This is a genomic window from Paenibacillus caui (genome assembly GCF_019904135.1).
Lineage (GTDB): Bacteria > Bacillota > Bacilli > Paenibacillales > Paenibacillaceae > Fontibacillus > Fontibacillus caui.
Genome location: NZ_JAIOGQ010000024.1, coordinates 1 through 57,049, shown reverse-complemented (window position 1 = coordinate 57,049; position 57,049 = coordinate 1). Strand labels below are relative to the sequence as shown.

Sequence of the window (57,049 nt, the reverse complement as noted above, 5' to 3'; positions counted from 1 at the left end):
ACCACTGCAATAAATACATATTCAAAATTAAAGCCGAAATCGCCGCTCACCAAAGCGGAGATGAGTGACTGAAGCATCATCACCATAAGCACCGGATGATTCCTGGCCGCGTAAAGGGAGAAGAGGAAGGCCGAGGAAAAGAGAAACAATCCCGCGATCCCAAGCTCGGTGGCGATTTCCAGAAGCACATTGTGCGGAAATTCATCCTGCACCGGCGGTGTCTGCCCGCCCAGACCGACACCAAAGAAGGGATGCTCTTCAAAGGTGTTCAAAGCCTCGAGCTGCATGCCTACCCGGCCGAGATAGTTGTCATCGCTCTGAAGCAGGCTTTTATCGAACAGAACGGTAAATCGGCTGCTCTGGACTGCACTGGCAAGAGAGTCTTTAAACCATAGCCCCGTTCCTGCTGCAACAAGTCCAACAACCACGGCAGCCATGATCCATTTGGGAAGGCGGCGCCGGCACGTCAGCCCGTTATTTTCACGCATTTTACGGAAGAGGAAGTAAGCGAGAATGAGCAGGTTGGCGATGACAAAGGCGGCCAGCGGACCTCTGGACTGCGTTTCGATGGCGGATACCGCCGCCGCTCCGCCTGCGGCCAGACGAAGCCACACCGGAATCCCCCTGCCCCATAAGCAGACTGTCACGGTGAGCAGCGAGATCCGCGCGTTAAAAATCGGATTGTCCCCCGGCAGCGTAAGCCTGCCCGGATATTCCGCCGTGTACGCTCCGAACGTCAAATGCACGACCGCATAGGCCAGTCCGAACAGCGCGACGAGGGTCCAGGAGAACCGGTTGTATTTTTTATAGAAAATATATGTATAAAGCCCCGGAATTACGCCATGCGCAAGCAGTAGCAGCAGTTTGGACAGCCCCGCGGACTGGTGCGGCGACCAGGCGAAAGAAAGAATGCAATAGGCGAAAAAGACAGCCCACAGCCACAGTCCATCATTGTCCAGCAGGCCAAGCGGTTTTATCGGTTTCTGCAGCATGATGATGGACACCAGGATTAGCGGGAGCGCCACCAGTATAAGCAGCGCGTTGCCGGGCATGACTTTCTTGTAGAAATAGCCGATCATATCGAAGTAAAGGCAAAAGCCGAACAGAAGAGCCGGATTGAGGGCAAGGCCCAAGTGAAGGACGCACTGTGCCAGAAAGACCAGCATGCTGCCCAGCAGCAGTACGATAAAAACCGTCTCGACGCTCATGCCTCTTCACCCTTTTCCATCATTCGCTTCATAAACGCAAGCCGCGCTTCTTCCTTGCAGGCCGTGTCCAAATGCCGTACTGCCTCTCTGCAGACCCGTTTGCCCTGCCACTGTGCCACAAACCGCTCTATGGCCGCAAGGTGGTCCCGGATGTTCCACGGACCGAGCGGGAGCTTCAGCATGAACGGAACTTCATCCGCAAAATCCGTCTCTTCATAGGCGATAATGACCGGCAGCCCATTGGCCAAATATTCGCGGACCTTAAGCGGGGAAGCTTCCTTCATCTCCTTGCGGTACAGGGCGAGCGTGCCGATGGCAACATCCGCCCGCTCCAGCAGGGGCTGATACTCGGAACGTTTCATTTTGCCGTGAAACGTCATGTTTCCTGGAGCCGGCTGCTCCAGCTCCTCTGCGCTTAGTCCGATCAGATCGAAGCTCCACTCCGGCTTCAGCCGGGCCAGCTCGGCGATCAGATCCGCCCCGTGCCAGGGCTGTCCGGGCGAGCCGATGAATACCAGCCGGGGAGAACTGCCGCCTGCGGACGATGGCGGGCGGACCTCTGACCCCGGAAAATCGTCCAGCCGGATGCCGTTCCCGATAATGGCGCGGTTTTTGGCGTACCTGCGGTAATGGCCGGTGGCCGCCAGCTCTCCGCTGACATAGACATGGCCCTTGGCGGCGGCCAGCACCTTCCCCCGGGTAAAGACATGGTAATAATAGCGCAGCCGCTTCTCCATCCGGAGTTCGGCGAGATCGTTGCTGTTGATTTCCAGAACGGAGGGGATCTCCCGCAGCAGCCGGGGAAGCGGAACATAATAAAGATCGAACCGGTGATAGATAACGTCAGGCTGCCAAGCGCGGACTTTTCGGGCCAGCTTGCCGAAATCGGCCATCCGCCGTGAAGCGCTGCTGTATATCTGCACATTTGTTTCAATGCCCTCGGCCGCATTGGCCCAATCGCCCGCAGGTTTGCAGGTGAACAGAAACAGCGCCGCTTCATGGCCAAACCGCCGCCACTCCGTCATTTGGTGGACGACCTTCTTGAACACGCCGCTCTCCGCGCCTTCGTTCCAATGAATCAAGTAAGCGATCTTCATCTCTTCCCTCCTTCCTCGCCGATGCCGATGCCCGGCACACTTTGCGCATGGGTGGCACCAGCCAACGGTACCTGCGTACGGGCAATCTCTTCGATACAGCTCCGGTACAACCGGCGTTCCGACCGCCGGATCAGCTGGCTATTGTGCCAGAGCAGCGTAAAATCGCCGTTATACTTGGCGCACTCGCTGTAGTAGTGGCGAATGGCTGCGGCGGCCTGGCCGCCGCGAAGCCCCATATAGTCCGGGTGCAAAACGGACTGGTCCATCACGATCAGCGGGCGTTCCCGAAGCCGCAGCGGCTTTCGCGTCTTCAGATTGAACACCGGATATTCGTAGCAGGTGCCGCAGCGGAAGCCGGCACGGTCGGCATAGCTCAGCGTGCTGTCGTAATGAAGGCCCGCATCCTCCCAATGCTGCCACGTATCCGGGGCTCTCCAGCGCAAATAATGCTGGCGGCCTCCCCATTCCTCCTGCTCGGCCCCGGCTTCCGCCGCCGCTTTCCGCAGCAGCTCGAATGCGCGTCTGATCCGCTCCGGATGCAGATAGGTGTGATAGCCCGGATGAAGCCCGATTTCATGGCCGCGGCGGTGAATTTCGCGCAGCAGGCCGGCGATTTCCGGGTCGTTCATCGTGTAATTGCCGTCCATCCCCGGAGCGGTATCCTCCGTGATGAAATAGAAGGCGCTCCGGCTTCCCGCCGCTTCGCTGAGCTGCATCAGCCAGTCGAAGCTGTTGAACGGATCGGCGGCGAAGCCGCCCTTTCGCCGCCACAGCATGCGCGCCTTGCGCCATGCCGTCTCCGGGCTGCGCCGCAGGACGGCGTCGCCCAGGCTCTCCTTAAGCAGGCTCAGCCTGCTGCGCCGCAGGGCGAGGAACGGGACATCCACGTCGTGGCTGACCTTGAGCCTGAAGCTCCGCTTCCTGCGCGCAAGGCACGGCCACAGCCGCTGCAGAGCCGCCCACAGCAGCTCCGCATACAGATTGACCACCGGCCGGTCGAGGCTCCCGGAACGGGCGGCGATGGAGCCTGCGGCGGGCATCCGGTCGTGCCGATCCCTGCCCGGCAGCACAAGCTCCTCATACCTCGTCAGCATAAAGAAGCTGCTGCCGAACACGTCCACTCCGCACCGCAGGCCGTCCTCCGTCCGTTCCAGAAACGGCCGCCCGTCCCTTCTGCGCCCGTAAAGCACCGGAACGGGCTCGCCCGGCCCAGGGCCTGCAGCCCAGTCCGGCTCCGGTTCGTACAGCTCCAGAGGCAGCCTCGGCAAGGAGGCTGCCGTCAGCCACGCATCGCCCGGGGTCTGCAGCAGAATGTCCTCGATTCGCAGCCGAAGCCGGGATTCCGCGCAGTCTCCGGCACCGGCACCCTCCCCGGCGCCTTCCCCAGCACCAGCCGCGGCTCCGTCCTCCGGCGCGATCTCAATATCGCTGCGGTCTTCAAACACGGTCCTGAACTCAAGGCCGAGAAACTCCCCGAGCAGCACCTGATAAATATAGTTTCTTTCCGGCATGCGCTGCCGGGGCGAACGTACAATCAACAACGGACGGCCCTCGTTCCTTTATGGTTTGATGTTCATTCCTCCGTCAGGGCATGAGACGCCTGACGCTGCGTGCCCCGCTCCCCGGCGCCCTTTCCGTATTTCCTGATCGCATGCCATGACAAGCCCAGGTGCAGCAAGTACCCGAGCGTAGACGCCGCACTGAACATCAGAACGGCCGTCTCCGCGCTTTGATGCGTATAGCCGGCGGCCAGCAGGGCGCCCAGGATGATGAACGTGCGGACTACTTCGCGGAGCAGGTGCAGATCCTGGCGCTCCATGACGTCAATCGTCGTTCCTACCGAATTGGCCACGAACTGGCTCAAATACATGACCGACATGAGGCGAATCAAATCGGCGGATTGCCGCCACTGCTCTCCGAACAGGAAGGAAAAAGCATACGGAGCGATGCCTACAAAAACTGCGACGATCAACAGCCCTGCAGCCAGCACATGGAGGGCCGTTTTGCGGAACAACGGGACCAGCCTGGCGGGGTCGCTTGTGATGTACTCCGAAGATTCGGCCAGATACACATTCCGGACCGAGGTCATGATCAGCGTCATCGGCGAACCGAGGATGCGCTGGCCCAAGGCGAACAGTCCGGCCATTTGCGCCCCGTAGAAGGAGGCCAGCAGCACCGTCGGCAAATAGATGCAGACGCTGTTCAGGATGTTGGACACGAGCGACAGCTGCGGAAAACGTCTGTACCGGCGGGCGGCATCCTTCAGGCTGCTCCAGTCCAGGCGGATCGCCTGCCTGCGCATATCGCTCAGCCATAGCCGCCACTGCGGAATCAGGCCGCCCGAACGGCCGATAATGTCGCCGGCAATGAGCCCAAGCGGCCCCAGGTGAGTCAGGCTGAGCGCAAGCTGGGAGGACACCTGGCCGAGGCTTTGCGTATATTTGGTGCGGGCAAGCTGACGGAAGTATTTTTTGCGGATGGACCAGCAGCTAAGGATCTGATAGCTCCCCACGCCAAGCAGGCTAAGCGCGAAGAGCATATAGTATTGCGGCAGGCCCGGCAGCCATGCGGCCAGCGGCTTTTGCAAGAGAGCCATCGTCAGGCCGGAGGCCAGGCTTACCCCCGCGCAGATGAGCAGGCTCAGGCCGGTAACGGCCGAGGCGGTCCGGTCATCCTCGGGCAGCGTAATGGCGTTTTCATAGGCGCAAGAGACCAGCATCAGCAGCATCCCGATCACCGAAATATACATGGAATAAGCGCCGTACTCCGCCGGCGTATAAAGCCGGGTCAGGAGCGGCAGCGTGATCAGAATGATCAGCTGGCTGATCATCGTGCCGCTGGCCAGCAAGGCGACATTCCGGATAAAGGTGTCGATAAGCCATGGTTTAAGGTACCGGCGCATACAGGCCTTAGCGAAGCGCTTCAACAATCTTCCGCGCGATATACGCCTGCGTTTCGGCTTCCATGTGCGGTCCGATCGGCAGCGACAGCACTTCCCCCGAAAGCTGCTCCGCCACAGGCATATGAGCCTGCATCGCTTCATACACCGGCAGCTTGTGAACCGGCAGCGGGTAGTACACCGCTGTACCGATGCCCGCCTGATCCAGCGCGGACTTCAGTTCGTCCCTTCTCCCGTCCATGACGCGGACCGTATATTGGTGAAACACATGCCGCGCACGCTCCGTCTCCACCGGACATTTCAGGCCGGACACCTGCCCCAGCAGCTCCCGGTACACCCGGGCGGCCTGTCTTCTGTCCTCATTCCACTTCTCGATATAGGGGAGCTTCACCCTCAGGAAAGCGGCCTGGATCTCGTCCAGCCGGGAATTGAGGCCGATCAGCTCGTTATAGTACTTCTTCTTCGAGCCGTGCGCCCGCAGCATGGTCGCTTGTTCCGCAATGTCACCGCTATTTGTGACCAGCATTCCGCCGTCGCCGAAGGCGCCCAAATTTTTGGATGGGAAAAAAGAGAAGCAGCCGATATCCCCGATCGTCCCCGCTTTTCGTCCCTGATGATCGGCGCCGAACGCCTGCGCCGCGTCTTCGATCACGTGCAGCCCATGGGCCTGCGCGAGCTCCATAAGACGGTCCATGTCCGCAGGCTGTCCGAACAGATGGACCGGGATGATCGCTTTGGTCCTTGGCGTAATCGCCTCCTTAAGCCGGTCCGGATTCAGATTGAAGGTGTCCGGCTCCACATCAGCAAAGACCGGCACGGCATTCACCCGGCTAATGGCCTCGGCGGTGGCGAAGAAGGTGAACGGAGTCGTTATGACCTCATCCCCTTCGCCGATGCCGGCTGCAAGGAGAGCGATCACGAGGGCATCCGTCCCCGAATTGAGCGCTACGGCATAGTTGACGCCCAAATACCCGGCAATCTCGCGCTCGAGCTGTCTGACATTGTCGCCCATAATAAAGGCGCCTCCATCCAGTACGTCTTGAGCCGCCTGCATGAGCTGAGGCTTCAGCTCGCGGATCTCCCGGCTTAAATCAAGCACGGGAATTCGGTTCGAAAAGGTTGATGGTTGTTCCATCCTTTACACCTCCTTTGTTTTCATGACGGTATCCTGAATCGTGCGGTATTCGCGGCCGCAGTGTCCGCACACCGCCTGGCCCTGCTGAAACACCAGCGTTTGCCCGCACTCGCAGGCCCATCCCGTCCTTCTGGCAGGAACCCCTGCGTACAAGGCGTAAGCGGGAACATCTCTCGTAATGACAGCCCCGGCCGCGATCATCGCCCACTCGCCGATCGTGACCCCGCATACGACTGTTGCATTGGCGCCAATGGAGGCCCCCCGCTTCACAACCGTGTGCAAATAGTCTTCGCTCTTGTTCCTCGGAAACGCGGAGCGCGGCGTACGGACATTGGTAAACACCATGCTGGGCCCGCAAAAGACATCGTCCTCCAGGATCACTCCCTCATAGACGGACACATTGTTCTGAATTTTCACATTGTTCCCGATCAAGACGCGGTCGGCCACGTAGACGTTCTGCCCCAGGCTGCATCGCTTCCCGATCACGGATGTTCCGGAAATATGCGAATAATGCCATACCCGGGTGTCCTCTCCAATAGCTGCTCCTTCATCCACAATAGCGGTAGGATGTACATCATAACCCATGCTCACAGCTCCTTTTGCTATAGCAAGTAATATCGCTCCGGCTTTTGCAGCTCGCGCATTGCGTTTCGCGTATCGAACAAGGCGGCGCTGCTTGCGGCAATCCGCTCATAATCAAATCCGCTATGATCGGTCGTGATCACCGTGATGTCCGCCGCCGCAAGCCTCTCTGAGGTCAAAGGCACACATTCGCAAAGCTTCCCCTGCCGCTTGAAGCTTGGAATATGGGTATCGCTGACCCATACCCTGGCCCCCCTCTGCTCCAGCAGCCCGATAATCTCTAGAACGGGGGATTCCCGGTAATCGTCAACATCCTTTTTATAGGCCACTCCCAGCAAATAAACGGTCGAGCCGTGAATCGGCTTTTTACGCTCATTCAGAATTTCGCCGATTCGCTGGACGACGAATTCCGGCATGGCATGGTTGATTTCCCCGGCAAGCTCGATCAATCGGGTATGATAATTGTATTTTCTCGCCTTCCAGGTCAAATAGAACGGGTCGATCGGAATGCAGTGCCCCCCTAAACCGGGTCCGGGGTAGAATGCCATGAACCCGTACGGCTTTGTTTGGGCCGCCTCAATCACGTCCCACACGTTGATGCCCATCCGGCTGCACAGAATCGCCATTTCGTTGGCCAGCGCAATGTTGATATGGCGAAAGGTGTTCTCGTAGATCTTTTCCATCTCGGCCACCGCCGGACTGGACACCACGTGTACGCTGCCATCCAGCACCTCGCGGTACAGCGCCTCCGCCACTTGCGAGCAGGCGTCCGTCACACCGCCCACCACCTTGGGCGTATTTTTGGTGTTGAAGGTCCGGTTCCCCGGATCTACCCGCTCGGGTGAATAAGCAAGGAAGAAATCCTCGCCGCAAGTCAGGCCGGAAGACTCCAGAATCGGCTTGACCAGCTCTTCGGTCGTTCCCGGATACGTGGTGCTTTCCAGCACCACCAGCATCCCCGGATGCAGAAATCTCGCAACTTCCCTGGCTGACTGTTCTACATAGCTGGTATCGGGCTGCCGGTAAGTATCGAGCGGCGTCGGCACGCAGATGGCAACCGCATCGACTTCCTTCAGAAAAGCATAGTCGGAGGTGGCTCTTAGTTGTCCGCTCTGCGCCATTGCCCTTAAATCCTCGTCCACGATATCGCCGATATAGTTGACTCCCTGATTGACCATGTCGATCTTCGAAGCCTGCACATCAAAGCCGATGACATGGTAGCCGGCCTTTGCCTTCTCTACCGCCAGCGGCAGCCCGACATAGCCGAGCCCGATGACGCCGATCACCGCCGTCCTGCTGTGCAGCTTCTCCATCATGGCCGCTTTGTAATGATCCCGCTTGACCGATTCCTGAAGCATCGTTAGTCCCCCGCTTTGTTACGGAGTGTTCTTCGAATTTCGGAGAATTTCGGACCTCTGCCGCCGATTCTTCAGAACAACTCCGTTATTCTCACTTTCCCTGTACCTTGAGATGGCCTGAACTGACCACCTGCTAAAATTAAATTGAATTTCCTTCCGCGGCATTCAGAATGTCATGGACCAGCCTGATGGAGCGCAGCCCGTCTTCCACGGTGACCGCAGGCTCCCGGTCATACCGTAAAGCCTCCACCATACCTTCCACGATTCGCCTGTGCCCCGGTACGCCGTAGGGATCGCGTTCAACGTCCTGAATCAGGGCCTCCGTCTGCTTGCTGCTCATTAAGCCGCATTTCCAATGCTTGATCCAGCCCGCCGTCACCCCCCCGATCACCGCATATCCGTTCTCGCCGAATACGCTGATCGATTCCTCGAGGCTGCTTTCATATACGGTAGTTGCCGCCTCGATCGTACCGAGCGCGCCGCTTTCAAAACGGATGACCGCCACGGCGGTATCCTCCGCATCGATCCGGCGGATACGGGTATCCGTCATCGAGCACACCTGCCGGATTGGACCGAACAGCCACAGCAGCAGGTCCAGACTGTGGATGGCCTGATTCATCAGCACGCCGCCGTCCATTTCCTTCGTGCCTCTCCAGGGCGCCTGGTCGTAGTACGCCTGGCTCCGGTTCCACCGCACCGCGATACTGACATGGCCCAGCTTGCCGAATATCCCGCGGTCCAGCGCCTCTTTCAAGTGCTGGATGGCCGGACGGTAGCGGTTGGGATGAACGACGGCCGCTTTAACCCGGTTCCTGCGAACAGCCTCCAGAATCGCTTGTCCGTCTTCCATGGATAAGGCCATCGGCTTTTCGATAATCAGGTGCTTTCCAGCCTCGGCTGCCTGAATGGCAAGCTTCGCGTGAAGCCCGCTCGGCGTGCAGATGCAGACCACGTCAAGCTCCGGCTCGCTTTCCAGCATGTCCTCCAGCCGGCTGTATGCCGCCGCGCCTGTCAGCCGCCGCGTCTCTTCCAATCTTTCGGCGTTCGTATCGCATACCGCCAGCAGCCTGGCCCCGTCCGTCCCTTGAATGGCCTCGATATGTTTGTTTGCAATATGGCCGCAGCCCACAATTGCGAAATGAATCATGCCCATCCTTCCATTTCCGCATATTTTATGAATCCGGTTTATGCCGATAGCTCTGACAGCTCCAGCCCGATTTTCTGAAGGCGCTCCTTCTTGCGCACCATTCTCCGCTTCTCCAGTCCGATCGCCATGCTCAAGGCCGCAAACAGTCCGATCAGTACGGACAACGCCAGATTGAATGTCTTCTTTGGACTGACCGGTATGGAAGCCTGCTGCAGGTCGGCCTTATCCAGCAGCGTGACATTTGCATTCTGAACAATCTGCTTCGAATCGGTAATGAAAGACTCGGCAAAAGCGTTTGCAATAGCTACCGCCTTCCTCGGATCGGACGCATCCGCATACAGCATGATCACCAGAGTGCCGGGATCCGTTCTGACCTTGATCGTCTTCAGCAGGTCGTAGGCCGACTCGTTCATGTTCAGCTTCTTGACGACTTCGTTTGCAATGTATCGGCTCTGGATCGCCTTCTCATACGTCTTGGTCAGCATTTGGCTGGCCAAGAATTCATTATAGGTTCCCGAATTGGCCGTCGAACCTATGTTGGCCACCAGACTTGCAGACGCCTGATAACTGGGCCGAACGAACAGATTGACCAAGATCGCGGAAACGATACAGACCAGAAGAGCCGCCGCGCAAGCCATGTAGTGCTTTTTCACGGCTTTCCATAGATAGATCCCATTCAAGACTTCTCATCCCTTCGTCCCGTAATAAAGTCGCATAACTCCTCCATGGCAGCGCTCCGCATCCCATAATCGTGCTCCAGCCGGCTGTAATGGGCTATGATTCTCTCAAGCGCAAGCCAGTTTCTGTCCTTGCGGTCTACCAAATTGTAAGGATGCCACCACAAATGATAGACTTGGTTATGTTTGGCGGCATAAGTCATCCCGTTCAAAATCCGTTTCAGCCTAAGCGGTTCGAGCCATCCCAGCCTGCGGGAGTATGATCTGAAGAAGTGACTGGCCGGTATATTCAGTGGAAGCTCACTCTCCAGGCCGCCTATAGAATAGGTATGAAAGCCGGAAACATTCACATACGAATCCAGAAGTCGGAAGGCCCTTGCAAGCAGGGAATCTTCCTTGCTGTAGCCTTTCTTGTAAATGGGATGGCGCGGGTTTCCCCGATAAGACCGGATGCCCAGACGCTTCAAGCAAGGCAAATACCCCTCATTCACCTGATTCCTTGGAAAAACAATGCTTTCAATGCGGATCCCTCGCTGTTTGGCCAGACGAACGGCCGCTTCCAGGTCGGCAAGGAAATCGGCGCCGCTTTGTCCCATTTCCTTGCAGTAGTAATGCGAAAACGTATGAGTGCCAACCCGCTGGTAAGGGGTTTCCCGAATAAGCCTGATTAGCGACGGAGCGTAGTGATCCGGATCAGCCTCTTCCCCCGTTCCTACCAAATCGCCGGCGATATGCGGGTAAGGAGACAAGCCTGAGTCTATGTATTCGGGAAGTCTGGATGGCAAATAGTCCTGGATTTCTTCTTTGGATTCCAGAAAAAGCAGTCCTACCGTCGCCCATGTGGCATGGATGCCATGACGCTCAAACAGCTGGAGCATGCGGGGAATCAGTTCCCTCTCCCGGGCCAGACCGCGCCTGTATCTGGCAAGCGGAAACAGATCCCGAAGTCCCCAGTACAACTCGAAATCAATCGAAATAACAAAGAAGCTCTGATTCGTTGACATTACTTCAACCAATCCTTTACCCGTTCAAGGCGCACGTCTTTACAAGCAGTTCCCTTCAAGTGGAACAGGAGTAAGTACATCGCCCCAAAAATTGTATTCCTCAGATTCTATTTAAAAAAAACGGCCGCTATTCTAGGTACAAAGACCTATATAGCGCCGTTTTAAAATTTACTTTCGATTTCATTAGACTACAATTACATTGATATTGGTGGGAGCCAGCTGGATGTCAAAGGTGCCGGCTGTAATCGTATTATTCTCGATGCGGATATCCCGCTGCACGCAGCCGTTCAAATAAGTGGATATATCGATCCCGCCCCCGTTAATCACAACAATGCTGTTTCCGCTAATTAAACCCTGGGATGCATTCTGCCAGGTCCAGATTCCTCTTTCCCCGTTCTGAATCGTATTGCCGGAAATGGTGAAATCGTTGATGTTGCCAAGGCGGATCGCCGTTGTCCCTTTTATATTGCTTTTTGATCCCATCGTTATTTTATTGCGTGCAATCCGGATATGACCTATGGTCTGCCCGGCGGATATTTCAATCGCAGCGTAATAGCTGCCAATGCCGTCGATCGTATTCCGGTCTACCGTATTGCTGCTGCCATACACGCTGATCGCGGAGAACATGTCCGGAGCCAGCATCCCTTTGTTTACGCCTTGGTATACGTTGTTGTTCAAATATGAGTTGATAATGTGGTTGTCTCTTACCGTAATGCCCTCGGCATAAATTTTGACGGCACGTTTGGCTACGTGATCCATCACATTGTTTGCGATAAAACTGTCCGCATGCTGTCCGTTTCCGCTGTCCATGCCTGGATCTTCAAAATAAATGCCATCCCCGTCATCCGCAGGTCCGACATGATGCACATAAGAGCCGGTGATGCTGACCTGTTTGGCCACGCTCTCCTGCGAGCCCCAGGTCGTCGTAATGTAGATTCCTCTTGCGATCATGCTGCCATTCGACACATTCACCGCGACAATATTTTTCACTTCTACGGCGCTGATGGCAATCTGCTTCGTATCCCCGTAGACAACAATGCCGCAGACGACCTCTCCGTAACCGTCGCTTCCGGGATCTCTGCTTTGTGATGCGTTCGCCACCACGAGATTCGACAGGGTCACCCGCTCGCATCCGCCGCCCACGACCAGCACCCGGTTCACATGATTGTTGCCGTCCAGGCTCAAATGGTTAATGGTGATGTCCGATCCTGCCGCGCGCATCAGTTCCCATCCAAACGCTGCCGAGCTTGCCTTGATGACCGACCGGCGTCCTTCCCCCGCCAAAGTGGTATTGCCCGGAACAATAAATTCTTTAGACGGGTCAATCAGATAAGTGCCTTTCGGGAAAAATACAGTCCATCCGCCGGATGAAGCAAGCTGCAGCGCCTTCTGGACAGCCCACGTATCATTCGTCTTCCCGTCCCCTTTGGCTCCCAGATGCTTGACATTGATGCTCGCAGAAGCCGAACTCACCATGACATCAGGTTCTGACTGGTCCATTTCCGCCAGTTGTATCACGAATACCAAAATGAATAGTACGAGAACAGTCGCCTCACTCATCTTCAGACTCATGTGCCATTCCCCCTAAACTTCAGATATTCTCAAGCTGGCTGGCACCCGCCCTAGATGACTTGGCGCTAATCCATACGGCTTTGCTGTATAGTTTGCTGCTGCTGTATTTTTTCTATTCTGTCAGATATCTGTGAGCAAAAGCCCGGGTACAGTCCCTCTCTAACGAAAGTCCTGATCTTTGGATCCAGTCTGTTTGGTTGCCAACCTGTTAAATACTTCTTGTAATATATGTTCAATCGGCATGGCCCGCACCTGCTCGGTTAGCCTGTTTACCCTGGACAGCTGCGGGTTTTGGCGTCTCTGTTGTGTTTGGATCAGGCTGGATGGGGACCTTTCGTTGGGTATTCATTCCCGAGATGTTCCAGTCCCGAATGCCCGCTTAAATTCATAATTTGGAAGGCTTCTTAAGGGTGTAACAGGCGCATAAATGAGCGTTCTTCGTACACCCTATTTATGTTTCAAATACAACTCAATTGGAGGGATCTACATGCAGCTAGCGGTCCATGAAGCCCAGGATTTGCATGAACTAGCCATGAGCTGTGTCAACTCGATTACGAACATGGCCTGTTTTATCAACCAAGCGCAGGATGCCGAACTCAAGGGCTTGCTGCAAAAACATTTTCCGCTGCATATTCAGGATTACAATATGAAAGCGGACTATTTAGGCAATGCACAAGGTGCCTCATCCACTTTGCAGGTACCAAATCTGAATCCGATTCTGCAATCCTACACCTCTGCTCCGGCTGCAGCTATTCCTGTAACTCCCCGGACTTCGGTTCAGCAGTTTAATGACCGGGAAATCGCCACAGCCTACCTGCTGACACTGAAAAGATCGGGCCGGGAATACGCTTGGGCAGCGATGGAAATGAGCAATCCTGAAATCCGGACCTTTCTGGAGAAAGCTTTTCAGATGAGCTCTCATCACGCTTACGACGTTTGGCAGTGGATGGTCAAAAAAGGATATTATCCTTTGGAGGCGGCCACCCCTGCAACGATGGCAAGTCTCGGCAGCCTGTACCAGAAGGTTCAGGAGCCGGTTATGATGCATTAAACATGTAAGGACGTTCCCCCAGCCCGATTGGCTCAAGGGAACGTCCTTTTTTTGTGTTGGCTTCTTACAAGACTTGTCTTTGCGTTGAATCTTGTTCGCAGCGCCTGCTAAAAACCGATTATTGATTGAACGGCCGGTTTTTCGTATAATTGAAAGCGTAAACTTGCTGGAATCCTTGAGACGGCACTTCCAGTCTTATCGGGGTATAGCGCAGTCTGGTAGCGCGCACCCTTGGGGTGGGTGAGGTCGTGGGTTCAAATCCCGCTACTCCGATTTGAAGCTTGGATCAGCTCTTTAATGGCAAATGACCGACCAACTCTAATTCAGAGGCGGGTCGGTCATTTTTCCATTCATGTCTTAGTTATTCTTGATAGCATGAATATAATGAATGGTTTCGAAAGCTGATAGGTAATCGTTCCGATTGGCAAAGTACTTTTCATTAATTTCACTTGGCGATAAATGCTCATAAATGAGTAAACCTGATTCTTCTAACATCTTCTCCATTTCAGGATAAGAAAAACACGATTTCATGGGTTCTCCACTTGCAGAAGCCATCTTTACCATGTTTGCAACCCGATTAGATCTTCCTTGTTCGTCAAACAAGGTTTCATCTGCATAATCAAACACGATGGAGCTTCCCTTTGGCATATTGGTGAACAAATTCTCGATTAATCTTCTATTTTCTTCCTTAGTTAAATAATAAGTAACTCCCAAAAGGCTAAAGAAAGTCTTCTTGTGTTCAAACCCTTGATTGATCAGATTTTGAAATGAAAACTCTTGGGTGAAGTCCATAGAAACAAAATGAAGATGGTTCGGAATCTCCAAAAGAGCGTTAGCCAGTCGTTTCTTTTTGAACGCTTGTGTCGCTTTATGGTCAACTTCAAATATTTCTAGGCTATTTTTCAGCTCTGGATGACGAAAACAAAAAGTATCCAGCCCTGCGCCGAGTATGACATATTGCTTTACTCCTAGCGCAACTTCATTCCGTAAAACCTTTTCGCAATATGCTGACCGTGCCAGAGGAGTTGGAGAGAGCTGAACCTGAGTAATCCATTTTAATATTTCTTCTGGTTTTCCTTGAAATTTATGAGCGATATCTTTGTTGAAGAACTGTATCCCTTGAACCATGTTGTTTTTGATGTCATTAAACTCTTCTGGTGAAATCAATTCTTTAGCGATAAAGTCATCAAAGATCTTTGGGGTATCAAATTGACTATGATATGCTCGACCAAAAGCTGATATTAATGAAGTTAAACTGGCCTTATCCTGTTTCATGCGAGTTTCCTCCCTCATGTTCGCAAAAAAAATAAGATTCCCCTGGCCAGGGGAATCTTATTATACATTATTAAATATGAATAGTAAATTATACCATAAATAAATTATTTTGTCAAGGTAGTATTTCATAAATGAGGATCTTTCTATCCATAAGCCATTGGAACACTTTACCGCTTATGCAGCACCCTAATTGAGGAGAAACTGTTCAGGTAAATAACAAAAAGCTTTTGAAGGAGGGGCCTCATATGGCGAGAAGAAGATCAGGACGAGGGCTGGGAACGGATCAGGCGCTGCAAGGCTTCAAAGCCGAGGTCATGCGCAGCGAGGGGTACAAGGTCGATCCGCAGCATCCGGACGATGTCAAATACGAAGTGGCCGAATCGCTGGGGGTTCCGCTGCAGGAGGGCGATAACGGAGATCTGACCTCGGCACAAGCCGGAAAAATCGGCGGCGCCATCGGCGGTTCGATGGTTCGGGAAATGATCCGGATCGCCCAGGAAAATCTGAAGAATCGTTAAAACTCGGATTCATTTATTCATTATAAAGGGCAGCATCAGGATCTAACCCATGACGCTGCCCTTATTCACCTCAAGATCCAAGACTTCTTTACTTATTCAATATATTTTCTTCCAGCACCGCAAACTTGTCGCCATATTGTCTGATGATATGCTGTTCTCCCCAGGAGCACAGGGAATCCAAAATGGGCTTCAGTCCCCAGCCATACTCGCTGAGTTCATATTCCACTCTTGGCGGCACCTCGTTATAGCTGATCCGGTTGATAATGCCGTCCTCTTCCAGCTCCCTTAACTGCTGAGTCAGCATCTTCTGCGCGATTGCGGGCATGAGCCGCTTCAATTCGCTGGTGCGTTTCCGTCCGTGCGTCAAATGGCACAGAATGACGCATTTCCATTTGCCGCCGATGACCTCCAGGGTCGCTTCAACCGAGATATTATATTTTTTCTGCTTTTGTTTCTGCTTCTGTACCACAGCCATAGTGCAGTCCTCCATCCAATGAAATGTGCTGAACGGGTAAAACGCCAGATTCGCTCTATAGGTACTTTTTAGTACCTATATTACTTTTGTGTGCGTACTGTTCAAAATAATATCTACAACCATAGTACCACCAACCGGATGTGATTTCTACAGGGTTAAACCGGGCTACGAAAAATAATATGCCCTAACAAAGGCCCGCCTCTTCTGCCGGTCAGAAAAAGCGGGCCCTGGTTCTTCTTATTCAGCTTAAAGCTACTCCACTTCCCTCAGTCTTTCAACGATGGTGGCTCTGGACAGCATTTTATACGCGCAGAGCGTCACCGTATAGGAGATCAGAAGCAGAACCGGTATGGTGGCCGCGATCGGCAGCACCTTCATATTGAAAACCGTAAACGCCATGTTTTCCGCGATGCTCTTGGCAACCAGGTAGGTTAATAGCATCCCGGCCGTTCCAACGATTATCGTTGTAAACAGAACACTGTAGAGCCCTTCGTACACGAGCATCTTGCCTCTTCACTTCTCGAAGCGGGTTCAAAGACTGATACCTAATATATTGACACTCGATATATTGTGTTTTATATTATGTGTAACGATATATCGAGTGTCGTTATATGTGCGGGGTGAGCATTATGAATCCTATGTCTGAATCTACTTATTTGGTTTTATTGGCTTTATATCATGAGCCTTTACATGGTTACGGAATTATTAAGGGTATTGAAAAGGTTAGTGGAGGTACCTTCATCATTGCTCCAGGAACTCTTTATGGTGTCTTAAACAATTTGCAGAAGCAAAAGTTAATTGAAACTGTACAACAAGAAAAGGACAGCCGCAAAAAGAAGACCTATTGCATCACAGAACAAGGGAAGGAAGCGTTACATGTAGAATTTAATCGATTTCGCAACATGATCAATTTCACAAAACAAATATTAGGAGAAAGGGAACAATAATGTTAAAAGACAGCGCTGTAAAAAAGGTAAGCAAGAAGTTCACTAATTTTTCCGAAGAGGAAGAATGGTTACAAAGCATGTTAAGTGATGGCTGGATACTGAAAAGTTATAATTCTGAAGATCTTGCTGCCTGCCAAACGTGTTCGAACCTGTGCAGCATGTAGATCAAAAAAATCGTATTTATAAAATCGATTATCGTACGTTTAATAAAAATGACGATTTTCAAGAGTATAGAAGTATTTTTGAAGATGCAGGATGGACGTTACTCGCTCAAAGCAAAGGGTATTCAAAGCATATTTTTTATACTGATCTTCAAACTGCTAATCGTAATATTTTTTCTGACACGGAATCTTATAAAGAACGCGAAAAACAAAGAATGTCTGCTTACTTCTCGTACATATTAATCTCTGTGGTGCTATTTATCATTTCAATGATTCTTTACAATATTTACGATAGAATTTCTATCTTAGGAGCTGGATGTATTACATTATTCTCTAGTGTAAAATTTATCATGAGCTACTATAAACATAGAAAAGTTTATAAATCACTTCTGTAACCATGAAGCTGGGTTAGAATCCATTTTGGCCACTCTGTGTTCAAAATGGATTCTTTTGTTTTGCCGTGAAATATGGTTTTGTCTAACATTTATGATCAACTTAGGTTACATCTACAAGCTTATACAAGCTTAGCAGCTTCCAGCGAGTTCGGTCTGTTACCTCCTGTCCCGAACCCCCTTTTTGATGAACATCGTCAAAATAATGAGCGCTATGCCCGTTCCAAACAGCCAGTTCTTCTCCTCGAAACTGCCCTGCGCCATGGAGAACAGATAGAGCTTGCCGAAATATTTGGGGCCGCTGGCGAAATTAAACGCGTAAACCATCACCGGCAGCATGTAGCCCACAGCAATGTTGTCGCTAATCCCATAAGCGAACAGTCCAAGCGCGCCCAGAAACAAACTCTCCGCATAAGTTCCGAATATGTAGGTGGACAGGTCTACTGCACAGCCGTTTGCCTTCATGACAAATACAAAACTCGTTACCAGCACCGCCATGGCCGTGAGCGACATCGCGATGCGCAGGATGCAGACGCAGAGATGATTCGTAGATTTGGATTCCACGACTTCTCTGATTTCCGGATTCTGCTCGGGCGCGAAAAGCGGCGTGAGCAGGACGATGCCAATGAGCGCAACGAACATCTCCAGCGGAACCGCCGCCGCTCTCGCATCCAGGCCGGTGAGCCCGAAAATGACGGGAGCCAGCAGCAGAAGAAGGACAGAAAGCGCAAGGTGCGGCAGGAAATTATGCCGCAGATTTGCGGCGGCGATGATTGAATATCTTTGGAATGCGGTTATACGCATGCAGTTTGCCCCTCCTTTTCAGCTCATAAATCCATACGGTAAGCAGAATGAGCACAATAGATAGCCCAGCATATAAAATCCGGTTAGTGAGCAGGGTGTTGAAGTTGTCCAGAAACACCTGCGTGTTGCCGATTTTATTGTGGCGCAGGAACAGGTCCCATCCGTATCCGCCGTCCAAATGCTTCATCCCTGCAAACATCCCTAGAAACCACCAGAGACCTTGTACAGCAATAGCAATTGGGAAATCCGTCAGTTCGGTCAAAAATACGCCGACCGCCGTTGACGCCATCAAGGTGGGAAGCAGCCATCCGAGCGAATATTTGACAAAGGCGAGCCCGTCGGTCTCCATGCCGCTATATTTCCCTGCGACCGAAATGGCGGCATAGACGGCCATCAACAGCACCGGCAGGAGCATCATGACGATCATCGCCAGATAACGGGTAAACACGATTTGGATGGAGGAAGCTTTTCTCGTGTAAATCAAATCCAGCATTCCCGCCCTGCGGTCCCTCATCCCCAAGGCGACCGCGATAAACACGGGGAAGATGCCGAGCACAAGGCCGAAATAATCGCAGAAGACCCTGGCGTAAGCGCCGGATATTCTGTCCTTTTCGATGATATCGTTGTACTGCAAGAGCGCATCATCATAAGTCATGGGCACCCTACCAAATTGACGGGTAAGGTAAATTCCGTCGTACATGGAGCCGCCACCGATCAGTTTGTCAGCCTGCTTCATCAACTCGCGAAACCGCTCGTAGGTGAGCCCTTTAGCAACCGTTACGTCCGTTATGGCTGATCCTGCGGATTCACTTCCGCTGCTCTGCCCCTTGGGAATGGTCAGCTTATAGCTTCCATCCCCGTTCGGGGTCAAATTCATCAATGACCCATCCCCAATCCGAAGGGTTGAACCTGTCTCCGGTTTGACTCCTGCTGATTTCATAAAATCCTCTTTCGGTGTCCCAGTCAGTTCGGATAGAATGTCCGCCATCCTCGCCTGCTTGTTGTCGCTCAATTTGACATTTTTATAGAATCCAAGCGGATAGGCAACGTAGGTGTTGGCGGCAAACTCGCTGTACAGAGATTTGGCGGCGCTAGGCATAATGACCCCAGGAATTTCCTCGTATTTCACCCCGTAGCTGGCCTGATTCGGCTCCGGTTTCTCAATCATTGAGAATTCCGGTACGATCTGTGTATACCCGAATACCAGCAGCATAACGACGAGAATCAGATAAGGGATGCTTTTTACCGTTCTCTTGCACTCCTTAAGAAACAAGACTCCGTACATTACAGCTCGCCTCCCAGCTTCTGCTTCTCCACGCCGTTTCGGTGCAGGTAAAGCATATATGCATCCTCTACATTAGGCTCGCAGAATTCAGCGTCAGGAAACGGCTTTTGGTCAGCGATCAACCTGACGTGGCACTCGCTGCCGGTGGTCAGCATCCCGGTGACAAAATAGCGGTCTTTAATGATCTGCAAATTTTGTCTGGGAACAGTCACACTGAAAACCTTGTCTTTGGCCGATGCAGTCAGATCATGTACCGTTCCGGTATAGAGCAGCCTGCCTTCGTTTAAGATGGCAATATCCTCGCAGGTGGCTTCAATATCTCCCACAATGTGGGTGGACAGAATCACAATTCGGTCCTCGGCGATTTCACACAGCAGGTTTCGGAAACGAATTCGCTCTTCAGGGTCAAGTCCTGCCGTCGGCTCATCAACAATCAGCACTTTCGGGTCGTGCAGCAGGGCCTGCGCAATGCCGAGCCGGCGTTTCATTCCGCCCGAGAGGGCTTTTACTTTCTTTTTCATATGGCCGGTCAAGTTCACCTTTTCCAAAAGATCGGGGATCCGCAGTTTTCGCTCGACCCCGCCCATGTCCGAGAGGACCCCGAGATAATCCATGGCTTCAGCTACCGTCATGCCGGGATACATGGAGAAATCCTGCGGAAGATACCCGGTCATTCTGCGGATTTCCCTGGCATGTTCAATGGGAGTGCCGCAGACGTTGATCTCTCCGCTCTTTTTATTCAGCAGGGTAGCCAGGGTCTTCATCAGCGTCGTTTTACCTGCCCCGTTTCGGCCCAAGAGGCCAAACATGCCATGTTTAATGACAAGGTTTACGTCGCTCAGCGCTTGCTTTTTGCCGTAATACTTGTTTAAATTCCGGATCACAATCTCATTTCCGCTCATAAAAATACTCTCCTCGTTTAAGTTTACAAGGAGAGTATAAACAGCAGATTTCTACTTTTTATCAACAGTCTTCACTTTTTCGTGCAGCCATAAAACTTGCCGTGATCTCCGCTCCGCCATGCGGCCCGTTGGCCCAAATGAGTTCCCCGCCATGCTTCTCACACAGGATTTGGCAAATATTCAGCCCGAGTCCAAAGTGCGTTTCATCCGATCTCTCTTCTCCCTTGTAATAAGGGCTGGCCGCTTTGTGCAGAGCCTCAGCCGAAAAGCCTGAACCGTCATCGAAAACGGAAATGCGGAAGCGCCCGTCCGCGTCCATGCTGCAAGTGATGCGAATTCTGCTCTTGGCATAGCGGACAGCGTTTGAAATCAGGTTCTCAAACACCTGTGCAGCGACCTCCGGATCCAGGCAGATCTCTTGTTGTGGAACATGATTGACCAAGTCGATAGCTATGTTCTGTTTTTGCGCCAAAATCTCGGCAGATTGTTTCAACTGGAGTGAAAAAGAGGGGATATCGACGGGTTTCGGAGTCATATGGAAGTCTTCCAGCTTTTGCAGCGTGTTCATACTGTCCACATAGTTTTGAAGGCGCAGAATATGCCCCGACATCGTCGACATGGTGGAAACCAGCTTATCTTTGGGGATTTTATCCTGCGGCATATAGCGCATCAAAAAGTCCGCATAGCCCCTTAGGACCGTCAGCGGTGTTCGCAGATCATGGGAAAAAGCGGCGTTCAGCCTCTTGCGTTCCTCCATCGACCGCCACATGTCACGGTAATTTGCTTCGAGCGAGGAGCGCATTTTCTCAAACGAGCTGCACAGCTGCCCCATCTCATCCCTGCTGTCATAGACAATATGAAAATCGAGGTCATTGGCCGCAATTTTTTCCGATGCCCCGCTCAAGATTTCAATCGGCTTCTTCAGTTTGTTGCGATAAAACAACAGGGACGACAGCACGATACAGCTCCCGAAAAATATGGGGATCGACCATGTTTGAATAAAGTCGCAAATTTGAATGAGTGTCCAATCTTTCGCTGTATAAGGAATTTCCTCATTCCTTATTTCGAGGATTACTCCCCCTTCTCCGACAGCAATTTGCTTTTTGGCATCGGCATAGGAAAGTTTGACCCGGTTTTGGATGACGTCGGCGAGATTGATGGTCGTCAAACTGAATAAAGCCGCTATAAGCAGAAACAGGAGCATATACAGCATAAATGTCTTTTTGATGGACAGGTTGCCAAAGATTCTTCTTATCCGACCCATTTGTATCCAACGCCCCAGACTGTTTCAATATAGGACTCGCTGCAGACTGCCGCAAGCTTGGCGCGGATTCTTCGTATATGCTCGGCAACAACCGCGCTGTCCCCCGGGCTGTCCCATCCCCAAAGCTTTTCATAGATGCGCTCTTTGTCAAAAACCTGCCCGGCGTTCATGGACAGAAGCTCAATGATGTCAAATTCTTTCCTTGCCAAAGGAACAGGTTCGTTCCGGTAATAGACAAGCCTCGCGAAATAATCGATGACCAGGTCGCCTGCAAACTTGGTTTTGGTCTTGCTTTGATGGCGTTCTTCGCGGCGCAGATGCGCTGCTACTCTCGCACCCAGCTCATCAATGCTGAAGGGCTTGACGATATAATCGTCGCCGCCGGCCTGTAAACCTCTGATTTTATCGGCGTCCTCCACCCTGGCCGTCAGGAACAAAATGGGACAGGCCACGAAATCGCGGATTTTTCGGCAGACTTCAAGCCCGTCCATCTCCGGCATATTAATATCGAGCAAAATAAGATCGGGCTGCTTCTCCGCCTGCTTCAGACATTCCGAGCCGCTTCTGGCGACCAGAACATCATATTCGTCCATTTCAAAATAATCCCGAAGCAAGCCTACAATATCTTCTTCGTCATCCACGATCAATATCTTGCTGGGCATCTGATCGTCCCCCTTTAGACCTGGCAAGAGCACCCGTATGCGAAACCTTCTTACGATCACTGTTCAAAATAGCATTAAATGATCTACTTTTTATCAACTGTTTAGTGGGGGAGACGAGGGTAAACGGCCTAACTGCCCGCAATCCGCAGGTAGGTCGCCTCGTCGGATACGATATAGAGTCTGGCATCCGCCGGGATCTTCTGGTCAAGCTTGCGGTTGATGCCAAGGTCCGCGCGGTCGGCAATCAGGGTGGCGCCTTGGCGAAGCAGGTCCTGGAAGGCGTCCTCATACGTTGCCCACTTCCTGTTGACGGGGATCTCATAGATATCGTCGCCTTGCTGGCGGCTCAGGAACTGCCGGATCACCTCCGGATTGCCCTCCTGCAGCGCGGCCCGAACGGCCAATCTGGAAATGGCATCATGCGACAATACAAAATCATTCACCTGAACGTGCCGAAAGTTCTGAATGTTCTTCTCTTGCATAATCTCAACGGTTGTATGTACGTGCGGTGCGATGCGCTCTATGCTGGAAGCAATGAGCAGCGATTTGCCATCGATCAGCGAAGCCTCGTCAATCCGGGAGTCCGCAAAGACAATCGTCGCCTTCGCCCCCTGAAGGTTTGCTTTCGTCAAGATGTCCTCCGCCGAAGGGTCGCCGCTTATAAAATGAACATGATCCAGATGTTCCATCGGATGACGATTCGATTCATCAATGATGACAATATGGCCCTTCGGCGAGTACGATAAAATTTCGTCTATCGCTGACTTCGCTTTCTTGCTCCAGTTAATCAGAATGACATGATTTTCGCCCCGAAAGCTCAACAGTCCCGCCCCTCTCTGTCTTTGAATACTCGAAATGGAATCAATGATCTTGCCGATCACCAGGCTGAGCAGCCCGATCCCGAAAACATACAGGAACATTGTTAATACTTTACCGGGTATGGTAGCGGCATAGTAATCGCCGTAGCCTACCGTAGCCATCGTGGTCATGACCCAGTAAAGCGCGTTGAACCAATTCCCGAATGTAGATGGCTCCAGCAGATAGGCAATCGTTGTACTCAAGCCAACAAACGCGAGGATCGTGAAACCGATCGTCGTCTTTCTTAAACGCATCATTTTTGTACCTAATCTGAGCAAAAAATGCACCTGTGCGCCACCTCCTTCAGCATATTATGCATCGTGCATAGACACTTTGAGACACCTTGAGCGTAATCAACAAGGCTGCCACTCGGGCATTCGAGGACAGCCTTGTTTGGAGTCGCTTGTTCTTTCGCTTGTGTATTGGCTCAGTGAAGCAGCTCCCGCTTTAGATAATAAGGCTGCTTACGGCAAAAGCAGTACCGATAAACACCAGGCAGAGCAAGGTTCCTACAGCCACATTGCCCTGCTTCAGGTGATCGGAAATTTTGAAGCCGGGGGTTACCCATTCGAAAATCCAGTAAGACACCACCAGGCAGGCGTACCCGACGGCGAACCACAGCATCATGAACCAGATGGAAGTATTCGTATAGGCCGCAACCCCCAGGATGATGGCCGTGGCCAGAAACTTCCCGCCCAGGGCCAGAGCTACCGCTGTATTCCCTTTCTTCAGCTCTTCCATGTCACGGTACGGAGTCATCCAGCTAAAGATGACCATGCCGAGCAGTTGAAGCAAAATAATGACAATCACACTTACCACGATATTAATCACTATCGTCAATTAGCCCACCCCCGAAATTTCGCATATGCCAAATCATAATCGGCGAAATCATGCACTTCCTCCAAAATGACATTTGCCGTTTTCTGTTTCTCCAGAGCCGAATACCGCTTGTCGTCGATAGGCTGTTTAATCCGGTTGCCGGAAGGAAGCTCAAGCACGGCAAAGTTTCTTGTTTTGCCTTTATACTCGGTTTTGTACACGCCGACCAGATTGGTCTCCGTTGTCACCCTGATCTTCAGATTGTTCAGATCTTTCTCGGCAGCCGCCTGATCGGGATAGGATTTAATCGTGCTCCAAGCCGATAACCGAATGTCGTTGCGCTGGTTTTCACCCGTGATCAGTTCAGCATCCATAAATTGAAGAGTCCAGATTTTGTCCCCTGTCGCATAATTCCCGTCGTTCGGCAGCAGCTCGTTGTCCGGCAGTACGGTCATGTCGCTTCCGATCAAGTCGCCCACCGTGCTCTCGATAATCCGGTAATCCCAGGGCACCCGCGCTGTAGACGATGTCGTCTCCGATTGTGTGTCCGTATGGAATACGCTGGTCGAATCTGCCCCACAACCGCTTAGAACGAGCAGGGCGAAACAGCCCAGCAGAATCAGCCGTGCGATTGCGCGGGCCGAAGCTTTCCTCGCAGCCAGGTCCGCGCCCGTTCTGCTTCCTTGGTTAACTTGCACTCATCTCACTCCCATTGCAATAAAATGACTGGTATTGCCTGTAATGAGACCGCCTGCTCGTCCCAGCAGCCCACAAGGCGTTCCATTGATGACAAACATGCCGGTCAGCAGGTGCAGCTCCCCTTCAGACGTATGGATCTTGGCGAGTTCCGCCCGTTTCTGGTAAACGCACGGAAACATGACGCTGCTGTCGAAGCCGTCCCGGTCTTCCATCTCCAGCTCGCCGTCCGCGCCGAACAGGCGTACGGACCCGCCCTCGCGTCCAAACATCGATTTGGATACGAAGTTTCCCGCAAATACGGGCTTATTGTACGTTGGCAGGATGTATTTGGCGATCGCTTCACGTTCTTCTTCGTCGAACAGAAGCCCCAGTTCATGAAGCCCCCATACAGCCGCTACGAGCCCTTTCGACTGCAGCAATATGCTGTGCGGCGGATTGAACAGGGCGAGGCGGCCGGTCTCGATGGCGTAGGCCAGAGCTTCGCCGCCATCGTCAACCGCCATCCATTCCTTCGGGTACAGCGCGAACATCCGCTGTATCGCACGGCCGTCCTTATCCTTCAATGTACCTTTGTCTACCCACAGATCCAGACAGTCGACGCAGCGAATCTCCAGATTGCTGTGCCGAACCAGCGCTTCAATCGTGCCGGAATCCTCCAGATGCGTTCCGTAGGCGACGCAGGCCGCCGTGTCCGGCCGTTCTTCCGACCAGGCCGCAGCGACAAGCTCCTTCATCCGCTCATTGGGGGAGGACAGGCCGGCTTGCTCGCACATCCACGGCGTGGCGATTGAGGCTTCCACATATCCCGTAGGCGTGTCCGCATTCAGCTCCAGCAGCTTGATCGAGCCGTCGTTCGCAACCGCAAAATCAAACCGGGCATACCGGCTGATGAAGCCGGACTCGGGCAGCGGACACTCATCCAGCATGCTCCACAGAATCTGGGGGACGCCAAGCAAACGGTACAGATCATGGTTACGATGAACATAGCGGGCCGCTTTATCCAGAATAGACCACAGCTGCGACGACGCGAGTTCAAGCTCCGCATACGTTTCCCTGCTCATCGCCACCGTCTGATCGATCCAGTAAGCTTCTTCCTCCAAATCAGCCCAGGTAAATCCCAGCTCATGCAGCTGCTTGACCCGGCTCGCCCGGTCCTGCTGAGGGTGTCCCAAAACTTCGAACACGCCTGCCGTCATCCTCCGAAACCGCCTTTGCTCGAGGAATAGCTTGACGATGATCTGGATATCGAGCCGCTGCTCGATTTGGAGCTTGAAGAACTAAGGCTGCTGGAATTGCCTCCGATGCCTCCGGCCTTTGATGAAGTGGACCGTCTGACAATCGTACCGGTTGAAGAAGTCGATGTTTTCGGGCGGACTGTAGAGCCCGCAACCGGCTTGTTCTGAAAAGACCCGCTGGAATAAGAGCGGGGCTGATACGGCGTTTTGGTGCCCGTATAATAACCGCGGTGCTCTTTGTGCCAGCTGGATGACGAATAGTTGGATCCGCTGTTGAACAGCAAGTGATACAAGAGCAGGTCATCCCATCCGAAGCCGGAGCCGCCGTAGCCATAGTTGTTAACCACCGTGGTTCCGCCAGAGCTCGTACTGCTAGGGTCTGAGACGGAACCAGAACCTCCTCCTTCCGTCCCTGCCTGTTCTCCCTGATCTTCTTCGTCTGATGCAGGGAGGGGGATGCTCCAGTCGACATTTTTATCAAAATACGCTTTAACCTCTTCCGTTGACCAAGCCACCAATTTCGGTTCATCTGCGCTATCGCTGCTCGTGGCCGATACCGCGGAACCCGGAACAAAAAAAGCATTCGCCAGCAGCGCGATGCCGAGCGAGGTCGACAGTACGCGAACAGGCTTGCCTTCCGGGGTAAATAATCTGGATTTCACGGATCGTTCAGGTTTTGCTTCTTCCTTAGACAAGACGGATACCTCCTTTACGGAACTTCTGCTATGCGCTCTGCATGGGAACGATCAGAAGTTCCAATGTGCCCTCATCCAAATTCAGTCTTCCTTCTACCGTTTCATACTCCTTGCCGCCGACGACGATATAGTTCACATGCTCCAGCGCTGACACCATGTTCGCGTCCCAAATGCGTTCTTCAATCTGACGCAATTCGCCGTCCGGCATTTTCTCAACTAATCTTACATTCATGCCATTTTCCAAAATCCCACCATCCTTTCCAAGTATAACGCTATTTTACTGATACGTATTTCGTTCCCGTTCGTTTCATACATGTTCCGGGACGGCCCCCCGGAAACTGCCGGGAATGACGGAAAGGCTTCCCGTCCAGCATACGATTGCCGGCCAAGAAACGCAATGAAAAAATACTGCCTTGAGGTCAAGAAAGCCCCCTCAATTTTCCAATTTCGGGTCGTTTGCAGACAGCAAAAATCCCCCCTGCACTAGCAGACAAGGAGGATTTACCCGGGAAGTCTGACGATCGTTATCAAGATCGCTGCTCTCCCAAGGGCTCCATCCCGAGCGCGCCCCGGATCGCTGTATCCACGGTACTCCGGAAGAAAGAGCTCCTCTCTTCCCATGGAAATTGAGGGTGAACAATGCGCAGCGATAAAGCTCCATGCAGGCAAGCCCACAACGTCTGCGCAATCAGCTCCGCCCGGCTTCCGTCTTTCCCCTCAGCATTCAAGCAGTCCCGCACCGTATCCACGAAAGCTTCATAAATCCGGATGGATACGGCATCTTCATCCATATATTCAAGCTGCCGGTCTTCACTAACCACGTTCCGGATCACCGCCAGCTGATAATAATCGGGATACTCCCATCCGAACTCCAGATAGGCCCACATCAGCCGTTCCAGCGTTTCCAGTGGACTTACGCCCCTTGCCGACCTGATTTGTTCAAATTTCTGCAGCAGAATGCTGTATTTATCAACAAACAGCCGCAGCAAAATGGCCTGTTTGTTCGGGAACAAGTTATAGATCACCGTCGTGGAATATTCGATCTCCTGAGCGATGTTGCGCATGGAGACTTGGGCGTAGCCTTTTTCCAGAAACAGATGTTCCGCCGCCTCAATAATCCGGTTCCGGATTTCCTCTTTCTCCCGTTCCTTTCTTTCCTGTATACCCATCCGGCTCTTCCTTTCGCTTTATCTTGGCATTGCAGCTCTGTCTCATTATGTGCTAGAATAACGATAAAATCAATAAAAACACTGTTATTATCAATAACTATGTTCCGAGAAGAGGGATCTCATGGTTAAAAAGATTGTGCTTGCCGGTCTCGCCGCCCTGATTGCGATAATGCTTGGGATTGCGGTTTTGATCTACCAATCGCCTCAAAGGAGCGAAATGCCGATGAACAGCAAGCTGCCCGTTTCCGAGGATTTGAAAAAGATCATCTATTACGGCTCGCTCGCCCCCAGCAGCCATAACGCCCAAATGTGGAAGGTCGGCATCCGCACAGATTCGGAGATCGCCATCCTCGTGGACCGGGACCGTCTGCTCCCGGAGGTTGATCCCGGGATGCGCGAAGCCTTCCTGTCCATCGGCGCTTTTATTGAGAACATCGTTCAGGCGGCAGACGCGCTCGGGTATGACACCAAAGTAACGCTAATGCCGGGGAATACCGGAAATGAAGTGGCCGGAATCGTATTCTCCCGTTCATCCGGGGGATCGGCATCAAGGCAATCATCGGCTCAGATTATTGACGCCATTAACATCAGACACACCATGAAGGAGCCGTTCCTGAAGCAGCCTCTGAAACCGGGTGATCTAAACGCGTTTGAATCGATTGATCCACATCAGATCACTTATTATCCGGCAGACAGCTCTTTGGGACGGTATATAACGAACGGCACTACAGATTCGATGGCCAAGCAGGTTCAGGATGACGGGAAGCAGCAGGAAATGGCGAACTGGACGCGAATCAGCACCCGCGAGGCAAAGAGCAGCCGGGACGGGATCACGCCGGAAATGATGGGGATATCGGGAGTGAGGAAGCTGTTCTTCAAAGCCTTTTTGACGCACAGTTCTTTAATCAGCGATTCCTATCGCAAACAGACGGTCGATTCGATTCGCCAGCAGGCCGAAAGCGCGGCAGGTTTTGTCGTGATCGGAAGTGAGGGCGACAGCCGGCAGGATTTGATCCAGACCGGGAGAATCTACGAGCGCCTGCTGCTGGCCGGCGCCGGCCGAAGAGTCGCGATTCACACCATGAGCTCCATGCTGGAGGAATCGCCCTGGAAAGATGAAGTAAAGGGAAAACTTGGGCTAAGCGGCGTTCCCCAGTTTGTTTTGCGGGTCGGTTATGTGAAGGATTACGGGAAGCCGACCAGCCTGCGGCGGCCTATCGACGAGTTTGCCTTCATGTTGAACTCCGGGGAGTAAGCGTATGAAACAGCCCCTTTGGCAAGAAGCCAAAAGGGGCTTTTTTGAAAGCTTAAGAATACGTTTCGTATCGCTTGAAGCAAGCGACTGCCGCAAAGAAAATAACGGCGATCAGGACAGCGGCCGAAACGAGCATAACCGGCAGGGAAGCGGATCCGGCGCCTTCCGTCAGCAGCTTGGCCGCCTGGCTTTGCGCATTGGACGGGCTCCATTTCATGAACCTCGGGAACAGGGAGCTGCAAAGGGACAGCGCTGCGATAAAGGCCAGGCTGATGCCGGCAATGCCGCCGCTTTTGCGCAGGAGGGTTCCCGCCCCCAGGGTGATGGTCATAGCAAATAAAATCCACAGGCTGTAGATGCCGAGGCTGGCCAAGATCCGCGTCCATGCCACCTGGTTGAACAGCAAGGCCGTGTAGTAGCAGGCCAGCAAATAGCTGGCGGCAAAGGAAGCGAGCAGCATCACGGCCTGCGCCGCCCATTTGCTGCCGATGTACTGCAGCGGGGACACCCGTCTGACCATGATCAGCGACAGCACCCCGCTGTTTCTCTCCGCCGCGATGCTTCCCATCACGCTGAGTACAACAATCGCTATCCCCAGGACGCCAAACTGCGACAGCGTTCCCGCCAGCACCTCTTCGCCCGTAGGGACAGGGATCTTGATCTCCGTCCCTGGCGGAAGATTGCCCGCCTTATTCATAATCTGCGGCATATAATAAAGGCTGATCGGCTGCAAAATGGCCAGGATGCACATGACAACCGGCAGCCAGACCAGCTTCTTGTCGCGCCAGGCCTCCACGAGCTCTTTTACAAATAACGTGCCAAAACTGTTCATGCGCCTATGACCTCCCTGTAGACATCCTCGAGCGAAGGGCTCTTCTCTTCAAATCGCTTGATCGTCATCCCGCTGTCTATGCATTCGGCCAGAAGACGGTTACGATCATCGGAGTGCGCCAATCTGATTTCTGCGTTCGAGGGAGAAAGCAGGGAGAACGACGCGACATAGTCCCTGGTGCCGATCCATCCTTCCAGACTCTCTGAAGTGGAAAGGATGAACGTCTCGTCCTGGTGGCTCTCCTTCAATGCGTCCAGCGGGCCCGACCAAAGGGCTCGCCCTTCCTTCATCATGACGATATCGTCGCAAACCTGCTCCGCATCATGCAGGACATGAGTCGAGTAGACAATCGTCCGGCTCCGCTTCAGCTCTTTCATCATCTCCAGCACATCCAGACGTCCGGACGGGTCAAGCGCCGAAACCGGCTCGTCGAGAATCAGCAGCTTCGGATCATGGAGCAGCGCCTGGGCGAGACCCAGCCTTTGCTTCATACCGCCGGAGAATCCTCCGATCCGCTTGCCTGCCGCATCCTTCAGACCGACGAAATGAAGCATTTCTTCACTTTTGTCCGCCAGCTCAGAGCGAGGCATCCGGGACAACCGGCCTGCAAACTGCAAAAATTCCCTCGCGGTCATCCACCGGAAGAAGGACGGATACTGCGGCAAATAACCGATCGAATGTTGTTCCATGAGCTGATCCATAAACGCGATCCTCCCTGAGGTCGGCTTCAGCAGACCCGCCAGCATTTGCAGAGTTGTCGTTTTGCCGGCTCCGTTCGGGCCGAGCAAAGCCACGCAGTGATTGGGCTCAATCCCCAATGTCAAACCGTTTACAACCGTGTGATTTTTATAACTTTTCGTTAATTGTTCTACTTCTAGCAGCATCCGGTCTCCTCCAAACCTGTCCAAAATCCCGGTCTCATCGCCGGTCTCTTTCCTGCCTTTTTCCAAATGCAAAATAAGCAACTGGCCCAAAAATACTGACAAAAATAATCACGAGCGCCCAGAGCCACTTGGGCCCGTTCGGGTTCTCTTCTTTCACCAGACTGACCAGTGCAACAATCATGAGCACAAGCTCCAGACCAACCAGCGGCACAATTATAGGCCATAACATAGACATTTCCATCAATGTCTCTCCCTATCTTTTTTTCCGTTTCTTCCGGTAAGGCAAGACTACAAAAAGGAAATAGAAGATTGTCGGAGTCGGAACATGGAGCAGGCCCCAGATCCCCCAAAACCAGGCATAAGCGCCTTTTTTCCTGGCATCGGTAAATAGAAAAATACTTTGCGCCAGAAGAAGTGGCGCCACACACACCACGATAATCGCCAGCTCCTGTTCCTTCGTCACTGTCTGGTCACCTCACCGCGGCTCCGTCTGCGCCTCCGCTCGGCCAGGTAAATGGCCGGTATAAACAGCAGCGCCAAGCTTTGAATCCATAAAAAGCCCCCTTCAAGCTTCAGGACCATAAGCGCATAGCTCCCTAGGATCAACAGGGCCGCCGCCACAAAAACGATCAATTCCCGCTTGGACGCTCTCGCCCGCGCCTCCTTGAATTGATTCAGTGTATGCAGCAGCTGACGGGCTTCCGGCACTTGGGGCGTATCCAGCTCTTCCAGTTTCTCAAGGTCCCGGGTAAAGCGCTGCAACCATTCCTTTTCATCACGCTCTGTCATCACGAAACTCCTCCCGAATCTGTTTTAGGCCGTTATGAACACGGGTTTTGACCGTTCCTTCCTTCAGATCAAGCATGCCGGCGATTTCCGAATAGGTAAATCCATAGTAGTGCCGCAGCAGGATGGGCGTTCGCACACCCGGGGCAAGACGCGCGAACAGCTCCAGATTTTCCGTCCACTCCTGCCCGCTTGCCATCAGATTCCATCTGGCCTTGCGCAGCGTATCTTCTGCGGCCATCCGAACTTTCTCCCGATCCCTCCTGCCCTTCCGCTTGACATCGATAAACAGGCGGGAAGCAATCGAAATCAGCCATGTGGAGAATTTGGATTTGCCTTCAAAATGCTGCAGATGGGTATAGGCCTTCAGCATGGTCTCCTGAACAAGATCCTCGGCCAGCTCCGGTTGGAGGGTCAGCTTGATCAAATAGCGATATAAAAATGTGTAATGAGCCTGAAACAGCTTCGCAAAAGCCTCATCGCTGCCGCGAACCGCTTCGCTGATCAGCCTGCTGTCTTCGTCCTGCTCCAACGGGCTCCCCCTCTTTCGCGTTCCTTTTCACTAGATACGACGTCAGTTTTGCCGCAATCGTTCATTGATATTTTAAATAATTTCCGCTTGGGAAGGCTGATGCCTGCCGAAATTGTAAAAAAACATGGGCGTTTGACATCATCATTTGCATTTGCTATAGTTCTACAATGAAATAGTTCGATGTTCGAATTATAAAAAAGAAAAGGAAGGTGTTTCCGAAATTGGCTGAGCAGCGGAACGTCAAGGAGCTCATTGACCGGTATCTGAACGCTTCATTTATCGTGAACAAGCGTTTCTCAACCGGACTCAGAGAGCATCTTAAAGATGATTTGACCGTCGAGCAGTATACGGCGCTGCAGATCGTCGGGAGACGGGGCAAATGCACCCCGACTGAACTCGCCGATGTTTTTTGCGTCGGGAAGAGCACGATCACGTCATTAATCAACAGGCTCGTGCAGCGGGGATTGATGGAAAGAACCGGGGACGAGAAGGACCGGAGGGTCATTTACCTGTCGATAACGCCGGAGGGCAGAAAGGTGTTTCAGGTTGCGGATGAACAGATCGAGCGGATCCTGGAACCGTATTTGAGCCATTTTGATGAGGCTGAAATCCAGCAGTTCCTGACATCCTTTGAAAAGCTGGCCCAATTAATGCAGGATATCGAATGAATTGGTGAATGAAACTGGAGAGCGCCCCGTACACCTGAGTTTTTTGCCGATAATCTAGCTCAAGCTCCAGTTCATTCTGCATCGCAGGAGGAGAGAAGAGAGAATGAGAACCATACTGAAGGCAAGATGGGCCATTATGGCTCTATGGATTGTATTGGCAGCCGTGCTGATCATGACAGCCCCGGCCATGAGCGATCTGATCAGAGAGAAAGGGCAGATCTCGGTACCGGACGGGTACTCGTCGACCGAGGCGACTGCCATTATGGATGAAGTAGCCAAAACCGAGGGCAAGAAAGAGGGCACCGCTGTTGCCCTTGTCTTTTACAAGGATACGGGCTTGACGGATGCCGACAAGCAGGAAGTGCGGCAGGCAATAGGGAAGCTGAACGACAGCAAGGAATCGCTGGGGGTCGAATCCGTCCTGGATCCCTTCTCCCGCCCCGAGCTGGAAGACAAGATGATCTCCAAGAACGGCAAAACGATTCTTGCTGCACTGACCGCTCTCCAAGGCGACCGTTCCGTCCATCAGATGAAGGAAGACCTGATGCAGGCCCTGGACGGTACGAGCGTCCAGCACTATTTGACCGGCCAGCAGTTGATCGAAGAGGATACCGTCGCCAGCTCGGAGGCGGGACTTAAGAAAACCGAAATGATTACGGTTGTTTTTATATTGGTCATTCTGTTTATCGTGTTCCGCTCCTTCGTGGCCCCGTTCGTACCGCTGCTTACGGTGGGCATCAGCTATATCGTGTCGCAGCAAATCGTAGCCTTTCTGGTGGATCGCGTAGATTTTCCGATTTCGACCTTTACGCAGACCTTTATGGTAGCGGTCATGTTCGGGATCGGCACGGACTACTGTATTTTGCTCATCAGCCGCTTTAAAGAGGAGCTCAGCCATACCGAAGACAAATGGGAAGCTATTATCCAAACGTATCGTACGGCGGGCAAAACGGTCTTCTTCTCCTCCCTGGCCGTCCTCGTCGGATTTGTGGCCATCGGATTTTCGCAATTCACGCTGTATCGTTCGGCTGTAGCGGTAGCGGTCGGCATCGCGGTGATGGTGGCTGCGCTGTTCACCATCGTGCCTTTCTTCATGGCTGTGCTTGGCAAGAGAATGTTCTGGCCGGTCAAGGGTTCGCTGCAGCACAAGGAGAGCAAAACCTGGAGCGCGTTCGGCTCCTTCTCCCTGAAACGCCCGCTGCTGGCGCTGATCATCGTAGCCGTTATCTCCGTTCCGTTCCTTGCGACTTATGACGGCGACTTGTCCTTCAACAGTCTGGATGAGATTGGGGACAGCTATGATTCCGTCAAGGCGTTTAACCTGATCTCGGACAATTTTGGTCCGGGCGAATCGCTCCCGGGCAAAATCGTCATTAAAAATGACGAAAAGATGGACAACACGGCCTATATGGCCCTGACCGAAAAAATCAGCCGGGAGGTGGCCCAGGTTGACGGAGTGGCCAGCGTCCGCAGTCTGACGCGCCCGACAGGCGCCACGATCAAGGATTTTGAGGTGCCGCAGCAGGCCGGGACGCTCTCGGAAGGAATCACCCAAGGCAATGAAGGGCTGGACAAAATTTCAAGCGGTTTGTCGGATGCGAGCAACAAGCTCAGCACCAATCAATCGAAGCTGAAGGAAGCCGCTGACAGCGCCGGGAAATTAACGGATGGCACCCATCAACTAAAGGATGGCGTCTCCCGGCTCGCAGGCGGCCTCAAGCAAATTGAGCAGGGAATCCAAAGCGGCGCTTCCGGTGCGGGCGACCTCAGAAAAGGGCTGCAGCAGGCTAAAGACAGCGCGGGCAAGCTTGCGGATGCGAGCAGCCAGTTGCTTGCCGCCTACCAGGAAATTGGCAACGGTTTGAACGCACTCCCGCCAAGCCTTGAACAGGTTCAGCAGCAGCTCGGCGCCGCTTCGGGCGGGCTGACGGGCCTTGGCAGTTCTTTCACGAATCTGGAAGGGAAATATCCGGCGCTGCAGCAGGATCGCGATTACCTGACGATTAAAGGAACCGTATCCGAAACCGGCAAGGGCATGACGCAGCTGGCGGAAGGCCTGAAGCAGATGGAGGCCCAGGTAAGCCAGGCGGCAGCCGGGATGCAGCAGGCCAATGCAGGCTACGCCCAGGCGGCCGCAGGACAAAAGCAGCTGGCGAGCGGCCTCCAAAAGCTGGAGAGCGGGATTACTAGCCTGGAGCAAGGGCTGAAGAAGGCCGCTTCCGGCCAAGGGCAGGCTGTGGCGAAGATTCCGTCCATCGAGGAGGGCCTCGGGCAGTTGGCGGGCGGACAGGAGCAGATTCAACAGGGCTTCGAGCAATTGTCCGGACAAATTACACAACTGACCGATGGACTTGATCAAAGTGTGGACGGTATTAATAAGGTATCAGACGGACTTGGGTCTGCCCAGGATTATCTGAACCAGCTGCAGTCCAGTTCGAACAGCGAACTCGCCGGCTTTTACGTGCCGCAGGAAGCGCTGAACAACAAGGACTTCCAGCAGGTGTTCGACACCTACTTGTCCAAAGACCGCAAAGTGATGACCCTGGATGTGGTCTTCTCGGATAATCCATACGGCATCAAGGCGATCAACCATGTGGGCGATATCGAAGATGCGATTAAGCGGGCCGTACAGGGAACCGAGCTGGAACAGGCGAATATTGCGATCAGCGGGGTTTCAAGCAGCTATAACGACCTGCAAAACATTTCGAACAGAGACTATACGAAAACCGTTACGTTCATGCTGGCAGGCACGTTCATTATTCTCGTACTGCTGCTGCGCTCCATCATCATGCCGCTCTACCTGATTTTGTCGCTCCTGCTGGCCTATTTCTCGGCCATGGGTGTGACGGAAGTGGTGTTTGTGGACTTGCTGAGCTACTCCGGCATCACCTGGGTGACTCCGTTCTTCGGCTTCGTGATGCTGATTGCTCTGGGCGTGGACTACAGCATCTTCCTGATGGACCGCTTCAATGAACACAAAGACTGGGATGTCCGGGATGCACTGCTGTATGCGATGAAAAATATGGGCAGCGTCATTCTGTCCGCCGCTATCATTCTAAGCGGCACGTTCGCGGCGATGTATCCATCCGGCGTGCTGTCGATGATGCAAATCGCTACGGTGGTGCTCAGCGGATTGGCGTTATATGCGCTGCTGTTCCTGCCGTTCTTTATACCGGTTATGGTGCGGACCTTCGGCAAAGCCAATTGGTGGCCGTTTGTCACGGTGAACCGTTCGGAACCGCAGGACCGATCCATCAGCGGCTAATAAGCCGCGCTTCAAATGCCCCGAGGTGTGGAAACCCCGGGGCATTTTTCTTTATTTTAGCGTCTCATCATTAAAGACTGATGACTTGTAACCGGGCTTTGCTTCCTGAACTGCCGGATAAACACCAGCATCATGAGCAGACCAAAGATCAGGCCGAGCACGCCTTCCCCGTTAATGAGCACCAGATTTCCTTCGATAATCCCCTGTTTATTCGTGTAAATATCGCCCAGCACCGTTGTATTGACCACATTCCATACGGAATGGAGAAACAGCACGGGGATGATATTTCCCGACAAGTAATAACAATAGGAGAAAGGAAAGGTGATGGTAAATACAGCACAGGCCTGAATCAGGCAAAGCAATACCGGATGGCCGATTCCGGTCGCCTTCGCCAGCAGGTAGACTGCCGGTGCATGGTACGCCGCCCAAATGACGCCCAGCACAGCCGTGGCCTTAAGCTTCCCGAACCGTTCGGTCAATTCAGGAAGTAGATATCCCCGCCATCCATACTCTTCCCCGAGTACGTTAAACAGGTTAACCGCAATCGTGATGACCAGCGTGATGATCGCTTTAAGGTCAAATTCATAGCCGGTGTTGACACTTGCGCGGCCAACGGCGAGCGAAAATAAAGCACAGCATACAATAAACACGAGCGGGTACAGGATGCCGAACATAAGGGCTTTGGCATTCATTCTGCTTCTAAAGCCTGTCTGGCCGTTATGCCGGATTTTATTGAATACTATGGCAGTAATGGCAGGAACAAACATGACGACTGCAAAATAAGTAGTGCCCACGCCCGGTTTGATGAACAACATGCCGGTGATCAGCCAAGTGACCAGGAGCACCGAGGCGGCATAGAGGAACGGGTTATTTTTGTCAAAGAAACTTTTCTTCATTTTCAGCAAACTCTCCTGTTTCGTATTTGATAGCCCTCATTGTATGGATTTTTGAATGCGGCGGAAAGAAACTTTAGTCATCCTGAGGGGCATTACTTTCGTCATCTGTCTTCCTGCCGGAATGGGAAGTATAATGTTGGGTAGAATTGCAGCTAGCCTTTAGGAGAAATAGAGTTGAAAACCCAAAAAAAGTTCGGCTTGATATGGATATTGAGAGCCTGCGTTATCATCATTATTGAAGGACAAATCCTGATGCAGCACGACCTTTCGGGCGGGATGAAAGCCTTCATGGCTGCCGGTATTGTGCTCCTGCAGCTCAATGATTACGTACGGCATACCTGGCAAGTGATAGGGACCCGTCGCCCGCTCTATCTATTATCGATCATCGTCAGTATAGTGGGCATAGATTGGTATATGTACCGGCTGGAAAGCTTTGCGGCGAGCATTTTTTATGTGTTTCCGCTGTTCGAAATTTTTGTAAGGAGCGGGTCCGTTCAGATCGGCCTGCTCAGCTTTCATGCGCTGCTATACCTCTTCACTGTGATCATTGCCATGAAGAGCAGCATCCAGGATTCGGTACTCCCTTATCTGGCCATCGTGAATGTGATTTACTTCTTCCGTCAAAACCATCTGGAGAAAGAAAAAGGCGAATGGCTAAACGCACAGCTGATGGAGGCCAACGCCAAGCTTCTGGCTCATTCCCAGGATATTAAAGAGATGACCATTGTGCGGGAAAGAACAAGAATAGCGCAGGAGCTTCACGATTCGATCGGGCACGCGCTTGTGGCCGTTCGCATGCATCTGGAATATGCCGAGCATGTGCTGGATTCAAGCCCTGCAAAGTCGCGGGAAGCGCTGGGCAAAGCGGTAAGCTTCTCGAAGGATTCCATGGCTGCTCTTCGTCAGGCCGTGTCGGTTCTTAAGGAAGACGCCCAAAAGAACAGCATGCAGCTGCAGGAAGCGCTGAACGAAATTGCGCAACATATGCATATGGATGGAGGACTTGAAATCCGGCTTGATTTCGATCATAGGGTGGAGCAGGCTATTCCGGACATCAAAAACGGCATTTACAGGACGGTGCAGGAAGCGGTGACCAATGGGGTCAAGCACGGAAAAGCAAAGCGGTTCAACATCACCGTGGCCAAAGATGGGAACGCGATTCGAGTCATGGTGGACAATGACGGCAGCGGCTGCAGTGATATCGTGAAATCCCACGGCATTTTAGGTATGGAAGAGAGAATTGCGCTGTTAAAAGGAGCTGTCCGGTTTGATTCTCCGCCAAGCGGCGGGTTCAGAGTATCTGCCGAGCTTCCCTATGTAGAGTAACGGAGGATTTCGATGACTGATATTATGATTGTCGATGACCAGGAAATCGTAAGAGACGGCCTGAAAATGATATTAAGCCTGTATGAGGAGATCCATGTGATCGGGGAAGCCGAGAACGGGGAACAACTGCTGCGACTGCTGGAAAGCCGGCAGCCCGATTGTGTCCTGATGGACATCCGAATGCCGGTCATGGACGGCATTGAAGCGACAAAGGCGGTGAAGGAAAGATATCCGGGGGTGAACGTGATCATCCTGACCACCTTCGATGAGGACGAATATATTTTTGGCGGCCTGAAGTACGGCGCCTCCGGCTATATTTTGAAAGACTCCAGTTCAAAGGAAATCATCAAATCCATCAAAGCGGCGTGCGACGGCAACTTGCTCCTGAACCCTCAGGTCAGCTCCAGAGTCGTTCAGGCGCTTCATGCCGTGAACACGGCCACGGCCGAGGAACAGACGGTGGAACAAAAGCTTGCGGACTTTTTAACCCCGAGGGAAATCGAGGTAGCCAAGCTGATTATGGAGGGCAAAACCAATAAGGCGATCAGCAGCGACTTGTACCTGACGGAAGGCACGGTTAAAAATTATGTGTCCCATATCCTGGACAAGCTGGAACTGAACAGCCGGACCGAACTGGTCGTTTATCTGCAAAATAAATAACAAGATCAATGCTTATAAAAAACAGAATTCCTCCGATATATACTGTAGTGCCTTAAAGCCACACTACGTCAAAGGAGGAACCACTATGAAAAAAGCATGGACAGTCATTCTTGCATGCATCATGGTTGTCGGAATGACGGCGGGAACCGCTGCAGCCAAATCGGACAAGGCTTTGAAAGCCGAACAAGCTGAGGCGAAAGAGAATAAAGCGCCCGCCAAGCAGGAGCAGAAAGCGAAGCAAACGGAGGACAAGCCGGACAAGAAGGCTGCCGACACGAAAACCGCCAAAGCTGCGAAAGAGACGGAGACCGAAACCGTAACTACAGCAACTTATAAAAGGCACGGATACAACGGGCTGCTGGTTGCCCTGGAAAATGTCAAGGACAAGCCGGCGGGCGCGGTGCTTGCCGACCTGCTGCTTACGAAATATGATGCGCAATTAACGCCGGAGATCAAAGCCGAGCTTGAGCAAATTCAAAGCTCGAAAGAAGCGCTCCAGTCCGCCGCCGATTTGCTGGCCGAAGCAGGCAGCGTGACGGATGCGGTTTATGTGCAGCAGGAAGTCATTCTGGCGGATGTGACCGACCTGAAAAGCTACAAGAAGCTGAACGAGCTGTCGAAGAAAGCCGGCTTCAAGACGGGATCTGCGCTCTTTGTCAACGGCGAAGAGTACGAGAACGCTGATCCTGTTTTTCGCCAGGGAAGCACTCTCGTGGCATTCCGTTCCGTAGCCGAGGCGCTTGATGCCCAGGTTACCTACAACGCGGCCGATCAATCCATCACCGTAACAAGGGACGGCGTAACCGTCAAGCTGTACCTGAACAGCAAGAAAGCATTCGTGAATAACAAAGCGGTGCTGCTGCAGACAGCAGCCTCCGCCGAAAACGGCACGACTCTGGTGCCGGTTCGCTTCATATCCGAAGCGCTTGGCGCCACCGTGAAATTCGAAGCGGACAGCAAGAGCGTCGTCGTGTACGAAGAAGCGGCGGAATAGAGCTTTTGACGAGAGGAATAATAAAGAATGAGACAGGTTGCTAGCCCCAACCTGTCTCATTGAAAAGCTATTTAAACGGGTAAATAACCACCAAAATTCATGCCATTTAGAGAATTTTAACTCCATTTACATACCAATAATTGGAATCATCGCTTTTGGTTTTCATCTCAAGGACAACGTAAGAACCATTAGCTTTTTCCCAATACACCAAAGCTCGTTTCTTATCTGGACTTATAAGTAAGGCTGGCATGTAATCACCTACTTCAAGATTCTCTTTTCTGTCCTCACCATAAAAAGCTTCAAGAAAAGAAGACTGTTCTTGTTTAGAGAAAGACGATAACAACTCATCATGTAGCTTAGTAATATCTAAAAGCGTCCAATTTAACAAATCTTGGTCTTTGTTGTTATCACTACTGTTTGCAAATGCTTTGGCCCCTTCATTTTTTAGTATGATTTCCCTTCCTCTAGTCCATGATTGAGTTAAACGTTCTTCAACTTTTTTCACCTGAGCTTGGTTTTCAGAATTTATATTTTTTGGAGAAAGAAAAGAAACAGCACCACTGGCATATGCGCTTGTCCCAGTTATCAAAATGAAAGTGGCTAATGCAAGGACTGTAATTTTTTTATTCATTTTTTTCATCATTAACACCCTTTCATAAAATAGTTATTGTTTATAATAACTTACAGTTCCTGCGTCGGTCCAATCTCCACCAAATAGGTAGTAGTCTTCTACTCGTCCAGACCATGACATTGTATAATTACCTGATTGAGTATGAACACCATCAGTAAGAAGAGCTGTAGCAGAACTGGAAAGATAATAATTGTCACTAACTGCATTCTTCGATCCAAGGTAGGTACCGTCTCTGTATAACTCATAATATGCACTAATTCTAGGAACGAAATCATAACCACCGAAGACAATAACTCCTCCCTCTAAGTATGATACCCCATCTCGCTGATACATTTGAGCATTTGCGGACGCTCCCGATCCTGCTGATACCGATGATACTGAAGTCAACGTACAGAAAATTGCTAAAGATAGAATACCAAAAAACTTAGTTTTGAAATTTTTTGTGGCCTTCATGCATATTCCTTCTCGAAATTAACAATATGTAATATAATGTAATAATATTCCTATATAATAGAAATTTCAATAGCTATTTGGTTATAATTACATATTCTTAAAGAACCAACACCTTCACTCTAGGGTGTACAACTACACAAGCAAGCTAAATCGCTGAATCATGGTAATTTAAGGCCTGAAGAGACGATACGAACGAATTGAATTTTTTGAAATACCCTAATTTTGAGTTAAAATGATGAAGTGTATTATTACTAGAAGAAAATATCTACTATTGGTTTTAATACTCTTCGGTGTTCTTCAGCTCTTACTTCTATACAAAAAGTTACTTCAGAGAGGTCTACTCATGTTAAATAAATCTACCAGACAAAGTGGATTCTCCCGGGGCTGAACTTCAGTTGGGGAACAAACAACGTCCCGATAAAGAATTTTAGCCTTCCTTCAATATTATATTCTTCCGCTTTAACCCTTTTTTAATTAATTGGTGATTCATATTCCAGTTAATGTGGTAATCATCTAATATATGGATATAGAGTGGAGGCGAAAATATGAATTATCCCGAATCTGACTTTGAATCAAATTTATCGCAAATCCCTAATCATTTCATTCCTGATGTGGCAGTTAAAGATCTTGACCCGGCACCGCCAGATTTCAAAAATAGCTACAAAAGGATCAATGAATGGAGTTTGAAAGTTTGGAAGGCTTTTAATCAAGGGGACTGGGATTTATTATCTAGTTTGCTGTTATCATTAAAAAAAGAGGGAACTCAGGTTGTTATCAATACATCTGACCCCATCCCATTTGATATTCAGTCCTCAGTGTTTTATAACTCAAAGCCGATTATTTTTTTGCATGAGGTTAAATCCATATTAGATGAGCTTGCGTTACCAGATATGGATGTGGATTCATATCATTACAATGAATTTATTATTTCATCTTACCTATATTCACTAATGAAATATTGTGATACGAAAATCATTTTTATAAAAGCTTATGACAGGCACATTGTGATCTCATGCTTAAGCTCGTCTTTCATTGATATTCATGCGTGTTTCAATGCCATTATAGGAAGCGGAGAGAATTATAAGGCATCATTCAACATGCAATATCAACAAAACCAGGATAGAAGCTGGACCATCAATTGCAGCATTCCATTAAGCAGTGAGCAGAATGATCGAGTTAAAAGCTATAGTATCTATAATTCCACATTTCATCATAAGGGGCTAGCTAATGTTAAGTTACTCGCCGGAGGCTCTTATGCAAACACAGCTTTAACTATAGAAATAGCCAATAATCAGCATGCCGTTTATAAATCTGCAAAGGGAAAAGGATTTTCTAAATTACGTGATGAAATATTATGGATTAAAAAATTGTCACCCAAAATCAAAGAACTCTATCCCGAAATATTAAACTACGAAATCAATGATGACAAAGAAGAATGCTGGATGGAACAAATTTATTATCCTTGGCCTTCCGTAACAAGTTATTTAATGAACAATGGGTTTAACAGGTTTAGCAACTACCATTATAATACCGTGGAAATATTAAATTTTCTGATTGATATTGTCTACCAGAATAAAAATCTCTTTTATATCCATGAGGTTGAACCTGCGCCTGATGATTTTTTTGAGCGATTTCATAAGAACAAGATTAGGGATCGATTACTTGAGACTCAAAGCATAGACCCTTCTTTTGAAAGTTTCATTCATGCACCGTACTTGATCTTGGATGGAGATCAACTACTCGGCCCATTGCAGCTTCTTGAATGCTTTGAACAAATCAATCAGCTTACGCATTTGCTTCATCCTCCCTATCTATGCACTTTACATGGGGATTTGAATATCGGAAATATTTTAGTAGACCCTGCATCTTTTAAAAGTTGTTATAAAAACTACGGTAACCTGCCGGTCAAGTATATTGACCCCAGAGGCTGGATTGATCATAAGACTGGAGAATTAAAAGGCCAAGACTATATGTATGATGTAGCTAAGATCGCCTATCACTTTTTTGGATATTATGATCAAGTAAGAGCAAATATGGTTAATATCGTCATTGATGACAAAGTAAGCTCGATTCCTGAATTTTCGATTGTCATACCCCAGTATGATTATGATAAACAAGAATTTACTGATTCTGCGGCTAAACAATACTATCATTTACAAGCAGCAATGCTGAACTACGTGATACAAGAGAAGAAATTTTTGGAACTGGAAGATGAAGAAATATGGAAGATCAGATTTATGTTTACCCTGGGGTCCTGTATGATTTCAGATATTCCTTTTCTTCTACAAGGACCTGAAGGCAATAAAAAAGCACTGGAAATATTTATGCTTGGAACACGATTTTTTAATTATGCATGGGAGATGATCATTACCTACTTTCAAAACCATCCAAACTCAACATTAAATAATGTCATATCTGAACTTGTTCATAAATATCCAATTTACTGGAAGTCCCCTTTTGACAGATCAAGCAATGAAACAATTTTGGAAAATCTGGGGATGAAGTTATCTCCGATTGCAAACTTGTATTTATAACCTGATTTGGAGGTTAATCAATGGGAAATGAAATGGATACGATTCATTTAAAAGAAGAGCATCTTGCGAGATATGAAAAGGCCAAGAAGAAAGCAGTACGTTTTATGCTATTTGATATAGACCACAATATTACGGATGGGCAGAATCAAGTGCCTGAATATATTACGCATGAAATTGCAAATTTGTTAAATGTAAAGGGGGTCGGAATCGGTTTTGTTAGCGGCCGTCCAGAAAAAGCACTTGTGCCAACCGGAAAAGATATTATCAGCGTTGTAGATGTTATTTTACCATTGATTGACGCTAATCAGCTTGAAAAGGTCATTATTTTTCCCGAATATGCTGGTTATGGTGTGAATATAGGCTCTAAAAAATTGACTGATTACGGGTTTATTGATACTTTTGGCAAACATAAATCCGCTTTGATTAAGTATTTAGATGACGAACGGTATCCCTGGGTAGACTTTATTGAAGATAAGCGTACGGGTATTTCATTATGGATCAAACCGCATCTTCGTGATCTCAGCTTGATCATCCAATATATTCAGGATATGAATTCAGTGCTGGAAATCCTTGGTCTGAGTAAGGAGTATATTGTGATTGATGGAGCACATCGAACGATTGATGTGTTACACAAGAAAGTAAATAAGGTGCGTGCGATCCAGGAGGTGGCGAATATTTATGGGATTTTGCCGGAGGAAATTGCGACTTCTGATGATCAGGCGGATTCTAACGAAGGAGGATACTTGTTTACCAATCATCCCTTAGGGTTTGCTACAGATTCCTATTACAAGGAAAGTTCTGCACAAATTTCGACGAAGCTTGCATTCAATGAAACAGGAATCCATGCAAATATGAAATTACTAAAAGAACTTGTTTTTCAACGGCTATAAGTTAAAAGGGAGGATGCAGGCGTTACGGAAGCCTCGCCTCCCCTTTTTAAAATCACAGAAAAACGAATTAGTGAATGTCCACTCTTGTGAAATAAACGATCGTTGCTACCATTCCGGCAATGGAGGTAGCCGCAATGGCGATGTAGGAATAAAACGGCGGATATTCGGGCACAAAAGCATGCTCCGCTATGACGTGTACCGCCGACCAAGGAAAGAGCGCTTTGTATTCTCGGTTCGCTAGCGCCACATTGCCCATCACGACTACTGCTGAAAAGATAATGGTGGGCACGTAATTTTTAAACAGCAGCGTGATAAAGATGGTCGGGGTCGACAGGAGGAACAGAAGGCTGCCCCCAATGCAAAATTCTGTAAGCGATTCCAGCAATACGTCCGCGCTCAACCCTTCATATCCCACGATCAGACCGAGCAGCAGAATGAGCCCCCAGGCGAACATCGTTAAAACCATGATCCATAGGTATAGCAGAACCATTTTGCTGACAATCAGGCTTATTCTTGACACCGGAATGGTTAACAGGTTCTTTAAGGTATCTTCCGCATACTCGCGGTTAAACAGATAGGCTGTTATCACTCCATAAAGCAGGGATCCTATAAGCAAAAGCACGTACAGGTTGGTCTCTCCGAACGCCTTCGCAAAGGTCGCGGGCTCGTCCGGCATCCTGGACTTCATATCCAGATAACCGATGAACACCATAATCGGAGCCGCTGCCGCACCCACTACACTGACCAGAAACATCTTGGCGCGCTTCAGCTTAAGCAGTTCGGTTGCCAGCAAACTAACCAATGGTCCCACCGCCTATCCGTTTCACGAAGTAATCCTCCAGCCGGTCTTCACTCATTCTTATCTTGGACACCTCAAGACCGCGCTCTACAAAAAATCTGTTTAGCTTGGCCTGCTCCCCGAAATGGGAATAGACACGGATATGGCCGCCGTCATGAACCTCGTAATCATAGATTCCCCAGTCCTTCTCCAGCAGCATAGTCGCCTTATTATCGTTCGACACCTGAAACTCCAGATACTTCCGGTTTCTTCGGTGAAGCTCCTCGAAGGAGATCTCCTCCAGCAGCTTGCCTTGATGGATGACTCCGATGTGATCAGCCAGCTGCTCGATCTCGGACAGAATGTGGCTGGAGACCAGAATCGTGATCTTTCGCTCCTCCGCCAAAGCTTTGATCAGCCTCCGAATCTCTTTGATGCCAATTGGATCGAGGCCGTTCGTAGGCTCATCCAGAATCAGGAGCTCAGGATGATGGAGAATGGCTCTGGCAATCCCCAGCCTTTGCTTCATGCCTAAGGAATACTTGCCGACCGTCTTTTTGGTTTCATCCTGCAGCCCTACAATCTCCAGCACTTCTTCCACCGCATTCTGCTTGTGGATCCCCCTAAGCCTGGTATTGATGTGCAGATTCTCCCGGGCCGTCAGATTCTCGTAAAAGCCGGAGAACTCTACTATCGAGCCTGTTCTCCTCAAAATTTCTTTCTTGTTCTTCAGCAGGCTCTCGCCAAAAATCTCAATCTGCCCCTCAGTCGGCTGGATTAATCCGAGCAGCATTCGAATGGTCGTCGTCTTGCCCGCGCCGTTCTGACCGAGAAAGCCGTAGATTTGTCCTTGATAAACATTCATCTGCAGATTGTCTACAGCTTTCTGAGTTCCGTATCTCTTGGTCAAATGGGTCGTCCTGATAACCGCCTCCATGTTGCACCTCCTGTCTATAGCCGGTTCATCACCGGCTCAATGACTATGATAAGCAGCAGCTTTTAAATGCTGCTTAACCAGTTCTTAACAGTTTCTTAATTCGTTCGGCGCCTTATGCTTTTGGGATCGAAAAGGCAACCGTCGTTTTCTCTCCCGGAACGCTTTCGGCCCAGATGCTGCCGCCGTTCTTTTCCACCAGGGACCTGGCAATGGCCAAGCCGAGCCCGCTTCCCCCGCTCAACAGATTGCGGGATCGGTCCGTCCGGTACATTCGCTCGAATATGCGGGGCAAATCTCCTTCCGCAATACCGGCTCCCCGGTCCCAGATATGAAGCTGATACTCCTTCGTATTCTCTATCAGATCGATTCCGAGCACCTTGCCGTCTTGGCCGTAATACAACGCGTTCTTGATGATATTGCCCATAATCCGCTGCAGGCTCAGACGATCCGCCTTAACGGGGCAGGGCTCATCCGGAATGCGGGCGGACAGCTCGATTCCAAGTTTGCTCATCTCCGGCCAAAACTCGATTACCGATTCCCTGACAGACTCAGCCAAATCCAGCCTTTCCGCTTTCATCGGGATTTCGTCCGCGTCCAGCTTGGCCATCAGAAAGATCTCGTCAATCAGCTCCTTCAGCCCACCGGCTTTCCTCGAAATGATCTCCAGATAGTCCCGCCTCTCTTCTACTGTTGCTGCTACATCATCCTTCAGCGCATCGACATACCCGATCATAGAGGTGAGAGGTGTCCGGATATCATGAGAAATATTCGACAGCAGGCTTTTGCGGGCCGCCTCGGACCGGATGGTCTGAACCTGAACCTTCTCCATCTGCTCGATCAATTCATTGATGGAGAAAATAACCTCATCCAGCAAACGGTCATGACCTGTTAAAATTCGGGTGTTCAGATTGCCGTGAACGGCTCTTTGGAGCTCCGCAGCCATCCCTGTCAGCTTCATTCTAAGCCGTATTCTCTGGTAAAGCACGAACCCCGTACTGATCAACAGCACGGCAAACAAAGCCCCTCGAAGGAGTCCCGGGGGCTGATCAGCTTCCATTATGAGTAGGCCCGCCCCGGCTACAAACGGAAGGAAGGTCAAATAAATACTCTTATCCTTATTCATCTTGCTCACCTATAAACCGGTACCCGATGCCCCATACGGTCTGAATGAGCCGAGGATTGGACGGATCAACCTCTATTTTCATCCTTAGCTTGCGGATATGCACCATAACCGTATTATCGTCCTCCAGGTATTCGCTGTTCCACACCTGGCGGAAAATCTGGGTTTTGGTAAACACCTGCTCCGGATGTGAGGCGAAAAAGTGAAGCAGCTCAAATTCTTTGGCCGTTAAGGAGATTTCTTCCCCCGCTTTGGTCACGATGTATTTCTTCGGATCAATAGTCATGCCTTTGTACCTGATAATCTGCGCTTCCTGCTGTGCGGCTTTGTCACTGCCCAATACCATATACCTTCTCATCAGTGCCTTGATTCGGGCAACCAGCTCATGAATGCTGAAGGGCTTCGTCACATAATCATCCGCCCCGATGCCAAGACCCAGGCACTTGTCCAGTTCCTGGTCCTTTGCAGTCAGCATGAGTATCGGTACATTGCTCTTCTCCCGCAGCCTTCTGCACACTTCTATTCCATCTACCTTCGGCATCATCAGATCCAGCAGGACCAGATGATAGGAATGAGCTTCATACAAGCGAAGGGCCTCCTCGCCATCCGCAGCCGTGTCGACCTCATAGGTTTCCAGGTCCAAATATTTCTTCACTAAATTTCGAATTTCCTTATCGTCGTCGGCTATCAGAACGCGTATGCCCGTCATGGTCTCACCTGCTTCGTCTGTGTATATTATCCTTTTACCACCATAACTGAAAATAGGGCCGAATTCTACTGATACGAGTGGTAGGGCAGCATTTCCTCAGCCTACGTAAAAAAAGTCGAGTTCCTGATTTAGGAACCGACTTTTTTAGATTGATTTTCATCTGTTATCTTAATTCATAAAAAATGCTATGGTTTTCTGCCAAGAATCCGCTTGACCGTAAGAATTTCCTTGTAATGTCCCGCCGCAAGTGAAAACTCCTGAACCCATTTTTATATTCAATGTTTCACTGATTGGTACAACATACGGTATTGGTAATGTATGACCTAAGTCTTTATATGCTAAAAGATTGTAGTCATATTGATAATTGTGTTTGGCCAAAGCATCCATCACTTCCACACAGGCATCATAGGTATTCCACACATTATCTTCCTGACCTGCAATCAATAATAGATCGGCATGCGCATTCTCTATTTTTATTCGTGCATCTTCTTTATTTTTAGCTATTTCCACACTCTTTCGATATGTAGTCGTAAACCCAAAGGGTGTATTCTTTTCTAAGCAACTACGCTGATGCTCATAAAAAATGTCATTATCAACGGGTATAAACGGCAATGATTTTCCTTCATATGACCATGATGAAACATTACTGTCACTCATAAGGCCATCTAACGCTTGAAAACAATAGGCATGTGGTGCAGATACGGCTACTTTAGAAATGAAATTGTATCTTGAAGCCAGAAGCAACGCCAATTCTCCACCTTTAGATGTACCATGTACATAGATTTCGCTGGCATGTGTTAATGGATTTTTTTTAAGCCAAGAAAACACTTTTTCAAAATATTCAAGCGGAATTTCTTCAAGTTTTTCAGGCAATCCTTCTTCATTAAAATATCCAACGGTTAAAACGTTAAAGCCTCTAGATGCCAATGGTCCTGACAGAAGCGAAAGAGCACTTCGTTTACCGTCTGATCCACCCAATACTACAACCGTTTTATTGTTAGAGTGATCAGCGTAAAACAGCTCTCCCTTAAATTCATCCGTAATTTGTAGTCTCTTCACTTCAGGTAACTTGAACATACGCTCTAGGGTTACAGATTCCCGGTCTTGCCCGCTTTCACATACGATATCAATAAATAGACTTTCATCGATTGAAAGATCAAGAGCGATATTCCCTCCCCCACTGCTAACCTTTTGAAAAGATGCAATGAGCCCCATGCTATCTATATAGTCATAAGTTCCAGCATCCGGTTTGTGTTTGGATAAATCAACACTACCGTTTGCATCTGCGGTAAACCAAGCGAATGATTCATACTTTTCACTGATTGCCCATGGAAAATGCATGGACGCCGTTATTTTCAGCTTTGCTCCTGGCGGCAGCTCTGTGACATAGATATGAATTCTTTCGTCAACAAGCGCTACTCTTGGTGTTATTTGTACTTTCATAATCGCAAAACCTCCATAATCGTATAAAAATTTTCACCATTTATAAACGCTTTCTTCGTGAAATAAAACGATCCAAAGCTCGAGTTTGTACCTCTTGAAACCCTTCTAGATCTTCAAATTTATAATTTACATCTTCTTCAAAACCAACCTGTCCTGCGTCGTTAGTACCATGTAGTCTTTTTAATAAACTCCATAATATTTCCAGTTCTTCCGTTGTGAAATCATTGAAAATATCTGCCATCAGCAGTACGGCTTTCTCACCACATTCCAGCATTACCTTTCTTCCTGATTCTGTGATTGTAATGTTAATAGCACGTTTATCTCGTTTGCTTGGCGATGTAACAAGGTATCCTTTGTTCTCCAGATTGACTATCAACTTTTTTGCACTTTGTTTGCTGGTTTCTAACTTTCTTGCAATATTAATCAGTGTTGTTTCATCCTCTGGCAAATGGGCTATGGCCAGCATGATCATGTACTGCCGTGACGTTAATTTCTCAAAATAGTTATCGCCTTGACTTTGCAGCTTATTCGTAACGGTGAAAAAAGTAGCGTAAGTCTGCTGCATTACATATAACTCTCTAAGCGCTTTAGAATAGTCCATAAATAGATCCTTTCCTGATTATAGTCACCATGTTGACTAAATTAATAATAAACACCTTCTGCATTATTGTCAACATGGTGACTATAATGTTGCTTGACATAGAAACCCCATGATATGGCTGAGCCTTGTCCTCAGCCTCTTGTTTCGTTTAGAGTTAAAGCATGCGAATGTAACGAACGATTGGGAGAGGAAGATGAACATTGAATAGAACCCGCTGCGCCTGGGTCAACACAGACCCGCTGTACATCGCCTATCATGACGAGGAATGGGGAAAACCGCTTTACGACGATCGGAAGCTGTTCGAGCTGCTTATGCTGGAAGGCATGCAGGCAGGTTTGAGCTGGTATACGATTCTCAAGAAAAGGGAGAACTTTCGGAAGGCCTTCGACCAGTTCGATCCGGAGGTCATTGTGAAATACGATGCGGCCAAGGTGGAGGAGCTGCTGAACAATGAGGGGATTATCCGGAACCGGCTGAAGATCGGGGCTGTCATTCAGAACGCGCAGGTCTATCTGGATATCGTCAGGGAGATGGGCAGCTTCGCTGAATACTTGTGGAGTTTTACGGGCGGCAAACCGATCGTGAATCACTGGAGTCATATTTCCGAAGTACCGGCCTCGACCCCGCTGTCGGACGAGATGAGCAAGGCGCTTAAAAAACGGGGCATGAAGTTTGTCGGCTCCACAATCTGCTATGCGTTCATGCAGGCCGCAGGCATCGTTAACGACCATACGCTGGACTGCTTTTGCCGCAGCGATTCGGGAACCCGGTCTTGAAGCTCCGTTTAGAGGAATGGATAGGAAACGCGTTAGGAACAAGGCAGCTCGATAATCCCGCGGGGTTATCGAGCCTCCTCTTCTTTTAACACCTCTACGATCCGCTTCACAACCGGATTGCCTTTATTCTCTCTTTTGCAGGCGGCGTAGATGGTGTTCTTCACGGACAAATGAGGAAAAAGCACTTTTGTTTTTTTCTGCCGGAGGGATTCCTCGATTAAATAAGCAGGTAAAATGCTGATCCCCATGCCCTGTTCGATGGCGTCCAGAATAATTCGTAAATCGGGGATGATATGATCGGGCCGAAGCTGGGGACGTCTGCCGAAGTGCTCCCTCCAGTATCTGCGGATAATGGGCAATTCGAGCCCGTAGCTTAGCCAATTTTGCCGGCTTAACCATGCCTCGGTTTGCTCCGCCCCTTCAATGCCTTCACTTCCACCTATCGGATAGTGAAAAGGAGCTGTAACGACAAACTGCTCATCTTCAATTTTCATATACTCAATGCCGGGATATGGAAGCTTTTGGGACGTTATAATCAGCTCAACCTCGTCCTTCTGCAGACTGTCCATTAACGCCTGGGCGACCCCGAAACGGACGGACAGCCTTACGTTCAGCCGTTTTATTTTGCCTAGTGCGCGATTTCCAAAATATTCTGAAGCGGAGCCTATACGAACGACTGGAGCAGACGTTGTCGAAGCAGAAGCATGCTTGAGCTCCAACGTCATGCTTTCCAGCTGCTCAATGACAGGGGCTATCGCGGTATACAGCTCTTTTCCTTTATCGGTAGGAATCATCTGCCTCGGCGCGCGATGAAACAGCGGCTCTCCGACCTCGGCCTCCAGTGCCGCCACATGCTGGCTCATAGCCGGTTGGGTTAGAAAACGGGCTTTCGCCGCCGCCGAAACCGACCCGTGTTTGTAGACGCTGATAAAGCTGCGGTACCATTCAAAATCGATCATGCTTCAGGATCCCTCTTTCCATGTTGATCCTCCCTTTGTCGCTCTTCTGTCATCATTTCTCCGGACCTGCTGCCGCATCCTTCTATATAAGTATAACAAACAAAGCCTATAAACCGGTTCTTCTTAACCAAAGAAACCGATTTACAGACTTTTTGAATGTTTCTAGACGTTCTTAGCTTAGCCCAGTTGTTTAATTACGGCAGACGCGACACTGATGGTCGACTGCGGATTTTGACCCGTGATCAGGCGGCCGTCGATCTCAATATGATCGCTCCAGTTTGGATTGGCTGCAAACAATGCCCCTGCTTCGCGCAGCCGGGTTTCCAGCAGGAACGGCATGTGGCTGTCCATACCCGCTTCTTTCTCTTCGGAATCCGTGAAGGACGTTACCTTCTTGCCTGCTACCAGCGGAGTACCGCTAGACAGGGTGACCTTTGTTAACCCGGCAGGGCCATGGCACACGGCTGCCACGATCTTGTCCGCTTCGTAAAACTCCCGGATCAGCGATTGCAGCTTCAGGTTGTCCGGCAGGTCAAACATCGTGCCGTGTCCGCCAGGCAGGAAAATAGCGTCAAAACGGGAAATATCGCCGATTTCATCCAGCTTGACAGTGTTCTCCAAATGCTTGACGGTGTCCATAATCTCCGCAGGAACCTCCCCTTGCAAGCTGTTGCTGTCAACCGGGGACTTGCCGCCCAGCGGGCTGGCGATTGTGATGTCATACCCTTTCTTCGTGAATTCAATGTAAGGCTCAGCAAACTCGGACAGCCACAGTCCGGTCGGGTGGCCTTCATTTGTACTGTCAGCCGTTGTCACGACCATTAATATATGCTTGCTCATAATGAACTCCTCCTAAACTATTCATGATTTAATAATTTGAAAACGGGAATTGCTGCGTTTAACGCTTCCGCTTTTCTACCTAATCGTAATTCAGGTTTAACTATAATACAAATTAGAAAATAACCGACTTGGTATAAATAAATTTATAGTTATGATTGAATCTGAAATTGTCTGAACATGAGAAGCAATCTATATACCTTTGCCTGAAATTAGTGCTATAACTATGTATAAATCAATTCAATGATGATGGAGGTGATGTTCTTGAACAAGCACTTTTCCATTCATCTTCCAGATTTTGTTGAATGATTTGTATGTGAAATGCCCAAGGACCACATAGCATTCGCTGTCATGTGCTTGAAGCAACCACAATAGACTCAAATCGTCGTCAAATAGGTCGGTGTAGGATAAAGAAACAGAGCTTGCCCTAAAACAAGCCCAGTTCGAATGTATGTTCGTTGTTTGTTAACCGGACAACGTCATGTATATCCGTCGAAACGTTGGAAACCAAGGACTGTGCCGCCCAAAGCGAAGTTTGGTCTGCCTGGTATGCTCCACGAGGCGTGAGGCCGCCGCCAGGTCCAGGCGCTGCCGCAGAGTCGGAGAGGATGGGACGTGTTTTAGACCCAGGGATTTCGCAAAAAAACGATCCTTCCGAAACGGCTCGATCTGGTCAAAATCACTTTTACCCTGGCATAACAGTTCCAAGTAGTATAGAGTACATCAGGATGAGTGACGGTCGGGTGCTATGCACCCGGCAGCGAATAACGGATGAGTCGCTTAGCGATTCGAGTATGGGAAAGGAGCAGGCCAACAAGCGCCAAACCGGAATGAGCGGTTAGCCATGACTGATCCAAATGAAAACGGACTGGATTCATCAGGCACCTCCAAGGTGAACATAAAAAGTGAAGGAATTTCTTTCTTATTCTTCAGTTTACTTCACCGGAGGCTACTTTTCTAACTTTTTCGATATTTCGTTTCACGGATTCAGGTTTCATTTAATCCTGCATAATTTCCCATACAGTTTTCTTTTTCAAAACCTCTAACATCGCTTGTTCAGCTTCATTTAATAAATCACTAACCTGATTGAGTTGCTTTTCAACTTGTTGAGCGTGTTCAAATTTAGAGACATCAAATCCTTGATAAAACTTAAACATGGCTTTACTGCCTTCTATCGCTTTAAAAATGTCAAATAAAGTAATGTCTTGCGTTTTTTTCATTAACATTAAACCACCTGAAATGCCCGTTTTTGAAGTAATTAGGCCTTCGTTTTTTAGCAATCCGACCAGTCGTTTTACACTTGGAATTGGCATATTTAGTTTTTCTGAAATACTCTGTATTGACGAGTATTTAGATTGTTCTTCCTCTGACTTTATGCTGATATACAGAATAATTTCTGTAGCTTGTGAAAATGCAATTGAATATGACATGGTATAATTCTCCTATTTGGTATAATTAAGTTAATTTAATTATACCAAATAGTTAAAGTTTAATCCATCTTTTTTCTTTTAAAGAGAAGACTCGCCATTGATGTTAAAAACACAAAGAAAAGCGCAACTTTATATATACTTGTGAAAGCTGCAATTTGGGTATATTTAACATCAATTTCTTGAATATTGCTATTAAGAGCTGAGATAAAAACCGCAAAAGCAAAAACTAGACCAACTTGACGCAAAACAAACAAAACAGATTGCGAAGCTGTCAGTAGATCACCTTTAAAATCACTCGCCCCTAAAACTTGAACTGGCCCAAGTAAAAGTCCATATCCAGCACCTAATAAAGCACAAGCAACATAAATTTGTATCGTGCTAGTCATACTTATCGTTGCAAAAAGACTATAAGAAATTCCCATCAAAATAAATCCTAAGAAAATAATTAGTCTAGCACCAATTTTTGAAATCAACATAGAAGCCATCGGTGAAAAAATAGAAAGTACAATGCTAATAATCGTCAAAAGTAACGCAGCTGCCAATTCAGTTTGATGTTGAATTTTAACAAAATAAGTTGGCAAAATAATGAACACCCCAACAAAGAAAACTGTACTCAAAACCATAGTTAAAGCCGCACCGTTGAACTGGCGATAACTAAAGAGCTTCATTGGAATCATTGGGTAATCAATTTTATTTTCATACCAAATAAATGCGAGGAATGAGATGAAACTAATTGCAAATAAACTCATTATAGCCAGACTTGTCCAATGCCAAGCATTGCCCTGTATTGAGGCAAGTGTTAAGGTAAACAACGTTGAAATACAAAGAAGCGATCCGATGACGTCAATTTTTTCATTATTTACAGTTTCATTTTTAAAATCTAGTGTGTAAAAACATAAAGCAATAATGAGGAAAATGATTGGAGCATTTACAAAAAAGACCCAACGCCAAGAAAAGTATTGCGTCAAAACACCTCCAATACTGGGACCAAGCGCTCCCGCTAGACCCTGAGTCATTGCAACTGTTGCAATAATTGGTTTTCTATTTTCCACAGCAACTGTTGAATAAGCAATCGTCATTGATAAAGGTAGCACAATCGCTGCACCGAATGCTTGCATAAGACGCCCGCCAATTAGAAATGCAACATTACCTGCAGCACCCGAAACAAGTGAACCTATTAGAAAAACAACAATACCAATCAAAAATGACTTATTAAGCCCGATACGTCCTGCCAACTTCCCTAAAGGAATCGCAAAAGCCGCAAATAATAGACTATAAACATTTAATGCCCAGTTCAAAGCTGTTAAATTTGTGTTCAAACTTACTTGGATACTTGCCAATGCAATATTCATTACCGTTGTATCAAGCAAGGTCAAGAAGACACTTAAACACATTGCAATTATAATTAATATGTTTTTATTCATGTGAGACATAATCCTATTCCTTTATTTTTCTTTCCTTTTACTGGGAGCGTGTGAATTAATATATCGTTAGTTTTAAAATCTTGAGCTACCAAACAATTTTCAAGCATATAGCGAAATGCTGTCAGGCTTTCTTCATCAGATACTACTAGTACTTTTTCTTCTCCTTTCCTTGTCAAAAGTTAAAACGTAACGTACTTCACTGAACTTTACCTCTACTTCTTGCATAAATAACCTCATTTCTATCATTAAAAATAATAAACATAATTAGTATAAGTCATTTATACTAATTTATCAATTATGAAGCATAAATATTTTCCTAAGCTCATCTTCATTCCAATTTCGTTTCATAAATCCTCTTCCCCTAATCTAAAGTTGAGTGTAATCTATTGATTAGAGGATGAAAACAATACTTTGCGGTCTAGAGCAGCTACCCTGTCACTAGCCTAAGAGGGAGGTTTAGTTTTGTTGGAAACTCAAATAATTCCAGAAAATAAAGGTACTAATGGAAAAGCGGTAGGTTCATTGCTTATAGGCATTTTATCAATTTTCGGGATAGTTATTATAGGAAATGGGGCAGTTCTTAGTTTAGCAGGTCTATTGCTTGGAATTTTGGGTTTAAGAGAAACAAAAAAACTTAGGCAAAAAGGAAGAAAATTAGCAGTGGCAGGCATAATTTTCAATTGTTTAGCTATTGTTAGCTTATTCTTTTAATTAACTATCCGTAGTCAAAAATAGGAAACCCTGATAACTAAGGGTTTCCACTATTTTTGCAAATTATCAACATTAAAGTTTAACAGAGCCTTCGTCTTGCCGCTAAATGTATCCGGTCGATAGGTTGTCTGGAAAAAAACGCTGCTTACATTCAGGAATTGTCTTCTTGCTGGGCGATGATCACCTTAACGCCGAGTGTTTTAATTCGTTCAATAGCCTCCGGATCGGCATCCTGGTCGGTAAATTCGTCTCACACCCGAATCATAGCCCCGCGTGACGCATCCCAGCGCCACGCAACAGTCTGCCCCTGCAGATGCAAGCCTCCAAACCACTCATCGATGCCTTTGACGGATAACCAGTCCTGTTCTCCCGCCAGTACTTTTTGTCCCAGATCCGTTAAAGTAACGGTACACTCAGGCAAGGCCGGCGCCCGGTGGTTCCAGTCCGGAAATTCCGCTAATCCTTCCAAAGTTAGTAACGGAAACGGCCCTTCCGCCATTTTGGACAAACGATATCTGAACTCCAGGTCGCCCATGCCTAAAGCATTCAACCGATCGCCCACTTGTTTGAATAATTTGAAGGGGTGATTGATCCCTCCGGCCACCCCCTCTAAAGTGCCTTGCTCTATGCTCCCAAGTCCATTATGAGTGGAAGGGAGACGGGAGAGGTGCGCCTCGAATGCGCCCTTCACAAATGGCAAGTGGATTGTCAACACTTAACTGGACAACAATTTTGAGGGCAAGCTTCTAGCTTCGACTGGTGTTCGATAACCAAGAGTTCCATGAATGCGATGATGATTGAACCAGTGAACATAGTCGCTCAGTTCGA

The 57,049-nt window shown here is 49.5% G+C and carries 62 protein-coding genes, 1 tRNA gene and 1 pseudogene (1 of these 64 cut by a window edge); 15 read left to right on the top strand and 49 right to left on the bottom strand.

Annotated elements, in window-relative coordinates; genetic code table 11:
* The 11 genes from K7397_RS14795 to K7397_RS14745 form a co-directional block, all read right to left on the bottom strand.
* A protein-coding gene (locus tag K7397_RS14795) for an O-antigen ligase family protein (RefSeq protein WP_223068713.1) crosses the window boundary here: on the bottom strand, positions 1-1,208 show its 5' portion. The gene continues 82 nt to the left of window position 1, outside the view; the window shows 1,208 of its 1,290 coding nt (coding positions 1-1,208); the start codon lies at positions 1,206-1,208; the stop codon falls past the left edge of the window.
* Positions 1,205-2,305 (bottom strand): glycosyltransferase, encoded by a 1,101-nt coding sequence (locus K7397_RS14790; RefSeq protein ID WP_223068712.1) that lies wholly within the window; start codon positions 2,303-2,305, stop codon positions 1,205-1,207. The genes K7397_RS14795 and K7397_RS14790 overlap by 4 nt, the downstream gene beginning before the upstream one ends.
* Entirely contained in the window at positions 2,302-3,846 is a 1,545-nt protein-coding gene (locus tag K7397_RS14785) for a polysaccharide deacetylase family protein (protein WP_223068711.1), read from the bottom strand. The genes K7397_RS14790 and K7397_RS14785 overlap by 4 nt, the downstream gene beginning before the upstream one ends.
* A gap of 32 nt (positions 3,847-3,878) precedes the next feature.
* A complete protein-coding gene (locus K7397_RS14780) occupies positions 3,879-5,231 on the bottom strand; it encodes a lipopolysaccharide biosynthesis protein (RefSeq protein ID WP_223068710.1) in 1,353 nt (450 codons plus the stop codon).
* Positions 5,215-6,339: a DegT/DnrJ/EryC1/StrS family aminotransferase gene (locus K7397_RS14775; RefSeq protein ID WP_223068709.1), complete on the bottom strand. Its 1,125-nt coding sequence runs from the start codon at positions 6,337-6,339 to the stop codon at positions 5,215-5,217. Before K7397_RS14775 ends, K7397_RS14780 begins: the two co-directional genes overlap by 17 nt.
* Before the next feature lie 3 nt (positions 6,340-6,342).
* Positions 6,343-6,924: an acyltransferase gene (locus K7397_RS14770; protein ID WP_223068708.1), complete on the bottom strand. Its 582-nt coding sequence runs from the start codon at positions 6,922-6,924 to the stop codon at positions 6,343-6,345.
* Positions 6,925-6,941: 17 nt separating this feature from the next.
* Positions 6,942-8,279, bottom strand: a complete 1,338-nt coding sequence (locus K7397_RS14765; RefSeq protein WP_237690940.1) for a nucleotide sugar dehydrogenase — start codon at positions 8,277-8,279, stop codon at positions 6,942-6,944.
* 139 nt (positions 8,280-8,418) lie between these two features.
* Positions 8,419-9,426 carry a Gfo/Idh/MocA family protein gene (locus K7397_RS14760; protein ID WP_223068707.1) on the bottom strand — a complete coding sequence of 336 codons (1,008 nt, stop codon included), beginning with the start codon at positions 9,424-9,426 and terminating at the stop codon, positions 8,419-8,421.
* A 38-nt stretch (positions 9,427-9,464) separates the two neighbouring features.
* Complete coding sequence (locus tag K7397_RS14755) at positions 9,465-10,106, bottom strand: YveK family protein (protein WP_223068706.1); 642 nt, start codon at positions 10,104-10,106, stop codon at positions 9,465-9,467.
* Complete coding sequence (locus tag K7397_RS14750) at positions 10,103-11,107, bottom strand: polysaccharide deacetylase family protein (protein ID WP_223068705.1); 1,005 nt, start codon at positions 11,105-11,107, stop codon at positions 10,103-10,105. Before K7397_RS14750 ends, K7397_RS14755 begins: the two co-directional genes overlap by 4 nt.
* A 183-nt stretch (positions 11,108-11,290) precedes the next feature.
* Positions 11,291-12,679, bottom strand: a complete 1,389-nt coding sequence (locus tag K7397_RS14745) for a right-handed parallel beta-helix repeat-containing protein (RefSeq protein ID WP_223068704.1) — start codon at positions 12,677-12,679, stop codon at positions 11,291-11,293.
* Between the two features lie 487 nt (positions 12,680-13,166).
* Between K7397_RS14745 and K7397_RS14740 the strand changes: the two genes are divergently transcribed.
* Positions 13,167-13,730 carry a spore coat protein gene (locus tag K7397_RS14740; protein WP_223068703.1) on the top strand — a complete coding sequence of 188 codons (564 nt, stop codon included), beginning with the start codon at positions 13,167-13,169 and terminating at the stop codon, positions 13,728-13,730.
* Between the two features lie 199 nt (positions 13,731-13,929).
* Positions 13,930-14,003, top strand: a tRNA-Pro gene (locus K7397_RS14735).
* A gap of 84 nt (positions 14,004-14,087) precedes the next feature.
* On the opposite strand, the gene K7397_RS14730 is transcribed toward K7397_RS14735, so the two are convergent.
* Entirely contained in the window at positions 14,088-15,005 is a 918-nt protein-coding gene (locus K7397_RS14730) for a class I SAM-dependent methyltransferase (protein ID WP_223068702.1), read from the bottom strand.
* A gap of 245 nt (positions 15,006-15,250) precedes the next feature.
* On the opposite strand from K7397_RS14730, the gene K7397_RS14725 reads away from it, so the two are divergent.
* Entirely contained in the window at positions 15,251-15,523 is a 273-nt protein-coding gene (locus K7397_RS14725) for a small, acid-soluble spore protein, alpha/beta type (RefSeq protein ID WP_223068701.1), read from the top strand.
* 88 nt (positions 15,524-15,611) lie between these two features.
* On the opposite strand, the gene K7397_RS14720 is transcribed toward K7397_RS14725, so the two are convergent.
* On the bottom strand, positions 15,612-15,998 hold the full coding sequence (locus K7397_RS14720; protein ID WP_223068700.1) for a winged helix-turn-helix transcriptional regulator: 387 nt from the start codon (positions 15,996-15,998) through the stop codon (positions 15,612-15,614).
* A 252-nt stretch (positions 15,999-16,250) separates the two neighbouring features.
* Positions 16,251-16,502 (bottom strand): hypothetical protein, encoded by a 252-nt coding sequence (locus K7397_RS14715; protein ID WP_223068699.1) that lies wholly within the window; start codon positions 16,500-16,502, stop codon positions 16,251-16,253.
* A 125-nt stretch (positions 16,503-16,627) separates the two neighbouring features.
* Here K7397_RS14715 and K7397_RS14710 point away from each other — a divergent pair, with 125 nt between their 5' ends.
* Both K7397_RS14710 and K7397_RS14705 read left to right on the top strand, forming a co-directional pair.
* Positions 16,628-16,945, top strand: coding sequence for a PadR family transcriptional regulator (locus K7397_RS14710; protein ID WP_223068698.1), 318 nt, complete (start codon positions 16,628-16,630; stop codon positions 16,943-16,945).
* A gap of 151 nt (positions 16,946-17,096) precedes the next feature.
* Positions 17,097-17,501 (top strand): DUF2812 domain-containing protein, encoded by a 405-nt coding sequence (locus K7397_RS14705; RefSeq protein WP_223068697.1) that lies wholly within the window; start codon positions 17,097-17,099, stop codon positions 17,499-17,501.
* A gap of 156 nt (positions 17,502-17,657) precedes the next feature.
* Here K7397_RS14705 and K7397_RS14700 read toward each other — a convergent pair whose 3' ends face one another.
* From K7397_RS14700 to K7397_RS14645, 12 genes are all read right to left on the bottom strand, one after another.
* Positions 17,658-18,302 carry a hypothetical protein gene (locus tag K7397_RS14700; RefSeq protein WP_223068696.1) on the bottom strand — a complete coding sequence of 215 codons (645 nt, stop codon included), beginning with the start codon at positions 18,300-18,302 and terminating at the stop codon, positions 17,658-17,660.
* Positions 18,244-19,587: an ABC transporter permease gene (locus tag K7397_RS14695; RefSeq protein WP_223068695.1), complete on the bottom strand. Its 1,344-nt coding sequence runs from the start codon at positions 19,585-19,587 to the stop codon at positions 18,244-18,246. Before K7397_RS14695 ends, K7397_RS14700 begins: the two co-directional genes overlap by 59 nt.
* Positions 19,587-20,489, bottom strand: coding sequence for an ABC transporter ATP-binding protein (locus K7397_RS14690; RefSeq protein WP_223068694.1), 903 nt, complete (start codon positions 20,487-20,489; stop codon positions 19,587-19,589). The genes K7397_RS14695 and K7397_RS14690 overlap by 1 nt, the downstream gene beginning before the upstream one ends.
* 61 nt (positions 20,490-20,550) lie before the next feature.
* The gene (locus tag K7397_RS14685; RefSeq protein WP_223068693.1) at positions 20,551-21,753 is read right to left on the bottom strand and encodes a HAMP domain-containing sensor histidine kinase; all 1,203 of its coding nucleotides are present in this window, start codon (positions 21,751-21,753) and stop codon (positions 20,551-20,553) included.
* Positions 21,741-22,415: a response regulator transcription factor gene (locus tag K7397_RS14680; RefSeq protein ID WP_223068692.1), complete on the bottom strand. Its 675-nt coding sequence runs from the start codon at positions 22,413-22,415 to the stop codon at positions 21,741-21,743. The genes K7397_RS14685 and K7397_RS14680 overlap by 13 nt, the downstream gene beginning before the upstream one ends.
* A gap of 128 nt (positions 22,416-22,543) precedes the next feature.
* Positions 22,544-23,560, bottom strand: coding sequence for a potassium channel family protein (locus K7397_RS14675; protein ID WP_223068691.1), 1,017 nt, complete (start codon positions 23,558-23,560; stop codon positions 22,544-22,546).
* Positions 23,561-23,720: 160 nt separating this feature from the next.
* A complete protein-coding gene (locus tag K7397_RS14670; protein ID WP_223068690.1) occupies positions 23,721-24,113 on the bottom strand; it encodes a DUF350 domain-containing protein in 393 nt (130 codons plus the stop codon).
* Positions 24,110-24,790 (bottom strand): signal peptide protein, encoded by a 681-nt coding sequence (locus K7397_RS14665; protein WP_420488787.1) that lies wholly within the window; start codon positions 24,788-24,790, stop codon positions 24,110-24,112. Before K7397_RS14665 ends, K7397_RS14670 begins: the two co-directional genes overlap by 4 nt.
* Complete coding sequence (locus tag K7397_RS14660) at positions 24,791-25,987, bottom strand: glutathionylspermidine synthase family protein (RefSeq protein ID WP_223068689.1); 1,197 nt, start codon at positions 25,985-25,987, stop codon at positions 24,791-24,793.
* A complete protein-coding gene (locus K7397_RS14655; RefSeq protein WP_223068688.1) occupies positions 25,984-26,721 on the bottom strand; it encodes a hypothetical protein in 738 nt (245 codons plus the stop codon). The genes K7397_RS14660 and K7397_RS14655 overlap by 4 nt, the downstream gene beginning before the upstream one ends.
* Before the next feature lie 28 nt (positions 26,722-26,749).
* Positions 26,750-26,965: a hypothetical protein gene (locus K7397_RS14650; RefSeq protein ID WP_223068687.1), complete on the bottom strand. Its 216-nt coding sequence runs from the start codon at positions 26,963-26,965 to the stop codon at positions 26,750-26,752.
* A gap of 283 nt (positions 26,966-27,248) precedes the next feature.
* The gene (locus tag K7397_RS14645; protein ID WP_223068686.1) at positions 27,249-27,890 is read right to left on the bottom strand and encodes a TetR/AcrR family transcriptional regulator; all 642 of its coding nucleotides are present in this window, start codon (positions 27,888-27,890) and stop codon (positions 27,249-27,251) included.
* Between the two features lie 121 nt (positions 27,891-28,011).
* Between K7397_RS14645 and K7397_RS14640 the strand changes: the two genes are divergently transcribed.
* Positions 28,012-29,145, top strand: a complete 1,134-nt coding sequence (locus tag K7397_RS14640) for a nitroreductase family protein (RefSeq protein WP_223068685.1) — start codon at positions 28,012-28,014, stop codon at positions 29,143-29,145.
* Between the two features lie 52 nt (positions 29,146-29,197).
* Here the strand turns inward: K7397_RS14640 and K7397_RS14635 are convergent, their stop codons facing one another.
* From K7397_RS14635 to sigY, 6 genes are read right to left on the bottom strand one after another with little or no spacing between them, the layout of a single operon-like run.
* On the bottom strand, positions 29,198-29,977 hold the full coding sequence (locus K7397_RS14635) for an ABC transporter permease (protein WP_223068684.1): 780 nt from the start codon (positions 29,975-29,977) through the stop codon (positions 29,198-29,200).
* Positions 29,974-30,858 carry an ABC transporter ATP-binding protein gene (locus K7397_RS14630; protein ID WP_223068738.1) on the bottom strand — a complete coding sequence of 295 codons (885 nt, stop codon included), beginning with the start codon at positions 30,856-30,858 and terminating at the stop codon, positions 29,974-29,976. Before K7397_RS14630 ends, K7397_RS14635 begins: the two co-directional genes overlap by 4 nt.
* Before the next feature lie 37 nt (positions 30,859-30,895).
* Positions 30,896-31,096, bottom strand: coding sequence for a PLD nuclease N-terminal domain-containing protein (locus tag K7397_RS14625; RefSeq protein WP_237690939.1), 201 nt, complete (start codon positions 31,094-31,096; stop codon positions 30,896-30,898).
* A gap of 18 nt (positions 31,097-31,114) precedes the next feature.
* A complete protein-coding gene (locus tag K7397_RS14620; protein WP_337926737.1) occupies positions 31,115-31,324 on the bottom strand; it encodes a transcriptional regulator in 210 nt (69 codons plus the stop codon).
* On the bottom strand, positions 31,321-31,650 hold the full coding sequence (locus K7397_RS14615) for a DUF5345 family protein (protein ID WP_223068682.1): 330 nt from the start codon (positions 31,648-31,650) through the stop codon (positions 31,321-31,323). The genes K7397_RS14620 and K7397_RS14615 overlap by 4 nt, the downstream gene beginning before the upstream one ends.
* Positions 31,637-32,179 (bottom strand): RNA polymerase sigma factor SigY, encoded by a 543-nt coding sequence (gene sigY / locus K7397_RS14610; RefSeq protein ID WP_223068681.1) that lies wholly within the window; start codon positions 32,177-32,179, stop codon positions 31,637-31,639. The genes K7397_RS14615 and sigY overlap by 14 nt, the downstream gene beginning before the upstream one ends.
* 221 nt (positions 32,180-32,400) lie before the next feature.
* On the opposite strand from sigY, the gene K7397_RS14605 reads away from it, so the two are divergent.
* Positions 32,401-32,847, top strand: coding sequence for a MarR family winged helix-turn-helix transcriptional regulator (locus K7397_RS14605; protein WP_223068680.1), 447 nt, complete (start codon positions 32,401-32,403; stop codon positions 32,845-32,847).
* 103 nt (positions 32,848-32,950) lie between these two features.
* A complete protein-coding gene (locus K7397_RS14600; protein WP_223068679.1) occupies positions 32,951-36,112 on the top strand; it encodes an MMPL family transporter in 3,162 nt (1,053 codons plus the stop codon).
* Positions 36,113-36,168: 56 nt separating this feature from the next.
* Here the strand turns inward: K7397_RS14600 and K7397_RS14595 are convergent, their stop codons facing one another.
* Positions 36,169-37,008 (bottom strand): CPBP family intramembrane glutamic endopeptidase, encoded by an 840-nt coding sequence (locus K7397_RS14595; protein ID WP_223068678.1) that lies wholly within the window; start codon positions 37,006-37,008, stop codon positions 36,169-36,171.
* A gap of 174 nt (positions 37,009-37,182) precedes the next feature.
* On the opposite strand from K7397_RS14595, the gene K7397_RS14590 reads away from it, so the two are divergent.
* The 3 genes from K7397_RS14590 to K7397_RS14580 all read left to right on the top strand — a co-directional run bounded on the left by K7397_RS14590 (position 37,183) and on the right by K7397_RS14580 (position 39,988).
* The gene (locus tag K7397_RS14590) at positions 37,183-38,334 is read left to right on the top strand and encodes a sensor histidine kinase (RefSeq protein WP_223068677.1); all 1,152 of its coding nucleotides are present in this window, start codon (positions 37,183-37,185) and stop codon (positions 38,332-38,334) included.
* Positions 38,335-38,346: 12 nt separating this feature from the next.
* Positions 38,347-38,994 (top strand): response regulator transcription factor, encoded by a 648-nt coding sequence (locus K7397_RS14585; RefSeq protein ID WP_223068676.1) that lies wholly within the window; start codon positions 38,347-38,349, stop codon positions 38,992-38,994.
* Between the two features lie 85 nt (positions 38,995-39,079).
* The gene (locus tag K7397_RS14580) at positions 39,080-39,988 is read left to right on the top strand and encodes a copper amine oxidase N-terminal domain-containing protein (RefSeq protein WP_223068675.1); all 909 of its coding nucleotides are present in this window, start codon (positions 39,080-39,082) and stop codon (positions 39,986-39,988) included.
* Positions 39,989-40,094: 106 nt separating this feature from the next.
* On the opposite strand, the gene K7397_RS14575 is transcribed toward K7397_RS14580, so the two are convergent.
* Both K7397_RS14575 and K7397_RS14570 read right to left on the bottom strand, forming a co-directional pair.
* Positions 40,095-40,628, bottom strand: coding sequence for a hypothetical protein (locus tag K7397_RS14575; RefSeq protein ID WP_223068674.1), 534 nt, complete (start codon positions 40,626-40,628; stop codon positions 40,095-40,097).
* Positions 40,629-40,652: 24 nt separating this feature from the next.
* Positions 40,653-41,072: a hypothetical protein gene (locus tag K7397_RS14570; RefSeq protein ID WP_223068673.1), complete on the bottom strand. Its 420-nt coding sequence runs from the start codon at positions 41,070-41,072 to the stop codon at positions 40,653-40,655.
* 545 nt (positions 41,073-41,617) lie between these two features.
* Here K7397_RS14570 and K7397_RS14565 point away from each other — a divergent pair.
* Positions 41,618-43,606 (top strand): hypothetical protein, encoded by a 1,989-nt coding sequence (locus tag K7397_RS14565; RefSeq protein WP_223068672.1) that lies wholly within the window; start codon positions 41,618-41,620, stop codon positions 43,604-43,606.
* Positions 43,607-43,626: 20 nt separating this feature from the next.
* The gene (locus K7397_RS14560; protein ID WP_223068671.1) at positions 43,627-44,496 is read left to right on the top strand and encodes an HAD family hydrolase; all 870 of its coding nucleotides are present in this window, start codon (positions 43,627-43,629) and stop codon (positions 44,494-44,496) included.
* 67 nt (positions 44,497-44,563) lie between these two features.
* Here K7397_RS14560 and K7397_RS14555 read toward each other — a convergent pair whose 3' ends face one another.
* The 6 genes from K7397_RS14555 to K7397_RS14530 all read right to left on the bottom strand — a co-directional run bounded on the left by K7397_RS14555 (position 44,564) and on the right by K7397_RS14530 (position 50,084).
* On the bottom strand, positions 44,564-45,298 hold the full coding sequence (locus K7397_RS14555) for an ABC transporter permease (protein ID WP_223068670.1): 735 nt from the start codon (positions 45,296-45,298) through the stop codon (positions 44,564-44,566).
* The gene (locus tag K7397_RS14550; protein ID WP_223068669.1) at positions 45,291-46,211 is read right to left on the bottom strand and encodes an ABC transporter ATP-binding protein; all 921 of its coding nucleotides are present in this window, start codon (positions 46,209-46,211) and stop codon (positions 45,291-45,293) included. Before K7397_RS14550 ends, K7397_RS14555 begins: the two co-directional genes overlap by 8 nt.
* A gap of 112 nt (positions 46,212-46,323) precedes the next feature.
* Positions 46,324-47,334 carry a sensor histidine kinase gene (locus K7397_RS14545; RefSeq protein ID WP_223068668.1) on the bottom strand — a complete coding sequence of 337 codons (1,011 nt, stop codon included), beginning with the start codon at positions 47,332-47,334 and terminating at the stop codon, positions 46,324-46,326.
* Positions 47,327-48,040, bottom strand: coding sequence for a response regulator transcription factor (locus K7397_RS14540; RefSeq protein WP_223068667.1), 714 nt, complete (start codon positions 48,038-48,040; stop codon positions 47,327-47,329). The genes K7397_RS14545 and K7397_RS14540 overlap by 8 nt, the downstream gene beginning before the upstream one ends.
* Before the next feature lie 168 nt (positions 48,041-48,208).
* Complete coding sequence (locus K7397_RS14535; protein WP_223068666.1) at positions 48,209-49,483, bottom strand: acyl-CoA thioester hydrolase/BAAT C-terminal domain-containing protein; 1,275 nt, start codon at positions 49,481-49,483, stop codon at positions 48,209-48,211.
* Between the two features lie 40 nt (positions 49,484-49,523).
* Positions 49,524-50,084: a MarR family winged helix-turn-helix transcriptional regulator gene (locus K7397_RS14530; protein ID WP_223068665.1), complete on the bottom strand. Its 561-nt coding sequence runs from the start codon at positions 50,082-50,084 to the stop codon at positions 49,524-49,526.
* A 200-nt stretch (positions 50,085-50,284) separates the two neighbouring features.
* On the opposite strand from K7397_RS14530, the gene K7397_RS14525 reads away from it, so the two are divergent.
* Complete coding sequence (locus K7397_RS14525) at positions 50,285-50,860, top strand: DNA-3-methyladenine glycosylase I (RefSeq protein ID WP_223068664.1); 576 nt, start codon at positions 50,285-50,287, stop codon at positions 50,858-50,860.
* A 65-nt stretch (positions 50,861-50,925) separates the two neighbouring features.
* Here the strand turns inward: K7397_RS14525 and K7397_RS14520 are convergent, their stop codons facing one another.
* The 6 genes and pseudogenes from K7397_RS14520 to K7397_RS14500 form a co-directional block, all read right to left on the bottom strand.
* A complete protein-coding gene (locus K7397_RS14520) occupies positions 50,926-51,819 on the bottom strand; it encodes a LysR family transcriptional regulator (protein WP_223068663.1) in 894 nt (297 codons plus the stop codon).
* A 177-nt stretch (positions 51,820-51,996) separates the two neighbouring features.
* Entirely contained in the window at positions 51,997-52,659 is a 663-nt protein-coding gene (locus K7397_RS14515; protein WP_223068662.1) for a type 1 glutamine amidotransferase domain-containing protein, read from the bottom strand.
* 564 nt (positions 52,660-53,223) lie between these two features.
* A pseudogene (locus K7397_RS14510) lies at positions 53,224-53,367 on the bottom strand (IS1380 family transposase); the annotation flags it as partial.
* A gap of 35 nt (positions 53,368-53,402) precedes the next feature.
* Complete coding sequence (locus K7397_RS21885) at positions 53,403-53,534, bottom strand: hypothetical protein (protein ID WP_273545630.1); 132 nt, start codon at positions 53,532-53,534, stop codon at positions 53,403-53,405.
* A 120-nt stretch (positions 53,535-53,654) separates the two neighbouring features.
* Positions 53,655-54,086, bottom strand: a complete 432-nt coding sequence (locus K7397_RS14505; RefSeq protein WP_223068661.1) for an RrF2 family transcriptional regulator — start codon at positions 54,084-54,086, stop codon at positions 53,655-53,657.
* 59 nt (positions 54,087-54,145) lie between these two features.
* On the bottom strand, positions 54,146-55,510 hold the full coding sequence (locus tag K7397_RS14500; RefSeq protein WP_223068660.1) for an MFS transporter: 1,365 nt from the start codon (positions 55,508-55,510) through the stop codon (positions 54,146-54,148).
* A gap of 465 nt (positions 55,511-55,975) precedes the next feature.
* On the opposite strand from K7397_RS14500, the gene K7397_RS14495 reads away from it, so the two are divergent.
* Positions 55,976-56,221 (top strand): DUF4190 domain-containing protein, encoded by a 246-nt coding sequence (locus K7397_RS14495; protein ID WP_223068659.1) that lies wholly within the window; start codon positions 55,976-55,978, stop codon positions 56,219-56,221.
* A 250-nt stretch (positions 56,222-56,471) separates the two neighbouring features.
* Here the strand turns inward: K7397_RS14495 and K7397_RS14490 are convergent, their stop codons facing one another.
* Together K7397_RS14490 and K7397_RS14485 are read right to left on the bottom strand one after the other, a co-directional pair.
* Positions 56,472-56,921: a hypothetical protein gene (locus tag K7397_RS14490; RefSeq protein WP_223068658.1), complete on the bottom strand. Its 450-nt coding sequence runs from the start codon at positions 56,919-56,921 to the stop codon at positions 56,472-56,474.
* Between the two features lie 15 nt (positions 56,922-56,936).
* Entirely contained in the window at positions 56,937-57,044 is a 108-nt protein-coding gene (locus tag K7397_RS14485) for an IS3 family transposase (protein WP_420488788.1), read from the bottom strand.
* Between the last annotated feature and the right edge of the window lie 5 nt (positions 57,045-57,049).

Bases quoted from the DNA above. Each gene is read 5' to 3' on its own strand.
- K7397_RS14725 (WP_223068701.1), top strand. From the start codon at position 15,251: ATGGCGAGAAGAAGATCAGGACGAGGGCTGGGAACGGATCAGGCGCTG.
- K7397_RS14700 (WP_223068696.1), bottom strand. From the start codon at position 18,302: ATGCGTATAACCGCATTCCAAAGATATTCAATCATCGCCGCCGCAAAT.
- K7397_RS14550 (WP_223068669.1), bottom strand. From the start codon at position 46,211: ATGGAGGCGGTTATCAGGACGACCCATTTGACCAAGAGATACGGAACT.
- K7397_RS14530 (WP_223068665.1), bottom strand. From the start codon at position 50,084: ATGGACTATTCTAAAGCGCTTAGAGAGTTATATGTAATGCAGCAGACT.
- K7397_RS14750 (WP_223068705.1), bottom strand. From the start codon at position 11,107: ATGTCAACGAATCAGAGCTTCTTTGTTATTTCGATTGATTTCGAGTTG.
- K7397_RS14625 (WP_237690939.1), bottom strand. From the start codon at position 31,096: ATGTCTATGTTATGGCCTATAATTGTGCCGCTGGTTGGTCTGGAGCTT.
- K7397_RS14575 (WP_223068674.1), bottom strand. From the start codon at position 40,628: ATGAAAAAAATGAATAAAAAAATTACAGTCCTTGCATTAGCCACTTTC.
- K7397_RS14690 (WP_223068694.1), bottom strand. From the start codon at position 20,489: ATGAGCGGAAATGAGATTGTGATCCGGAATTTAAACAAGTATTACGGC.
- K7397_RS14660 (WP_223068689.1), bottom strand. From the start codon at position 25,987: ATGACGGCAGGCGTGTTCGAAGTTTTGGGACACCCTCAGCAGGACCGG.
- K7397_RS14635 (WP_223068684.1), bottom strand. From the start codon at position 29,977: ATGAACAGTTTTGGCACGTTATTTGTAAAAGAGCTCGTGGAGGCCTGG.
- K7397_RS14560 (WP_223068671.1), top strand. From the start codon at position 43,627: ATGGGAAATGAAATGGATACGATTCATTTAAAAGAAGAGCATCTTGCG.
- K7397_RS14565 (WP_223068672.1), top strand. From the start codon at position 41,618: ATGAATTATCCCGAATCTGACTTTGAATCAAATTTATCGCAAATCCCT.
- K7397_RS14745 (WP_223068704.1), bottom strand. From the start codon at position 12,679: ATGAGTCTGAAGATGAGTGAGGCGACTGTTCTCGTACTATTCATTTTG.
- K7397_RS14640 (WP_223068685.1), top strand. From the start codon at position 28,012: ATGGTTAAAAAGATTGTGCTTGCCGGTCTCGCCGCCCTGATTGCGATA.
- K7397_RS14520 (WP_223068663.1), bottom strand. From the start codon at position 51,819: ATGATCGATTTTGAATGGTACCGCAGCTTTATCAGCGTCTACAAACAC.
- K7397_RS14545 (WP_223068668.1), bottom strand. From the start codon at position 47,334: ATGAATAAGGATAAGAGTATTTATTTGACCTTCCTTCCGTTTGTAGCC.
- K7397_RS14790 (WP_223068712.1), bottom strand. From the start codon at position 2,305: ATGAAGATCGCTTACTTGATTCATTGGAACGAAGGCGCGGAGAGCGGC.
- K7397_RS14615 (WP_223068682.1), bottom strand. From the start codon at position 31,650: ATGACAGAGCGTGATGAAAAGGAATGGTTGCAGCGCTTTACCCGGGAC.
- K7397_RS14500 (WP_223068660.1), bottom strand. From the start codon at position 55,510: ATGAATAAAAACATATTAATTATAATTGCAATGTGTTTAAGTGTCTTC.
- K7397_RS14585 (WP_223068676.1), top strand. From the start codon at position 38,347: ATGACTGATATTATGATTGTCGATGACCAGGAAATCGTAAGAGACGGC.
- K7397_RS14715 (WP_223068699.1), bottom strand. From the start codon at position 16,502: ATGCTCGTGTACGAAGGGCTCTACAGTGTTCTGTTTACAACGATAATC.
- K7397_RS14760 (WP_223068707.1), bottom strand. From the start codon at position 9,426: ATGATTCATTTCGCAATTGTGGGCTGCGGCCATATTGCAAACAAACAT.
- K7397_RS14730 (WP_223068702.1), bottom strand. From the start codon at position 15,005: ATGAAACAGGATAAGGCCAGTTTAACTTCATTAATATCAGCTTTTGGT.
- K7397_RS14710 (WP_223068698.1), top strand. From the start codon at position 16,628: ATGAATCCTATGTCTGAATCTACTTATTTGGTTTTATTGGCTTTATAT.
- K7397_RS14540 (WP_223068667.1), bottom strand. From the start codon at position 48,040: ATGACGGGCATACGCGTTCTGATAGCCGACGACGATAAGGAAATTCGA.
- K7397_RS14515 (WP_223068662.1), bottom strand. From the start codon at position 52,659: ATGAGCAAGCATATATTAATGGTCGTGACAACGGCTGACAGTACAAAT.
- K7397_RS14600 (WP_223068679.1), top strand. From the start codon at position 32,951: ATGAGAACCATACTGAAGGCAAGATGGGCCATTATGGCTCTATGGATT.
- K7397_RS14580 (WP_223068675.1), top strand. From the start codon at position 39,080: ATGAAAAAAGCATGGACAGTCATTCTTGCATGCATCATGGTTGTCGGA.
- K7397_RS14680 (WP_223068692.1), bottom strand. From the start codon at position 22,415: ATGCCCAGCAAGATATTGATCGTGGATGACGAAGAAGATATTGTAGGC.
- K7397_RS14505 (WP_223068661.1), bottom strand. From the start codon at position 54,086: ATGTCATATTCAATTGCATTTTCACAAGCTACAGAAATTATTCTGTAT.
- K7397_RS14570 (WP_223068673.1), bottom strand. From the start codon at position 41,072: ATGAAGGCCACAAAAAATTTCAAAACTAAGTTTTTTGGTATTCTATCT.
- K7397_RS14685 (WP_223068693.1), bottom strand. From the start codon at position 21,753: ATGGGTCGGATAAGAAGAATCTTTGGCAACCTGTCCATCAAAAAGACA.
- K7397_RS14595 (WP_223068678.1), bottom strand. From the start codon at position 37,008: ATGAAGAAAAGTTTCTTTGACAAAAATAACCCGTTCCTCTATGCCGCC.
- K7397_RS14535 (WP_223068666.1), bottom strand. From the start codon at position 49,483: ATGAAAGTACAAATAACACCAAGAGTAGCGCTTGTTGACGAAAGAATT.
- K7397_RS14695 (WP_223068695.1), bottom strand. From the start codon at position 19,587: ATGTACGGAGTCTTGTTTCTTAAGGAGTGCAAGAGAACGGTAAAAAGC.
- K7397_RS14645 (WP_223068686.1), bottom strand. From the start codon at position 27,890: ATGGGTATACAGGAAAGAAAGGAACGGGAGAAAGAGGAAATCCGGAAC.
- K7397_RS14775 (WP_223068709.1), bottom strand. From the start codon at position 6,339: ATGGAACAACCATCAACCTTTTCGAACCGAATTCCCGTGCTTGATTTA.
- K7397_RS21885 (WP_273545630.1), bottom strand. From the start codon at position 53,534: ATGAATCCAGTCCGTTTTCATTTGGATCAGTCATGGCTAACCGCTCAT.
- K7397_RS14770 (WP_223068708.1), bottom strand. From the start codon at position 6,924: ATGGGTTATGATGTACATCCTACCGCTATTGTGGATGAAGGAGCAGCT.
- K7397_RS14765 (WP_237690940.1), bottom strand. From the start codon at position 8,279: ATGCTTCAGGAATCGGTCAAGCGGGATCATTACAAAGCGGCCATGATG.
- K7397_RS14720 (WP_223068700.1), bottom strand. From the start codon at position 15,998: ATGGCTGTGGTACAGAAGCAGAAACAAAAGCAGAAAAAATATAATATC.
- K7397_RS14740 (WP_223068703.1), top strand. From the start codon at position 13,167: ATGCAGCTAGCGGTCCATGAAGCCCAGGATTTGCATGAACTAGCCATG.